A 57,671-nucleotide genomic window follows, 5' to 3' on the forward strand; every position below is an offset into this window, starting at 1 on the left:
GCGGTCGTTGCGGGTGAGCACCAGCTTCTGGCCGTACTCCCAGTTGTCGATGGCGTACGGCCCGGTGCCGATGGGCTCGCGCACCTTCTCGGTCGTGCTCGTCGTGCGCGGCACGATCTCCACAAACGAGATCCGCAGCGGCAGAATCGGATCCGGCTTCGCGGTGGTGACGACGAGTGTCCTGTCGTCGGGAGTCTCGAGCCCGAGCTTCTCGTCCCCGAACACGTAGCCGTCGACGTTGCACTGCAGGTCCGAGTTCACGGCGCGGTCGATGGCGAACTTGGCGTCTTCGGCGGTGAACGGCGCGCCGTTGGAGAACGTCACGCCGTCACGGAGGTCGAACGTCCACCGATTCGGGGAGTCCTGCCGCCACGCGGTGGACAGCAGCGGGGTCAGGTCGCCGGAGGAGGGATCGCGCTCGATGAGCGGTTCGGTGATGTTGGAGCGGACGACGATGCCGGTCGAGGTGAGCGAGCTCTCGCAGGGCTCCAGCGTCGGCGGTTCCTGGGAGATGACGATCCGAAGCGTGCCGGGGTCGTACCCGCCGCGGCCCGAGTTGGCGACCGTGCAGCCGCCTGCCACCAGCGACACGCACGCGGCGAGCGCCGCGATGCTCGCGGTCTTGGCGCGCTTTGCGGCCATGTGTTCCTCCAGATGTCGGATGTGACGTCCACGTATGTGGATGCAATCTGTGACGGTAGACACACGGTAGGAGTGGCCGGAGAAGACCGTCAACCCGGCTCAATCGGCGATTTCACGGCTTTTCCGGCCTTCCGCGCAGCCCCGATGGGTGCCGGAAAATCATGTCTGAGCTGGCACTTCAGCGCTGCATCGCGCAGTTTGATACCGGTCCCGGCGCGCCGAAACTCCAGTGATACGGCTTCTGCACTAATTGATGCTATTTCCGTGTTGGACAGGTATCCGCAGGTCTTCCTACCGTGTAGTGGTGCACGCGCATCCCGTAACCCCGTCCGAGTCCACGGTTCTGCAGGTCGGCCCCCTGAAGCCGTCGCTGGCCGAGACGCTGCGCACGGAGTACGGCGCGGCCGTGCTGCCCGAGGATGCGACCGATCGCGCCCGGTTCCTCACCGACGGCGCCGCCCGCGTCACCGCGGTAGTCACCTCGGGCCGCACCGGCGTCGACGCCGACCTGATGGCGGCTTTGCCGAACCTGGGCGCGGTGATCAACTTCGGCGTCGGTTACGACACCACGGACGTCGATGCCGCGAGCGCACACGGTATCGGCGTGAGCAACACCCCGGACGTGCTCACCGACTGCGTGGCCGACACCGCGGTCGGCCTGATGATCGACGTGATGCGCCGGTTCTCCGCCGCCGACCGCTTCGTGCGGGCGGGTCGCTGGCCGGCCGAGGGCAATTTCCCGCTGACCCGGCAGATGAGCAACTCCAGCGTCGGCGTCATCGGCCTAGGTCGGATCGGCGGGGCAATCGCCAAGCGGCTCAACGCCTTCGGGTGCACCATCAGCTACCACAACCGACGTGAAGTCGCCGACTCGCCCTACCGCTACGTCGGCTCGCCGGTCGACCTGGCGCGTGACGTGGACGTGCTGGTGGTCGCCGCGGCAGGCGGCAGTGGGACCCGTCAACTGGTCGACGCGGACGTCATCGAGGCGCTCGGCCCGCGCGGCTACCTGATCAACATCGCGCGCGGCAGCGTCGTCGACGAGCCCGCACTCGTCGACGCGCTGGTGCACGGCCGGCTGGCCGGCGCCGGGCTCGACGTGTTCGCAGACGAACCCTACGTACCCGCAGCGCTTTTCGAGCTCGATAACGTCGTGCTGCTGCCGCACGTGGGCAGCGGCACCGTCGAAACCCGAGCCGAGATGGAGGCGCTCACACTGCGCAACCTCGACGAGTTCCTCGCCACGGGTCGACTCGTCACGCCGGTCGTAGAACCGGGCGTCCGGGTCTGACGGCTCGCGAGTTCTAGCCGTCGACGAACTCGTCCACCAGATCGTCGGTGGTCCATTCGCGCTGCGGCAGCACGTCGCGAAGCAGTCGCAGCAGCGCGGGGTTCGTGCTGTCGCTGCGCCAGGCGGCGTCGAGTTCGACCGGACGCTCCCGGAATGCGGCGATCGAACGGAACGTCACCCCCTCCGGATGCAACGTCGTGGCCGACGCGGGCACCAGCGCGATGCCGATCCCGGAGCGCACCAGCACCAGCATGGTGTGCACCTGCGTCACGAACTGAACGTAGTGGGGCGTCGCGCCGGCGATCGTGAACGTGCTGATGAGCAGTTCGTTGAAGTAGCGCGCCTCCACCGGCGAGTACATGATGACGTCCTGACCGTCGAGGTCGTTGAGCGTCAGCTGCCGCTCGATCCCGGCGAGCGGGTGCGCGGCGGGAAGCGCGGCGACCAACTGCTCGTGCAGCAGCGGCCGCGACACGATGCCCGGTCGCTTCAGCGGCGGCCGCGCCATCCCGAGGTCGATGTCACCGCTCGCCAGACCCTCCAGCTGTGCCGCCGAAACCATCTCCCGCAGTTCGAGTTTGACATCCGGTAGTTGCTCGCGGGTGCGCTCCAGCAGCCGCGGCAACACCGCGTGTGCCGACGCGGCGGTGAAGCCGACCACGACCGTGCCGAGGTCACCCGCGGGCACCCGCTTGACCGTCAACGCCGCACCTTCGGCGAGTTGCAGGATGCGCCGGGCGTCCGGAAGGAACGCCACGCCGGCCGGCGTCAGCGTGACCGACCGGGTGGTGCGATCGATCAGCTGCACACCGAGTTCCGACTCGAGCTGTTGAATCTGCCTGCTCAGCGGCGGCTGCGTCATGTGCAGGCGTTCGGCGGCACGGCCGAAGTGCAGCTCCTCCGCCACCGCGATGAAGCAGGACAGCCTGGCCAGAGAGAACACGGCGAACACTCCAATGCTGTTCCTGCATTACGGAGCGTCGTTGACTCCGTGCTGGGGTATGAGTCTAAGGGTGCACCACACTCGCGCGGGCGTCATCGGCAACTCCCGGACCCGCGCCCCGCAGGCCCGCGCGATGGCGTTCGCCAGCGCTGGAGCGACGGGGTTGTACGGCGATTCGCTCATCGACTTCGCGCCGAGCGGGCCGAGTTCGTCGTAGGTGTCGGCGAAGTACACCTCGGTCACGGGCAGGTCGGCCACCTGCGGGATGTGGTACTCGCGCAGCGCGCGCGTCGTCACCGCACCGCGGTCGTCGACCCTGATCTCCTCGAACAGCGCGGTGCCGATCGCCTGGCCCACACCGCCTTCCACCTGCCCGCGGCACTGCTCGGGATTCATCACCACGCCCGCGTCGGCGGCGTGCACCGACTTCAGGATGCGCACCTCGCCGGTGTCGGTGTCGACGGCGACTCGGAAGGCCTGCACGTTGAACGCCACCGATCGGGGGGTACCGTCGTGCCTGCCGATACCGCGCAATGCCGTTGGTAGGTCACCGAATTCGATGAGGGTGTCGCCGCAGCGGACGCCGTGTGGGGTCACCTCGCAGTCGGCACCGTCGACCGACGCGGCCGCCACCAGCTGCGCGCGCAGGTCACGACACGCCGCCTGCACCGCCAGTCCCGCCACCACGGTGCCTGCAGACCCGAAGGCCCCGGTGTCGTGTCCGGCCTCGTCGGTGTCGGACTGCCGCACGACGACCCGGTCCACCGTCGTCGCGAGCTCGGTCGCGACGAGTTGCGCGTGCACGGTCGTCGTGCCGTTGCCGAACTCCGCCGTACCGACCGACAGCGTGTACGTCCCCGCGGCATCGACGGTGATCGTGGCGTCGGCGAAGTGACCGCGCGGCGGGATCGTCGCGATCATCGCGACGGCCATGCCGTCGCCGACCCGCCACGCGTCCCCCTCCGGGGCGGGCGGGGCGTCGCCGGTCGTCATCGCCGCCTCGGCGAGGTCCAGGCACTGGTCGAGGCCGTAGCTGCCGAAGGCCAGGTCGTCCTCGAGCACGTGGGAGTCGACGAACGGGTCGCCGGGCACGATCACGTTGCGCCTGCGGAACTCGTAGGGATCGATGCCGAGCCGGTCCGCGAGCTGATCCATCGCGGACTCCACCGCGAAGATGATCTGCCCCAGCCCGTACCCGCGGAACGCGCCCGACGGCAGGTTGTTCGTGTAGACGGCCGCGGCGTCGACGCGCTTGTTGGCGCAGCGGTACACCGCCACCGACTCGCCGCACCCGTGGAACATCACACCCGGACTGTGGTTTCCGTACGCTCCGGCGTCCATCAGCACGTCGACCGCCAGTGCCGTCAGCACCCCGTCGGCACCGGCGGCGACGGTGACGTCGACGCGGAACGGATGTCGGCAGGGCGCCATTGTGAACTCGTCGCTGCGGGTGAACTCGTAGCTCACCGGTCGGCCGAGCCGCAGCACCGCGCACGTGACGAGGTCCTCGGTGAGCATCTCCTGCTTGCCACCGAATCCCCCGCCGACCCGCTTGGTGAACACCCTGACCTCGTCGCGCTCGAGCCCGAACACGTGACACAGCTCGTCGCGGACCAGGAACGGAACCTGGGAGCTGGTTCGAATCACCAAGCGACCCTGCTCATCCCGCCAACCCATGCAGCCGTGGGTCTCGAGGTGCGCATGCTGAACGCGTTGGGTGTTCCAGCGCCCCCGAATCACCGCGGCCGCCTCCGCCACCCCTTTCGCGACGTCACCGACCCCACCGTGCAGTTCGGCAACGACGTTGCGGGCGGCGTCCGCGATGCGCTGCTTCGCACCCTTGTCGGCGTGCAGCAGCGGCGCTTCCGGTGCCCATGCGAGTTCCGGGTCGAACACCGCGGGCAACTCGTCGTACTGGACCGCGATCGCCCGGCAGGCGTGTTCGGCGATTCCGACGCTGTCGGCGACCACCGCCGCGACCCGCTGACCGACGAACCGGACCGTCGCATCCAGCATCCTGGTGTCGTCGGGGTCGTCCTCACGGTGTTCGTGACGCGCCGTCGAGAACAGCACGTCGGGGCTGTCGACGTGGGTCAGCACCAGGTGCACGCCGGGCAGCGCCTCCGCGGCGGACGTGTCGATCGACACGATCCTGGCGTGCGGCAGCGGACTCGCCAGCACCGCCATGTGCAGCAGGCCCGGCGGCGCCGTGTCCATCGTGTACTGCTCGGTGCCGGTGACGATGCGGGTACCGGCCAGGGCGCCGACGGACCGGCCGGCCTGCGACGCGTCGGACTTCTCGGTGTTCACCCGGCCGTTCAGCGCGTCGACGATCGACCGGTAACCGGTGCAGCGGCACAGGTTGCCCTTCAGGTGCTGCGGCAGATCGGCGAGCTCGTCGCCGTCGAACGTGGACGCGGTCGTCACCATGCCCGCCGTGCAGAAACCGCACTGGAAGCCACCGGCTTCGACGAAGCGGCGCTGCATCGGGTGCAGGTCGTCGGGCGAGCCCAGGCCCGCCACGGTGGTGACCGAACGCCCTTCGGCACGGAACGCCGGAAACACGCAGGAGTGCACCGCGGCCCCGTCGACGAGCACCGAGCAGGCCCCGCAATCGCCTGCGTCACAACCCTTCTTGACCTCGAAGTGGCCGTGTTCGCGCAGCATCGTGCGCAGACACTGTCCCGGCCGCGGCTCGCATTCCCAGTCCGCGCCGTTGACCGTCACGTGCATGACAGCTCCGCACACACCTGCCTGGCGAGGACCAGCGTCACCCCGCGGCGCCAATCCGGATCGCCGTGGGCGTCCTCGGTCCACGCGTCGTCCGGGATCGTCGCGTGCGCCGCGGCGATCGCGTCGGCGTCGGGCACGCCCGGGAACTCGAAGACGTACGGCCGCACGGTCGCGGCGGTCACCGACAGCACGCACCGGCCGCCGTCGGCCTCGGCGTCCCGGCGGGCGATGAGCACCGCCGCGGACCGGCCCAGCGGCGACGGTGCGATCTTGCGGAACGCGGTACGCGCGCGTAACGCGCTGGCGGACAGGTGAACCGAGCGCACCACGTCACCCGTGGATAGCACGGTCTGCGCCGATCCGGTGACGAACTGTGCTATCGGAATCCGGTCGACGTCGCCGTCGGCTCGCCATATGGTCACCGCACCGTCGAGCGCGCTCGCCAGCGAGATCATCGACCCCGCGGGGAACGCGAGACAGATGTTCCCGCCGATCGTCGCGGTGCTCCAGATCTTTTGCGATGCGAGCAACGCTGTGCAGCACTGCCGCAGCAGCGGGGCCGCGGCCCAATCGGGGTGGCTGTCGAGCAGCGTCTCCGACAGCCGGGCCACCTCGGCGATCGAGCACGTCGCGGCGAACTCGATTCCGTTGTCCCCCAGCGTCACCGGGGTCCACCCGAGCGCGGTGACGTCCACCAGTCGGCGGATGTCCGATTGCGGCTCCGAGAACAGCCACGTGCCGCCGGCGAGGATCGCATCGCCGTCGCCGAGCGGCCAGAGTTCGGCCCGACTGGTGGGCGCGCTGACCTCCTCCACGGTGTTGAGATCCATCGTTCGACCCTAGACGCCGCCGCGCGAGCGCGCAGGTTCTGCCGGAGTGCGGAGCACTGCCGAAGCTGTGAGAATCGGTCGATGAAGGCGTATCGCGGGCACCTGATCCACATCACGGGTGCGCCGTCGCTGGCCGAGGCGCCCGATCATCTGGTCAGCATCCCGGACGGCGCGATCATCGTCGACGACGCCGGACTGATCACCTACAGCGGCGAATTCCTCACCCTGCCCACCGGAGCCGAGGTCGTCGACGTGCGGCCCGGTTTCCTGCTGCCGGGGTTCATCGACACCCACATCCACTTCCCACAGACCTACTGCACGAACGCCTTCGGCGGTGGTCAGCTGCTGAACTGGTTGGAGCGCTGCATCTTCCCCGCCGAGGCCGCGCTCGCCGAACCCGACTTCGCGCGGGCGGCGGCCCGCGATTTCTGCGCCAAGCGGATCAGCGTCGGAACGACGACGGCACTCGTCTTCGGCTCGGCCTTCCCCGACGCGCAGGACGCGCTGTTCGAGGAGTCGATGCGCACCGGGCTTCGGACGATCTCCGGGCGCGGTATTCAGACCGTGGGGCCGGAGTCCGCCGGCGCGCTGCTGACCGACGAGCAGACGGCCATCGAGCTCACCACGGCCGAGATCACCCGGTGGCACGCCGCCGACACCGGTGATCCGAGAACCGCGCTGCTGCACGCCGCGGTGGTGCCGCGATTCGCGCTGTCGGTGACCCCGGACACCCTGATGGCACTCGGTGAACTGTACGACGGGTTGCGTGGAGCAGGGGTGTACTTCCACACCCACCTATCCGAGAACACCGCCGAGATCGCCGCCGTCCGTTCGATGTACGGCGTGGACGACTACCTCGACGCCTACGACGGCCGGTTCGGTCCGGGGTCGAGTCCGGCGGGCAAGACGCTGCTCGGCTCCCACAGCGTGTTGGCGCACGCGGTGCACTGCACCGACGCCGAACTCGCGCGGATGGCCGAGACGGGGACGTCGATCGCGCACTGCCCCACGTCGCAGTTGTTCCTCGGCTCCGGCACGATGCCGTGGCGCCGCACGACATCCAGTGGCGTGAACGTCGCCCTCGGCACCGACGTGTCGGCAGGCGACGAATGGCTGCTGCCGAGGGTGCTCAACGACTGCTTCAAGGTGCACATGTCCGAAGCCGCTCACGCCGCCACGAGCCTGGTCGGCGCCGAACTGCTCTACACGGCCACGCTCGCGGGGGCGCGTGCGCTGGCGCTGGCCGATCGCATCGGCAACCTCGACGTGGGCAGGGAAGCCGATTTCGTCGTCGTCGATCCCGAGCGGCAGCGGCTGCTTCCGGAGATGTTGGCCCGCATCGACGCCGAGGACACCGAGAGTCTGCTCTTCACGCTGCTGACCGGCATGCGCGACGAGTCGGTCGCGGACGTCTACGTCCGTGGCCGCCGCGTGAGTGCGTAGCTCACGCCAGCCAGCCCTGATACGAATCCCACGCCGCACCCGCGGGCGGGCTGTCGTCGCGCAGCACGGTGGCCTGGATGAAGCCGTACGGACGGTCGTCGGCGTTGAAGACCTCGTTCGGATTCTCCAGCCCGAAGGGCGTCAGGTCGTAGACGAAGTGGTGCTTGTTGGGTGCGGCCAGCCGCACCTCGGTGATCTCCGGGAACGTCTCGAGGACGGCCCTACCCATGTGGTACAGCGTCTGCTGCAGGGCCAGTGACTGGACGACCGCGAACTGCTTCACCAGTTGGGTCTTGACTCCCGCGTATACGGCTTCCCAATCGACATCGGTTGTGGTGAACCGCCATTGCGCCGTGAGCGAGGTGGCCATCACCCGGTCGTGCGTCGGCTCGAGGATCGTGTACGGGTCCTCGAGGAAGTCGGCGAACTCCGAACCGGTCGACTTGAGGATCACCAGTTCCTTCAGGCCGCCGACGACGTACTCGCCGACGTCGTCGACCGTGATCGCCGCCGTTCGCACCTCCTGGCCCTTGCGGATGAAGGTGTGGTCGTGTCCGGCGCCGTCGACAACCGCACGCTCCCAGGCGTATTCGTCGATCTCCACTCGCGCGCCCACCACCGGGCCCACGTCACCGACGAAGTGTCTGGCGAGTGCCAACCCGTAGTCCTCGATGGAGAGCAGACCCTTCTCCTTGGCGTAGGCGTACGCCGTCTGCTTCTGTGTGTCGGTGGGCAGCACATCGGACTGGTCACCCTCCAGATGGGCCGCCGTGAAATCACCACGCAGGCAGGTGGACACGTTGATGTCGTGGATCTCGTGCCGGGGCGTGTCACGGTAGATCCGGACGACCCGGTTCTCCGCCTTGCCGTACTGGTTTCCCCCCAGGATGATCTCGGACACCGTCAACTCCCTCGATAGGTGGAATACGCGTAGGGCGATAGCAACAGCGGCACATGGTATTTAGTCGCGCCGTCGACCACCTCGAAGGTGATGGTGACCTCCGGATAGAACGTCGGGACGTCGGCGAAGTACGCCGCCGTGTCGAAGGTCAACCGGTAGACCCCTGGCGCCAGACCGTCGGCCAGCGACGCCACGCGACCGTCGTCATCGGTGGTCCCGAACGCCAGTACGTCGCCGTTGGCGTCGGTGAGAACAGCGCCTACTCCGACGGCGGGCTTCCCGCTGACGGCGTCTAGGACGTGGGTGCTCAGGTGTGTCATGAACCCGATCCTGATGCCGAGCGGCCACTTGCTGCACGCGAAACGGCGGAAAGCGTGCGATAACCGGCCACTCGGGGTTGTCGACTCATGCCTCGGGCTCGCTCAGCAGCCGTTCCAAACGCAGCCGATTGATCTTCCCGAGTTCGCTGCGCATCACCCTGCGCTCCGTCTCGGGATCGTTGTGCAGCCGGTCCTCCAGGATGGCGAGCAGTTCCTCGGCCGACCGGCCGCTGGCGCAGACCAGGTAGACGTAGCCGAACTTCGCGTCGTACTCGAGGTTGCGCGCCGCCAGCGCCGCCTTCACGTCGTCCCCCGCCGACGTCACCTTGGCCTGCTCGCGGGCCGACGACGCGTTGTCCGCCTTGGCTCCGATGCGCGGGTGACCGTCGAGGGCGGCGTCGATCTCGCCGTCCGGGAGTTCGGCGAGCGCGCGATCGGCGCGGTCCAGCAGTGCGTCGACCGACGCGAACGGCGCACCGGCGAGCACCCGTCGGGCCCAGATGGTCGAGCTGCACACCCCGAACAGGAGGTGCATCTGCTGGCGCTCCGACAGGTCGTTGAAACCGTCCAATCCCAAGGCTGCAGCCGGCATCTACTGCAATTCGTTGAGCCGCGAGAACCTCGCCGCAGCAATGGGATTGGCATCGGCGACCAGATCGGTGAAGCGGTAGTTCGCGATCTTGGCGACCTCGATCAGGGCGAACGCCTTCTCGGCGGCCGACGAGTTGTCCATCCGGGACCAGCCGTTCTTCAGCACGCGGTCGAAGTGCTCGGTCTCACGGGCGCAGATGATCAGCGGGAAACCGAAGTGCTCGCGGTAGGCCGCGGCGAGTTGGACGACGTCGTTGTGGTCGTCCTCGTCGAGGTTGGACAGCGCGACGTGATCGACGGCCAGCGCGTGCCCCGTCTCATCCTCGGCGCCGAGGTCGTGAAAGGCGTTGAGCAACTCCTCCTGCTGCTCGGTCGAGCCCGTCAGCACGGCGTCCTGGAACGCCTCGCGCATCGCCATCGTGTCGGCGTACGGCCGCTGCTCGAAGGCCCGCTCGACGGCCCACGGCACGTCCTGCACGACGTGTCCGAACACCTCGGTGAAGCGCTCCTTGGTCATCGCGTTGACCTCGTCGAGGGTGATCGATCCGCCGCCGGCGACGCGGGCACCCAGACCGCCGGTGTGGAAGAACACGATGTTGAGCAGGATCGCGCTGACGGCGCCGATGCTGATGCCACTGCCGAAGATCAGGTCGAGTCCCGTCGGCATGGCCTTCGCGATGTCCGGGTAGGACGTCACCCACAGCGCCAGAGCCAGACTGGTGGTGACGATGATCAGATTGCGGTGGTCGGTGAAGTCCACCTTGCCGAGCGTCTGAATGCCGACGACGGCGACCGTCGCGAACAGCGTCAGCGCCGCACCGCCGAGCACGGGGTTGGGGATCGAGGCGACGATCGCCGCGACCTTCGGCAGGAAGCCCAGCAGGATCATGATCACGCCGGCGGCGGCCACGACCCACCGACTCTTCACGCCGGTGAGACGCACCAGGCCGACGTTCTCCGAGAACGCGGTGTACGGAAACGAGTTGAAGATGCCACCGATCGTGGTCGCCACGCCGTCGGCGCGCAGCACGTTGCCGATATCGGACGGTTTGACCCGCTTACCCACGATCTCACCGGTGGCGATCGTGGAACCCGTCGACTCCACGGCCGTGATCAGCAGCACGATGATCATCGTCAGACAGGCCACGAAGTCGAATTTGGGCATGCCGAACAGGAAGGGCTGCGTGAACCCGAACGCCGACGCCTCGCCGACCCTGTCGAAGTTCATGTCGCCCAACACGTATGCGACAGCGCACCCGATCACCAGGCCGAGCAGCACGGCGATGGTGGCCAGGAACCCGCGGAAGAGGCGCTGGATCGCGACGATGATCACGATGGTCCCCAGGGCGTACAGGAACCAGCGGATGTTCGTCGGATCCTTCTCGTGGGTGGCCGGATTCGTCACCGCGTCCATGGCGCCGACGGGAACCAGACACAGGCCGATGATCGTGATCAGCGTGCCGGTGACGACCGGCGGGAAGTACTTGAGCAGCTTGATGAAGATCGGGGCGATCAGGAACGTGAACACGCCGGCGACGATCACCGCGCCGTAGACGTAGAGCATGCTGGCCGAGCCGCCGCCGTTGGCCAGGCCGATCGCGATGATCGGTGAGACCCCAGCGAACGTCACGCCCTGCAGCAGCGGCAGGCGCACGCCGATCTTCCACACGCCGACGGCCTGAAGAATCGAGGCGATGCCGCAGGTGAACAGGTCCGCCGTGATCAGCTTGACCAGCTCCGCATCGGACAACCCCACCGCACCCGCGATGATGATCGGCACCAGCACCGCGCCGGCGTAGAACGCCACGACGTGCTGGAAGCCGTAGGTGGCCAACTTGGGGATCGGCAGCACCTCGTCGACGGGGTGAACCCGCTTCTTCGGGGTGGTCTGCGCCGGTACGGACATCGTTCAACGATCGTTCAGATCCAACGCGTTCGCATGTCGAGCGGCGAAGGATTTACGCGAGTGTCACCAGCGGGGGCTGATCGCCTCGAAGTCGGGATCGATGCTCGCCATGTACCCGGTGTCGTCGCGGTCGCGCAGGCCGCACCGGACGTACTGCTCGTGCAGGGCGTCCAGGGCGTCGTCGTCGATCTCGATCCCGAGGCCGGGCGTCGTCGGCACGGCGACGGAGCCGTCGCGGATCGCGAGCACACCCGGCTTGACGACATCCTCGGTCTTCCACGGCCAGTGGGTGTCGCAGGCGTAGGTGAGATTCGGCGTCGCGCCCGCGAGGTGCACCATGGCCGCCAGGCTGATGCCGAGGTGCGAATTCGAGTGCATGGACAGACCGAGTCCGAACGTGTCGCAGATGCCTGCGAGCAACCGCGAGCGCTGCAGCCCGCCCCAGTAGTGGTGGTCCGAAAGCACCACGCGCACGGCGTCGTTCGCCACCGCGGGGGCCAGCTGGTCGAACGCGACCACGCACATGTTGGTGGCCAACGGCATCGGCGCCTGCGCGGCGACCTCGGCCATCCCCTCTATCCCCGGCGTCGGGTCCTCGAGGTACTGCAGGATGCCCGCCAGCCCGGCGGCGACCTTGACCGACGTCTGCGGTGTCCAGGCGGCGTTGGGGTCCAGGCGAAGCGGGTGCTCGGGGAACGCCTCGTGCAGCGCCTCGATCGCCTTCATCTCCTCGTCGGGAGGGAACACACCGCCTTTGAGTTTGATTGCGGTGAAACCGTATTCGTCGATCATGCGCTCGGCCTGCGCGACCAGGCCGGCCGGATCCAGGGCGGCGCCCCAGGAGTCGGGTTCGCGACCGGGATGCGCGGCCCACTTGTAGAACAGGTAGGCGCTGAACGGGACGGCGTCACGGACCTTGCCGCCCAGCAGGTCCGAGACCGGCCGGCCGACAACGTGGCCCTGTACGTCGAGGCAGGCCACCTCGAACGGCGAGAACACCTGATCGACGGCGCTGGCGGTGGTGATCATGCCCGCGGTGCCGACGGCCGCGTCGTCACCCTTCAGCCTGTCCGCGATGGCGACGCGAATCGCGTTGAGCGCGAACACGTCCAGCCCGGTGATGGCAGCCGCGGCCGCGGTCAGTCGCGCCAGGTGGCGGGTGTCGGCATAGGTTTCGCCGAGGCCCACCAGACCCGCGTCGGTGTCGAGCTGGATGATCGCCCGCAGCGCGAACGGCTGGTGCACACCGACCGTGTTGAGCAGCGGCGGATCGGCGAACGCGACGGGTGTGATGCGTGCGCCGGTGATCCGGATCGGAGCTCTCATCGCACGGCGGCGAGTTCGTCGGCGATCACCGCACGACCCGCGGCGATGATCCGCTCGAGTTCGGCCAGCGCCTCGGGCGTCGGCATGATCAGCGGTGCGCGAACGGGTCCGGCCTCGACGCCCTCCATGGTCACGCCCGCCTTGACGAGCGACACGGCGTAGCCGGGCACGGTGTCGCGCAGGCGCACCAGCGGGTGGAAGAACTCGCGGAGCAGCGCGGCCGTCAGCGCCTCGTCGTCCCGTTCGATGGCGCCGTAGAAGGCGAGCGCGAGTTCGGGGGCGAACGCGAACGTCGCCGACGAGTACAGCGTGACGCCGATGGCGCGGTAGGCCTGCTGCGACACCTCGGCGGTGGGCAGTCCGTTGAAGAACTGGAAGGGCTTGCCGGACGGCTCGAGCGCGTCGGTGACGGCACGCACGATGCGAGCCACCCGGTCGACGTCGCCGGTTCCGTCCTTGAACCCGACGACCGTCGGCAGCTGCGCCACCTCGACGGCGGAAGCCTCCGTGTACCGGGCGTTTCCGCGGTTGTAGACGATCAGCGGCAGGTCGGTGGCCGCCGCGACCTCGCGGGTGTAGGCGATCAGCCCCTCCTGCGGCATCGTCACGAGATACGGCGGCAGCAGCAGCAGACCGTCGGCGGCGTTGCGCTCAGCCGCCCTGGCGAACGCCTTGGCCTGGGCAACGGAGCCACCCGCCCCGGCGTATACGGGGACACGGCCCGCCGTCACCTCGACCGCCACGCGCACGACCTCTTCGAACTCACCGACCTCGAGAGCGTGGAATTCGCCTGTGCCACAGGCGATGAACACGCCGCCGGGACCCGCGTCGACGCCCTTGGCGACGTGCTCGGCCAGCTTGGCCAGGTCGACCTCGCCCGCCTCGGTGAACGGGGTGACGGGGAAGAACAGAACGCCGTCGAAGGCACTGAACGCCATGTCGGTGAATCTCCTTGCTCGGTGGGTGGAATCAGTTACGGGTGAGTTGACCGTCGACGCGGCGCCACAGCCCGTCGGGGTTGCCATCGGCGACGGCGCTGGGCAGCAATGCATTCGGCACGTCCTGGTAGGCCACCGGCCGCAGGAAGCGCTCGATGGCGCGCGCCCCGACCGAGGTGGTGCGCGAGTCCGAGGTGGCCGGGTACGGTCCGCCGTGGACCATCGCGTACCCGACCTCGACACCGGTCGGCCAGCCGTTGAACAGGATGCGGCCGGCTTTGGTCTCGAGCACCGGGAGCAGCGCAGCAGCAGCGGGGTGGTCGATCTCGTCGGCCTGCAGCGTCGCAGTCAGCTGACCCTCGAGAGCTGCTGCCACGGAAGCCATGTCGGCGTAGTCCGCGCAACGGATCACCAGGCTGGAGGATCCGAACACCTCGGCCTGCTGTACGCCGGAGGCGCGGAAGCTCGCGGCGTCGGTGCTGAAGAGCGCGGCCCGGCAGGACGCTTCGGGGCCGTCGGCACTGCCGCGCACCACCAGGTCGGCCTCGGCGGCGAGCGCGTCGACACCCTTCGCGTAGCTCTGCGCGATACCCCGCGTCAGCATCGGCGTCGCGGGGGCGTCTACCAGCGCGTCGCGCGCAGCGGCGAGGAACTCGTCGAGGCCGGGTCCGTCGACGGCGATGACCAGGCCGGGGTTGGTGCAGAACTGCCCCGACCCCATGGTCAGCGACGCCACGAACGCGCGGCCCAGGTCGGCGGCCCGAGTGGACAGCGCTCCGTCGAACAGGAAGACCGGGTTGATGGAGCTCATCTCGGCGTACACCGGGATGGGCTCGGGCCGGGCGGCAGCCGCGGCGACGAGTGCCGTTCCGCCGGAACGTGATCCGGTGAAGCCGACCGCCTTGATGTGCGGATCGGTGACGAGCGCGGTGCCGAGTCCGGGGCCGCTGCCGAACAACAGCGAGAACGTGCCCGCAGGCAGGCCGCAGGCGGAGACGGCCGCGGCGATCGCGCGGGCCACCAGTTCGGAGGTGCCGGGATGGGCGTCGTGCCCCTTCACGACGACGGGGCAGCCCGCGGCGAGCGCGGACGCGGTGTCACCGCCGGCGACGGAGAACGCCAGTGGGAAGTTGCTCGCACCGAAGACGGCGACCGGGCCCAGCGGGATTTCGCGCTGGCGGATGTCCGCCCGCGGCGCTGGGGTGCGGTCGGGCTGGGCGGGATCGATGCGGGCGCCGTTCCAGCTGCCCTCGCGCAGGACCGCCGCGAACAGGCGAAGCTGACCCGTGGTGCGGCCGACCTCTCCCGCGATGCGGGCCTGCGGCAGCCCCGATTCGGCGACCGCCCTGGGGACCAGCGTCTCCCTCACGGCTTCGATGTTGTCGGCGACGGTCTCGAGGAACACGGCGCGCTGCTCGGCGGTGGTCGCGCGGTAGGCGCCGAACGCCTCCGCAGCGGCCGCGCACGCCGCGTCGACGTGGGAGTCGTCGCCGTACCGGTACGCGGGTTCGAGGTCGACGCCGGCTGCGGGGTCGTAGCCGCGGATCTCGTCGCCGGTGCCCGACACGGGCTGGCCCGCGATGATCATCTGGCCGGTCAGGGTGTCCGTCTGCGTAATCGTCGTTGCTACCACCCGTCCCACGCTAGGACCGGAATCAATACATGTCCAAGACCATTTTGGCGTCGACTAATGCAGCTTCTGTATCAGTTTCTCCCGCGAGCAGACGCAAAATCCCCTGAATGGCGCGGATTCAGGGGATTTTGCGTCTGCTCAGCGGAGAGGGATTGGGACGCACCTAGGCGCTGAGCCTGCGCAGCGCGAGCCGGCGCAGCACCTCGGAACCCAGCGCGTCGGATTCCTGGCTCGGCCACACCGGGATGAGCGTCACCCCGTCCGCGACGTCGGCGCGCTCGATATCGGCGACCAATCCGGTGAGCCCGTCGACGGTGCCGGCGTATCGCACCGTGTCGTCGTCGGCGGCGAGGGCGTCGGCGACGGTGCGGAAGTCGGGAGCGACGGCGACTTCGAGGTCGAGGATCACCTCGACGTCGGGATGGTCGGCGCGGATGCTCGCGCGCTGACGCCGCGCGCGCTGCAGGTCGGATGCGGCCACCCGCACCACCGGCTGGACACCCGACGTCATCTCGTCCCAGGACCCGGAGTCGGGATTCACCACGAACAGTCGCACTAGCGCAAGCTAGCGCCGCGCCGGGGCGGCGGCCACGGTTGCGATCAACGCGAATCCATCGGAATGAGCCGTGCGGCGATGGTGTTCCCCTGTCTCCGGGTCAGTAGTTTGTAGGCGTGACAGAGGGCGAGACGAACGAGATCGACGCACCCGTTTCGGAGCTGCCCTCGCAATACGTGCTGTCCGGTCGTGCGCCGGAACCTCGCACCCTGATCGACATCCTCTACGCCGCCGCCGAGAAGCACCCGGACTCGCCCGCCATCGACGACGGCGACGTGCAGCTCACCTACGCCGAACTGGTCGCCGATATCGAGGAGAGCGTCGAGTGGCTGGCGACGCGCGGCATCGGGCGCGGCGATCGAATCGGCATCCGCATGCCGTCGGGCAGCTACGCCCTCTACGTGGCGATCCTGTCGGCGTTGGCCGCGGGCGCCGCCTACGTTCCCGTCGATGCCGACGACCCCGACGAGCGGGCCGAGTTGGTGTTCGGCGAGGCCCAGGTGGTCGCCGTCATCACCGAGGCGGGCCTGGTCCGCGGGCCCGGCTCGTCGCGCGGCTGGCGGGCCGACCGCCCGAGCCTCCGCGACGACGCGTGGATCATCTTCACGTCCGGGTCGACGGGCACCCCCAAGGGCGTCGCGGTGACGCATCGGAACGCCGCCGCCTTCGTCGACGCCGAGGCGCAGATCTTCCTGCAGTCGAACCCGCTGGGTCCCAACGACCGCGTGCTGGCCGGGCTCTCGGTCGCCTTCGACGCGTCGTGCGAGGAGATGTGGCTGGCGTGGCGCCACGGTGCCTGCCTGGTCCCGGCGCCGCGATCCCTGGTGCGCAGCGGAATGGACCTCGGACCGTGGCTGGTCTCCCGCGACATCACCGTGGTCTCGACGGTGCCGACGCTCGCCGCGCTCTGGCCAGCCGAGGCGCTGGAGGCCGTGCGACTGCTGATCTTCGGCGGCGAGGCGTGCCCGCCGGAACTCGTCGAGCGTCTGGCCGTCGACGGTCGCGAGGTGTGGAACACCTACGGGCCAACGGAGGCGACCGTCGTGGCGTGTCTGGCGCAGCTCGACGGCACGGGCCCGGTCAGCATCGGCCTGCCGCTGCCCGGCTGGGATCTCGCCGTCGTCGACAAGGACGCCCGCCCGGTGGCGTTCGGAGAGATCGGTGAGTTGGTGATCGGCGGCGTCGGGCTGGCGCGTTACCTCGATCCCGAGAAGGACGCCGAGAAGTACGCACCGATGCCGACGCTGGGCTGGGCGCGCGCCTATCGCAGCGGTGACCTGGTGCGGCTCGAACCCGACGGCCTCTACTTCCAGGGGCGCGCCGACGATCAGGTGAAGGTCGGCGGCAGGCGCATCGAGCTGGGTGAGGTCGATTCGGCGCTGGTCCACCTGCCGGGCGTCAGCGGCGGCGCGGCCGCGGTGCGCAAGACCGCCAGCGGCACCCCGCTCCTGGTCGGCTACATCGCGAGCGCGGATCCCGGATTCGACCTCGCCGCAGCTCGGGCCGCACTCGCCGAATCGCTGCCCGCCGCACTGGTTCCCCGCCTGGTGCTCGTCGACGAACTGCCCACCCGCACCTCGGGCAAGGTCGATCGCAACGCGCTGCCGTGGCCGGTCGAGGGCGTCACGGGCGCTGACGACCCCGATCTCGGCGGCACCACCGGATGGCTGGCCGGCCTGTGGCGCGACGTGCTGGCCGCGCCGATCGACGGGCCCGAGGCCGACTTCCACGCGCTCGGTGGCGGCTCGCTGTCCGCGGCACAGCTGGTGGCCGCGATGCGAGCGAAGTACCCGCAGGTGACGGTCGCCGACCTGTACGACCATCCGCGGCTCGGGTCCCTCGCCGGCTATCTCGACGAGCTCGCCCCGCCGCCACAGGTGGAAACCCGTTCCGTGCGCAAGGTTTCCCGGCTCACCCAGCTGGCCCAGCTCGCGGCGTCGCTACCGCTGGCGACGCTGACCGGCATGCAGTGGGTGGTGTGGCTCGGAGTGCTTAACAACCTCGCCGCCGACCTCGCACTGGTGCCGTGGGCGGTACCGGTCAGCTGGTGGTGGCTCCTCGCGGGGTTCCTGATCTTCGTCACCCCGCTGGGCCGCATGGCCATCGCCGTCATCGGCGCGCGCATCCTGATCGGCAGCCTGGAACCGGGGACCTACCCGCGCGGGGGGTCGGTGCATCTGCGGGTCTGGCTCGCCGAGCGCCTCGGCGAAGCCAGCGGAGCCGAGAACCAGGCGGGCGCACCGTGGTTGGTGTACTACGCCCGCGCACTCGGCAACAAGGTCGGCAAGGGCGTCGACCTGCACTCGAGCCCGCCGGTCACCGGGATGCTGACCCTCGGCCACCGCTGCTCCATTGAGCCCGAGGTCGATCTCACCGGTCACTGGATCGACGGTGACCTCTTCCACGTCGGACCCATCACCGTCGGCAACGACGCCACCATCGGCGCGCGAACCACGTTGCTGCCCAACGCCGTCGTCGGCAAGAACGCCGACGTCGCGCCGGGCTCCGGGGTGGTGGGCAAGGTGAAAGCCGGGCAGTACTGGAAGGGCTCTCCCGCGGTGAAGTCGGGCAAGGCCCGGCACCCCTGGCCCGACGAGCGGCCGAGCCGGCGGCCGTTCTGGGTCGCGATGTACGGCATCACCTCGGTCCTGCTGGGCGGCGTACCGCTGGCCGCCCTGGGCGCCGGCCTCGCGACGCTCGCGCTTGCAGTGCGCGACACCCCTTCTCTGACAGCCGCCCTCGTCCCGCTCGTCGCGTGGTCGCCGGTGGCGACACTCGTCGCCGTCTTCGTCTACGCCGCCTTGACCGTCGTCGGGGTACGGCTGCTGTCGCTCGGCCTGCGCGAGGGCTACCACCCCGTCCGAAGCCGGGTGGGTTGGCAACTGTGGGCCACCGAGCGGTTGATGGACGCCGCCCGCAACTACCTGTTCCCCATCTACGCAAGCCTTCTCACGCCCTGGTGGCTGCGACTGCTCGGCGCGACGATCGGCAAGGGCACCGAGATCTCGACCGCGCTGCTGACGCCCAAGTTCACCGTCGTCGAGGACGGCGCCTTCCTGGCCGATGACACCATGGTCGCGAGCTACGAGCTCGGCGGCGGCTGGATTCACGTGGCCAAGGCCACGATCGGCAAGCGCGCGTTCCTCGGCAACTCCGGCATCACGCAGCCCGGCCGCCGCGTACCCGACGACGGCCTGGTCGCGGTGCTCAGCGCCACCCCGCACAAGGCGAAGGCCGGGTCGTCGTGGCTGGGCAGCCCGCCCATCCGGTTGCGCCGGCAGCCGACCGCCGCCGACGTGCTGCGGACGTTCCACCCGTCGTTCGCGCTGAAGGTCAAACGCGCCACCGTCGAGACGTTCCGCATCATCCCGCTGTTCGTGACGTTCGCGATCGGTGTCGCCGTACTCGCCGGATTACATTGGGTGGCAACAGACTTCGGCTGGTGGTGGGCGGCACTCGCGGGCGGGCTGATCCTGCTCACCGCGGGCGCCGTCGCGGGTGCCATCGCCGTCGCCGCCAAGTGGCTTGTGATAGGACGCATCGAGGCGGTGGAGCATCCGCTCTGGTCGTCGTTCGTCTGGCGCAACGAGGTCGCCGACACCTTCGTCGAAACCGTTGCGGCGCCGTGGTTCGCCCGCGCCGCCAGCGGCACCTTCGTGATGAACCTGTGGCTGCGCTCCCTCGGCGCCTCGATCGGACGCGGCGTGTGGTGCGAAACCTATTGGCTTCCGGAGGCGGATCTCGTCACCCTCGGTCGTGGAGCGACGGTGAACCGCGGCTGCGTGGTGCAGACTCACCTGTTCCACGACCGGATCATGCGCATGGACACCGTCGTGCTCGAGGACGGTGCCACGCTCGGACCGCACTGCGTGGCGCTACCCGCGGCCCGAATCGGGGCCGGCGCCACCGTCGGACCGGCGTCGCTGGTGATGCGCGGTGACGAGGTCCCCGCGTCGACGCGCTGGCAGGGCAATCCCATAGCACCGTGGAACACGTTCAAAAAGAAGCGGAATCCCTCACCGAAAACAGCCAAGAACAAACGAACTAGAGATGCTGGAGCCGTACAGGCGTGACCCGTACCCCAAAGAAGACCTCGCGCGCAAACAACCCGCCCGTCATCGACCCCTACATCCCGGCCAACGGCAACTTCGGCTACCGGGTGTCTCGGTACGAACTCGAGCTCGAGTACAAGGTCAGCGCCAACCGCCTGTCCGGCGGGGCCACCATCACGGCCGCCACGCTCGCCTCGCTCAAGACATTCACCCTCGACCTGGCCGATTCGCTGACGGTGTCCAAGGTTTCGGTGAACGGACATCGGCCGCAGTTCCGCCACGCCGGAGGCAAGCTGCACGTGACGCTGTCGTCGGCGCTGCCCGCGGGGGCCGCGATGTCGGTGCAGGTGCGCTATGCGGGCAATCCCCGCCCGATCCGATCCCTCTGGGGCGAAGTCGGATTCGAGGAACTGTCCAACGGAGCACTCGTCGCGGGCCAGCCCAACGGCGCGGCGTCGTGGTTCCCGTGTGACGACCATCCGAGTTCGAAGGCCAGCTACCGCATCCAGATCGCCACCGACAACCCGTACCACGCGGTGGCCAACGGCAAGCTGGTCTCCAAGCGCACCAGGGCGGCGCTGACCACGTGGACGTACGAACTGGCCGAGCCCACGTCGACGTACCTCGTCACGCTGCAGATCGGCGAGTACCAGTCGCATCGGCTCGCGAAGTCCCCGGTGCCGATGCACGCCGCGCTGCCGCACCGGCTCAAACGACACTTCGATCACGACTTCGGCAGGCAGCCCGACATGATGAAGCTCTTCATCGAGTTGTTCGGGCCGTATCCGATGGCAACCGGCTACACCGTCGTCGTGACCGATGACGAGCTCGAGATTCCGCTTGAGGCGCAGGGCATTTCGATCTTCGGCGCCAACCACTGCGACGGCCACCGCACATCCGAGCGCCTCATCGCCCACGAGTTGGCGCATCAGTGGTTCGGCAACTCGGTGACCGCGCGGCGGTGGCGCGACATCTGGCTGCACGAGGGCTTCGCCTGTTACGCCGAGTGGCTGTGGTCGGAGCGGTCCGGCGGCAAGACCGCCGACGAGTGGGCCAAGCACTACCACCACAAGCTCACCTCGTCGCCGCAGAATCTGCTGCTGTCGAACCCCGGCCCGCGCGACATGTTCGACGACCGCGTGTACAAGCGCGGCGCGTGTGCGCTGCACGCCCTGCGCGGCACGATCGGTGACGACAACTTCTTCACGCTGTTGCGGGACTGGACGACCCGACACCGGCACGCCACCGCCGTCACCGACGACTTCACCGGTCTGGCAGCCAACTACTCCGACGTGTCGCTGCGCCCGCTGTGGCAGGCGTGGCTCTACGCCACGGCGGTCCCACCCCTGTGACGGACGGGGCGGTACCGGCCCAGGGCCCGGTCACACGCAGCAGCGTGCTCCGGGTCGGCGCCGCGACCGTCGTCAGCGCGCTGTGCGGCTACGCCGTGCTGTACCTGGCCGCCCGCGATCTCGAGCCCGCGGGTTTCTCGGTGTTCGCGGTGTTCTGGGGCGCCTTCGGGCTCTTCGCGGGTGCCGCCAACGGGCTGCTGCAGGAGTCGACGCGCGAGGTGCGCGACGCCCAGCGGGTCGAGACCGGGCACGGCCCGCACACCAACCCGATGCGGCTGGCCGCGGGTGTCGCCGTCGTCGCCGCTCTGGCCATCGCAGGCACGTCGCCGCTGTGGGCCGGGCACGTGTTCGCCGATCTGCGCCTACTGAGCGTCGCGCTGCTCAGCGCGGGCCTGGCCGGCTTCTGCCTGCACGCGACGCTGCTGGGCGTGCTCGCCGGAGTGGACCGCTGGACCGGCTACGGCACGCTCATCGTCGGGGACGCCGCGATGCGGGTGATCGTCGCGACGGCCACGTTCATGGTCGGCTGGGGACTCGGCGGTTACCTGTGGGCGACCGTCGCCGGTTCATTCGCCTGGCTGGCACTGCTGCTGGCGTCGGCGCCGACGCGCGCGGCCGCGCGGCTGCTGACGCCGGGCACGGCCGCGACGTTCCTGCGCGGCGCGGGCCACTCGATCGCCGCGGCGGGCGCCAGCGCGGTGCTGATCATGGGTTTCCCGGTGCTGCTGAAGGCCACGTCGGCCGAACTCGGCGCGACCGGCGGCGTGGTGATCCTCGCCGTCACGCTGACCCGCGCGCCGCTGCTGGTGCCGCTGACGGCCATGCAGGGCAACCTGATCGCGCATTTCGTCGATGCGAGGGAACACCCTGGGGCAGGAGCGAAGCGACTCGGGGGATTCATCGCGTTGCGCTCCCTGGTCGGTCCAACCCTGCTCACGGTGGCGTTCGGCGGCGTGGCCGTGCTGATCGCCGGGCTGGCCGGACCGTGGCTGCTGCGCACCGCCTTCGGGCCCGACTACGTGGCGGGCGGCGCGCTGCTGGCGTGGCTGACGACGGCCGCGATCGTCATCGCCCTGCTGACGCTGACGGGCGCAGCCACCGTCGCGGCCGCACAGCAGCGGGCCTACGCGGCGGGCTGGATCGGCGCGACGCTCGCGTCGGCCCTGCTGCTGTTGCTGCCGCTGGATCTGGAGACGCGCACCGTCGTCGCGCTGACGTGCGGACCGCTGGTCGGGATCGTCGTGCACCTGACGGCGCTGAGCCGGGTTCCCCCAAGAATCACCGTGTAGTTTGTTCGCATCGACACCCCGGCCACGGGTTACGACGACGTCTGGATCATCGTTCCCGCCTTCAACGAAGCGAGCGTCATCGGCGAAGTGATCGCCGACGTGCGCAGCGTTTTCGACCACGTGGTGTGTGTCGACGACGGCAGCGGTGACGGCACCGGGGATCGCGCATACGCCGCGGGCGCACACGTCGTGCGGCATCCGGTGAACCTCGGCCAGGGCGCCGCCATCCAGACCGGCGTCGAATACGCCCGCAGCAGGCCGGGTTCCGCGGTGTTCGCGACGTTCGACGCCGACGGCCAGCATCGCGTCAAGGACGTCGTGCGGATGATCGACCGGCTCACCGCCGACGATCTCGACATCGTCGTGGGCACGCGCTTCGGTGGCGGTCGGCCGCCCGCGGCGATGCCGTGGCTGCGACGGTTGCTGTTCCCGCTGATCGCCAAGCTCAGCCCCGCCAGCCGCAAGCTCGGGCTCACCGACGCGCACAACGGGCTGCGCGTGTTCAACAGGACCGTCGCCGACGGGCTCAACCTCACGATGAGCGGCATGAGCCACGCCAGCGAGTTCATCTCGCTGATCGTCGAGAACGGCTGGAAGGCCGGCGAGGAACCGGTCGAGATCCTTTACACCGAGTACTCGATGTCCAAGGGACAGCCGCTGGTCAACGGCGTCAACATCGTCTTCGACGGCATGCTGCGCGGGAGGATGCGAAAGTGAACTGGATTCAGGTTCTGCTGATCGCGTCGGTCATCGTGCTGCTGGTGTACCTGCTGCGCTCGCGGCGCAGCGCGCAGGCCAGGGCCTGGGTGAAGCTCGGCTACGTGTTGTTCGTCGTCGCGGCGGTGTACGCCATCGTGCGGCCCGACGACACCACGATCGTGGCGAACTGGCTCGGCGTGGCGAGGGGGGCCGACCTCATCGGCTACGCGCTGATCGTCGCGTTCCTGTTCACCACCATCAGCACCTACCTGCGGTTCAAGGACCTCGAGCTGCGGTACGCGCAGTTGGCGCGCTCGATCGCCCTCGACGGCGCGCGGGCCCCGGACGAGCGCTAGATCTCGCCGCGGAAGAAGTCCACCGTACGGTCGACGCCCTCGGCCAGCGCCACCTTCGGCGTCCAACCGAGCACGTCCTGCGCCCGGCCGATCGCGAGCTGCGACCGCTTGAGGTCGCCGAGGCGCGGCGGGTGGAACTCCGGCTCGTCGGGCTTACCCGCGGACGCGGCGATGGCCGAATGCATCTGCGCCGTCGAGGTTTCCACGCCGGTGCCGACGTTGAAGCGCAGGCCTCCACCGACCTCGCCGCCCGCCCGTACGAACGCGTCCACCACGTCGTCGACGAACACGTAGTCGCGGGTGTCGGTGCCGTCGCCGAAGATCTTCGTCGGCCGGTCCGCCAGCAGCGCGCGGGCGAAGATCGCGACGACACCGGCCTCGCCGTGCGGATCCTGCCGAGGCCCGTAGACGTTGGCGGGCGCGATGTGCGAGCAGTCCAGGCCGTAGAGGTTACGGAACATGTTGAGGTACACCTCGCCGCAGACCTTGCTGGCCGCATAGGGCGACGAGGGGTCGACGGGCATCTCCTCGGTGGTCGGGTAGCCCGGCGGGTTCTTGCCGTAGATCGAGCCACCGGACGAGGTGTGCACGATCTTGCGGACGCCTGCCTGCCGCGCCGCCTCGGCCAGCCGCACGGTACCGACGACGTTGACCGCCGAATCGCGCTGCGGGTCGTCGACGGACAGCTTCACCGAGATCTGCGCAGCGAGGTGGAACACCACCTCGGGCCGGGTGTCGGCCAGCAAGCTCACCAGGTCGGCTTCCACGATGTCGGCCTTCGCGAACTCGAAGGCGTCGTGGCGTTCGGCGTTCACGATGTTCTCACTGCGCCCGGAGCTCAGATCGTCGACGCCGACCACGTGGTGACCGTCCGCGAGGAGGCGGTCCACCAGCGTCGATCCGATGAAACCCGCAGCACCTGTGACCAGAGTTCGCACCGGGCCACCTTACCGATCGCACCTGACGCCTCCGTGGGTCCGTACAGTCGCGGGCGATGTCCAGGGTCGCCCGCACCGCCGTGGTGCTCATCGCACTGCAACTGGTGCTGAGGGCGGTGCTCGCATTCGGCGGCTACTTCTACTGGGACGACCTCATCCTGATCGGCCGGGCCGGCACCCAGACCCTGCTGTCGCCGACCTACCTCTTCGACGACCACGACGGCCACGTCATGCCGGGAGCGTTCCTGGTCGCGGGCGGCATCACCCGACTGGCGCCGCTGAACTGGTTCTGGCCGGCGCTCAGCCTGGTCCTGCTGCAACTGCTCGCCTCGCTGGCCCTGTTGCGGGCGCTGCACACGATCCTCGGCTGGCGGCCGGTGCTGCTGATCCCGCTGACGTTCGCGCTGTTCACCCCGCTGGGCGTGCCGGCGTTCGCGTGGTGGGCCGCGGGCCTGAACGCGCTACCGATGATCGCGGCCATGGCGTGGGTGAGCGCCGACGCGATACTCCTGGTCCGGACGGGTGACCGGCGCTACGCCGTCACGGGGACGGCGGTGTTCCTGATCGGTCTGCTGTTCTTCGAGAAGGCCGCGGTGATCCCGTTCGTCGCCGTCGTGGTGACCGTGCTGCTGGCCTACGTTCGCGGCGAGCAGGTGCGGACGGTGTGGCAGCGCGGTCGACCGCTCTGGGTGGCGACCGCCGCCGTGACGGTCGCCTGGATCGGCGTCTACCTGCTGGTGGTCGATCAGCAGCGGTGGAGCTTCGACCTCGGGATGACGTGGGAGCTGTTGTCGCGCTCCGTCACCCACGGCATCGTGCCGGGTCTGGTCGGAGGGCCGTGGGAGTGGCAGCGCTGGGCGCCGGCCTCGCCGTGGGCCACTCCGTCGGCGGTCGTGATGGTGCTCGGCTGGGTCGTGCTCGGCGCGGTCGTCGCGGTGTCGTTCATCCGCAAGCAGCGCATCGGGCCGGTGTGGGCGGCGGCCGCGGGGTACGCGGTCGCATGTCAGGTGCCGATTTACCTGATGCGGTCGTCGCAGTTCACCGCGCTCGAACTCGCGCAGACGCTGCGCTACCTGCCCGATCTCGTCGTCGTGCTGACGCTGCTGATGGCCGTCGGCTTGTGCGCTCCCAATCGCGCGGACAGCGGCCGGCTGGATGCGTCGCGCGCCCGCACCGTCGCGGTCGTCACCGCGGTCGCGCTGTTCGCGGCCAGCAGCGGGTACTCGACGGTGACGTTCCTGCGCAGCTGGCGAGACAACCCCACCCGGAACTACCTGGAGACCGCGGAAGCGGCTCTGGCGCAAGCGAACTCGGTGTCACAGGCGCCGATGCTGGATCAGGAGGTCGACCCGCTGATCCTGCAGCGGATTCAGTGGCCGGAGAACCTCGCAAGTCACGTGTTCGCGTTGCTGCGCGACCGGCCCGAGTTCGACGCGGCGACGACCGATCTCCGCATGTTCGATTCGACGGGCAGGATCCTGCCCGCGAAGGTGACGTGGGTGCGCTCGATCGTGCCGGGGCCGGACGCGACGTGCGGGTACCTGGTGCAGCCCTTGGACGGGCAAGCCCCGGTGCGCGTGCCACTCGACGGCCCGATGCTGCCCTCGGAGTGGACCGCGGAGATCAACTACCTCGCCAACAGCGACGGATCGCTGACGATGTCGATGACCGAGGGCGCCGAGACGAAGGTGCCGGTGCGGCCCGGCCTGAATCGGGTGTTCGTCCGACTGTCCGGCGCCGGTGACGCGCTTCTGGTGCGCGCCAACACTTCTGCGCTGTCGGTGTGCCTCGCGGCCGGGCCGGTCGGATACCTCGCACCGGCGTAGGTGGGCGGCTGTGCCAAACTAGTAAGTATGACTAACTTACGCGCCGATGGACTCAAGGTCTTCCGTGAGCTGGTGCCGGGCGTGATTCCCGACGACGACGCCGAGGTGGACTTCAGCGACGGCTTCGCACCGGACCTGATGGACATCGGCATCGAGAGCATCTTCGGCAGGCTGTGGACCCGCGACGGCCTCAGCCGCCGCGACCGCAGCCTGGTGACGCTCGGCATCCTCATCGCGCTGCGAGCCGACGACGAGCTCAAGTACCACTTCCGGATCGGCCGCACCAACGGCCTCACCGACGACGAACTGGCCGAGGTGATCTACCACGCCAGCGGCTACGCGGGCTTCCCCGCGGCCAACTCGGCTGCCAGGGCGGCCGAGCAGGCGTTCGCCGGGGAGTGACATGGAGCCGCCTAGGAGAATCGAACTCCTGACCTATTCATTACGAGTGAATCGCTCTACCGACTGAGCTAAGGCGGCGGTGCCTTTCAACAAGGCGCAGCAGAGTCTACGACAGCGCACCGCGCGCGCCCAAACCAGTTAGTTCTGTTGCAGCGCCCCGCCGATGGTCGCGACCATCGCGTCGACCGCGAACTTCGGCTTGACGTTCACCGCGAGCGCCTCGCGGCACTCGAGCACCGCCTCGATGCACCGGAGCAGATCGTCGGGCGCCGCCAGCGTGGCCAGGGTCGCGATCTTCTCGGCCATGTCCGGGTGGTTGGCCTGCAGACCGGGGGCTCCCGACGACACCAGCAGCGCGTCGCGGAAGTACGTCGCCAGATCCATCAGCGCCCGGTCCAGCGCGTCGCGCGACGCCCGCGTCCTACGTGACTTCTGGCGTTTCTCAAGGTCTTTCAGGGCACCCGCCGACCCGCGCAGCACGCCCGCGGTGCCCTTGCCGCTGCCGCCCGCACCCAGCGCGGTGCGCAGTTCCTCGGTTTCGGCCTCGTTGCGGTCCTCGGTCAGCGCGTTCGCCTCGTCCTCGGCGGTCTTGACCAGCTCCTCCGCAGCGCCGTACGCCCGTGCGGGGCGCGTGGCCTCGTACGCCAGGCTCAGCGCCTGCTTGCGACGTTGCCGGGCCTCGCCGTCGGTGGCCAGCCTGCGCGCCCTGCCGACGTGTCCGCCGCTGACGGACGCCGCCCAGAGAGCATCGGACTCGGGCAGTCCGTCGGTGTCCATCAGCACCTGCGCGATGGCGTTGAGGTGCGGAGTGACCAACGCCACGTGGCGACACCGCGAGCGCAGGGTGATCGAGATGTCCTCCGGGTCCACCGACGGCGCGCACAGCAGGAACACCGTCGACGGCGGCGGCTCCTCGACCACCTTGAGCAGCGCGTTGGCCGCGCCCTCGGTCAGTCGGTCGGCGTCCTCGACCACCACGACCTGCCAGCGGCCGGTACCGGGGCGCCGGGACGCGATCTGCACGATGTAGCGCATCTCGCTCACGCCGATGGACAGCCCCTCGGGGATGATCCTGCGCACATCACCGTGGGTGCCGGCCATCGTCGTCAGGCACGCCCGGCACTCCCCGCAGCCCGGCACGCCGTCCGACGTGCACTGCAGCGCGGCCGCGAAGCACAGCGCCGCCACCGACCGACCCGACCCCGGCGGCCCCGTGATCAGCCACGCGTGGGTCATCGAGCCCGTCGTCATCGTGTTGTGCGCGGCGTCGCCACGCGCGGCCGTCGCCGCGGCCACCAGCTCCGCTTCGACGGCCTCCTGACCCACCAACCGCGAGAAGACACCGCTCATCGGCGCCAAGCCTAGTGTCATGGTCAGACGGGAGAACGGACACAACCTGCCCACGGCGGCCGCAAATGGTCGCCATCGCCCGATACGGTGATGACGTGACCACGGCCGGGCTACCGATTGGACGAATCACCGCATTCGTCAAGTGGGTCGCGCGCACCCCCTGGCCGGTGTTCACCCTGGGCATGCTTCAGGCCGACATCATCGGCGCCCTCCTGGTGCTGGGCTTTCTCCGGTTCGGCCTGCCCCCCGAGGACCGCGTGCAACTGCAGGACCTGCCCGCGTTCAACCTGGCGATCTTCCTCGGCTATCTGTTCATCTCCTTCACCGTCGCGGCCTGGTTGACCCTGCGCATGCTCATCCCGGTGATCCGCTGGCAGCGCCGCGACACCCTGCTGGGTACCTCCGACCCCGGTGTCACCGAACTGGCGCGTGTACGGGCGCTGCGGATGCCCTACTACCGCTCGGTGATCAACGTCTCGAACTGGTGCCTGGGCTCGATCGTGTTCATCGTGGCCAGTTGGCCCGTCGCGAGCCGCTCGGCGCCCGTCGTCGCGGTCGCCACCGCGCTGGGCGCCACCGCCACGGCGATCATCGGCTACCTGCAGTCCGAGCGGGTGCTGCGGCCCGTCGCCGTCGCGGCTCTGCGCGGCGGCGTTCCGGAGAGCTTCCGCGCCCCGGGCGTCATCCAGCGTCAGGTGCTCACCTGGGTGCTGTCCACGGGCGTGCCGATCCTCGCGATCGTGCTCGCTCTGGTTGCTAGCAAATTCGAGATCCTCACCGCACCGGCCGAACGGCTCAACACGCCGATCCTGCTGCTGGCCATCGCAGCGCTGGTGATCGGCCTCGCCGGCACGGTCCTGGTGGCCATGTCGATCGCCGACCCGCTGCGTCAACTGCGATGGGCGCTGGGCGAAGTGCAGCGCGGCAACTACAACGCTCACATGCAGATCTACGACGCCAGCGAGCTCGGGTTGCTGCAGGCCGGCTTCAACGACATGGTCCGCGATCTGGCCGAGCGGCAACGGCTGCGTGACCTGTTCGGCCGCTACGTCGGCGAGGACGTGGCGCGTCGCGCCCTTGAGCGAGGCACCGAGCTCGGCGGCCAGGAACGCGACGTCGCCGTGCTCTTCGTCGACCTCGTCGGCTCGACCCAGCTCGCGGCCACCCGGCCCGCCGCCGAAGTCGTCGGCCTGCTCAACGAGTTCTTCCGCGTCGTCGTCGACACCGTCAACCGGCACGGCGGCTTCGTCAACAAGTTCCAGGGCGACGCGGCACTGGCGATCTTCGGCGCACCCATCGAGCACCCCGACGCCTGCGGTGCCGCCCTCGCCGCGTCCCGCGAGTTGCACGACGAGCTCATGGGGGTGCTGGGACAGAACGACTTCGGCATCGGCGTCTCCGCGGGCCGGGCCATCGCCGGTCACATCGGCGCGCAGGCCCGCTTCGAGTACACCGTGATCGGCGACCCGGTGAACGAGGCCGCCCGCCTCACCGAGTTGGCCAAGCTCGAGCAGGGCCACGTGCTCGCATCGGCGATCGCGGTCAGCGGCGCCGTCGACGCCGAAGCGCTCGCGTGGGACGTCGGCGAGATCGTCGAACTGCGCGGCCGCATCGCCCCGACGCAGTTGGCCCGGCCGCTGCATCTGGCCACCCAGGAACAGATCGCCAGCGAGAGCGAGGCGAAGGCCTGAGTCCCCGATGAGTTCCTCGGCGCCGGCCGGTCCACCCACCATGGGACTCATCCACATCGAAATGTTCGCCACCCTCGACCTCGTCGCGCAGGCGCCCGGCGGCCCCGAGGAGGATCCGGTCGGCTTCGACTTCGGCGGCTGGCAGGCACCGCTCATCGACGAGGTGTCCGGGCAGCAGGTCGACGCCGCTTACGCGGGCACCGACGCGCTGCTGCTGGGCCGCCGCACCTACGACATCTTCGCCGCCCACTGGCCGCACCAGGACGACGACTTCGCCGCGCTGTTCAACCGCATCCCCAAGTACGTCGCGTCACGCGGCACTCCCGACCTGTCGTGGGAGGGATCCACGCAACTCGACCCGGATCTGGTGACCGCGGTGCGCGAGATCCGCGAGAAGCACCAGCACGTCACCGTCGTCGGCAGCCTCAACCTCGTCCAAACCCTGTTACGCGAGAAGCTGTTCGACCGTCTCGACCTCTGGGTGCACCCGATCGTGCTGGGCTCGGGCAAGAAGGTGTTCGACGGCGGCGCAGTACCCACGAACATCGCACTGCTCGAGCCGCCGGTCGCGAGTCCGAACGGAATCGTGTTCCTGCGCTACGGAATCGCCGAAGGCACGCCCGAAACGGGTGACATGACCGATCTCGACGGCTAAGCCTTCTTGGCGGCCTTCTTCGCGGGCGCCTTCTTGGCGGGCGTCTTCTTGGCGGCGGTCTTCTTCGCGGCCTTCTTGGCCGGTGCCTTCTTCTTCACGGGTCCGCGAGCTCGCCTGTCCGCCAACAACTCCGAGGCGCGCGCATCGGTGATCGACAGGACGTCGTCCCCCTTGCGCAGGCTCGCGTTCGTCTCGCCGTCGGTGACGTACGGGCCGAAACGGCCGTCCTTGATGACCATCGGCTTCTCGGACACCGGGTCGTTGCCGAGTTCGCGCAGCGGCGGTGTCGCCGCTCCCTGGCGACCGCGCCGCTTGGGCTCCGCGTAGATCTTCAGCGCCTCGTCGAGCGTCACGGTGAACATCTGCTCTTCGGTTGCCAGCGAGCGGGAATCGGTGCCGCGCTTGAGATATGGGCCGTAGCGGCCGTTCTGCGCGGTGATCTCCTCGCCTGTCGCCGGGTCGACCCCGACGACGCGCGGCAGCGAGAGCAGTCGCAGCGCGTCCTCGAGCGTCACCGTCTCGAGATCCATCGTGCGCAGCAGCGAACCGGTGCGGGGCTTGGGTCCGGTCGGCGTCTTCTTCTTCTTCGCCGTCGTCCCGTCTTCGGGGTCCTCCGGCGGGGCCGGCAGCACCTCGGTGACGTACGGACCGTATCGGCCGTCCTTGGCGACGATCTCGTGCCCGGACTCCGGGTCGACTCCGAGCGAGCGACCCTCCTGCGGTGTGGCGAAGGCCTTTTCGGCTAACTCGAGCGTCAGCTCGTCAGGCGTGAGCTCGTCCTTCAGGTTGGCGCGCTGCGGCTTGAGTTCACCGGGGTTCTCGTCGTCGGCGATCATGCGCTCGAGGTACGGCCCGTTGCGACCGACGCGCACGTTGATGGCGCGCCCCTGATCGTCGTCGAACAGCTTGATCGAGTTGACGACCCGCGCGTCGATCTCCTCGAGGTTGCCGCCGACGAGCTTCTTCAGGCCGCCCGCTCGCGCGATCGACCCGTCGACGCCGTGCTCGCCGCCGAAGTAGAAGTTGTTGAGCCAGTTGGTCCGTCGCTCGTTACCGGAGGCGATCTCGTCGAGCTCGTCCTCCATGGCGGCGGTGAAGTCGTAGTCGACCAGACGCCCGAAGTGCTGCTCCAGCAAGCCGATCACCGCGAAGGCGACCCAGGACGGCACCAGCGCGCTGCCCTTCTTGTGCACGTAGCCGCGGTCCTGAATCGTCTTGATGATGGACGAGTACGTCGAGGGCCGCCCGATGCCCAGCTCCTCGAGCGCCTTGATCAGCGACGCCTCGGTGTAGCGGGCGGGCGGACTGGTGGTGTGGCCGTCGGCCGTCAGGTCACCCGCGTCGACGCGCTGGCCCTGAGTGAGGTTGGGCAGCCGGCTCTCGGCGTCGTCGGCCTCACCGCCGGCCTGCTCGTCGAGGCTCTCAACGTAGGCCTTGAGGAACCCGGCGAACGTGATCGTGCGGCCGCTCGCGCTGAAGACGACCTGCTCACCGGTGCGCGCCGCACCCGAAATGCGAAGGGACAGCGTAGTTCCGCGCGCATCGGCCATCTGCGAGGCCACCGTGCGCTGCCAGATCAGTTCGTAGAGCCGGAACTCGTCATTGTCGAGCGACGAGTGCAGCTGACCGGGAGTCTGGAAGACGTCACCCGCCGGCCGGATCGCCTCGTGCGCCTCCTGGGCGTTCTTCACCTTGCGGGTGTACTGGCGCGCCGTGGGATGCACGTACTCCTCGCCGTACAGCTGCTTGGCCTGATTGCGCGCGGCGTTGATCGCGGACTCCGACAGCGTCGTCGAGTCGGTTCGCATGTAGGTGATGTAGCCGTTCTCGTACAGCCGCTGCGCGATGCTCATGCAGCGCTCCGAGGAGAAGCGGAGCTTGCGGCCCGCCTCCTGCTGCAGCGTCGACGTCATGAACGGCGGGTACGGACGGCGGGTGTAGGGCTTCTGCTCGACCGACGACACCTCGAGCTGCGCCCCGCGCAGGCCGCCGACCAGTCCGGTCGCGGCGGCCTCGTCGAGCACGAGGACCTCGTCGGGCTTCTTGACCGCGCCCAGCGAGTCGAAGTCACGCCCGCTGGCCACGCGGCGGCCGTCGACGCTGTTGAGCTTCGCCGTGAACTTCGGCGGCGACGCCGCGGCGTCGGACACGCTCGCGTCGAGCTCGGCGGTGACGTCCCAGTAGCCGGCGCTGCGGAACGCCATGCGCTCCCGCTCGCGCGACACGATGATGCGGGTGGCCACGGACTGCACGCGGCCCGCCGACAGCTTCGGCGCCACCTTCTTCCACAGCACCGGGCTGACCTCGTAGCCGTACAGGCGGTCGAGGATGCGTCGGGTCTCCTGAGCGTCGACCAGATCGATGTCGAGGTCGCGCGGGCTCTCCGCCGCCGCCCTGATGGCCGGCTCGGTGATCTCGTGGAAGACCATCCGCTTGACCGGGATGCGGGGCTTCAGGGTCTCCAGCAGGTGCCAGGCGATGGCCTCACCCTCGCGGTCGCCGTCCGTCGCGAGGTAGAGCTCGTCGACACCCTTGAGCAGATCCTTCAGCTCGGTGACGGTGGCCTTCTTATCGGGGCTGACGATGTAGAGCGGTTCGAAGTCCTCATCGACGTTGACCCCGAGCCGGGCCCACGGCTCCGACTTGTACTTGGCGGGCACGTCGGCGGCGTTGCGGGGTAGGTCGCGGATGTGGCCGCGCGAGCTCTCCACCACGTAGTTGCTACCGAGGTAGCCCGCGATTTTGCGCGCCTTGGTGGGCGACTCGACTATGACGAGCCGCCGGACGCGACCGTTGTCGCTGCCGTCCTGGTCAGCCACCTTGTGTCTACGCTCCAATTCCGTGCCGCCCATCGGACCCCCCGATGAACGGCAATTCGGCCATGAGCACCCATGGCAAGGGACAATTTCGCACTCCGCGGCAGCGTACGCAAACCGGTCCCCCGCGCAACAGGCCCCTGCTAGACGTCAAATCCTCGGCCACGCCAAGAACGCCTCGGTATGCCCCGGAGGTTCCCCCACGTTCTCTACCAGGCGCGATAGCCTGCGACGGCCGCTGATCCGCAGCGCCGGATGCGCTCCTCTGGTGCCGATCAGGGTCGGCGCGATTCCCACCCGCATCATCGCCGACGCGAGTGGGGAGTGCGTGTCGGGGGCGTGCGGATCGAGCCCGAGCAGGTAACGGTCGGCCTCAGGGGTGCCCGAGGCCAACGTCCACGCCCGTAATTCGCGCGGTCCAGGCAACCACTGCGGGGGCACCGTCTTGATGGCGCCTCGTGTCCACTGGGCGGCGATGGTGGTCAGCCTGGGGTCCACTGCGGTCCGCACCAGCGGCGTGTTCTCCTCGGTGCGGGTGAGTTCCGGCAGCAGTCCGGCGTCCGCGATCATCTCGGCGAGAGCCTCGGCTCGCCACAGCGCGTCGACCACCACGGACAGCCTGGCGGCCTGGTCGGCGCCGGAACCGACCAGCACCACCTGCCCCGACGCAGCCAGAATCCCGGTCAAGTCGGACACCGCGGGCGGCACCGACTCAGCCGAGAAGAAGGACAGCTGGCTCACGAAACCGACCCTAGGCCAGCAGCGGGCTCGAACAGCGTCGGCGTGCCGACCGCCATGGAACTCCGAGTAGTCAGACGGCGCGGACGTTCACGGCCTGCGGGCCCTTTGCGCCCTGCTCGACCTCGAACTCCACCTTCTGGTTCTCCTCCAGCGTCTTGAACCCGCTGGTCTGGATCTGCTTGTAGTGCACGAAGACGTCACCACCGCCGCCATCCTGCTCGATGAAGCCGTAGCCCTTCTCCGCGTTGAACCACTTGACGGTGCCCTGTGCCATCTTCGTTTCCTTACTACCTGCAGCGTGTGCGGCCCAGTCAAGCACGTCGCAGGTCGCAGCGGCGGCGATGCAACCGGGTCGTGGTTAACAATTCATCGAAACCGGTCTCAGGAGGTGTTTCGGTGTCGAGTCAGGGGCCGGACTTCGGCCGCGAACTGCTCGCGGTCGCCGTCGACGGCGCTGACGACGACGAGGCGCCGCTGCGCCACGTCGCCGACCTCGCTCCGCGGCGGGCTCGTTCGCAGTCGTGGCCGCAGTGGGCCGATGCCGACGTGGTCCGCGCCTTCGCCGAGCGCGGCGTCACCGAACCGTGGTCGCATCAGGTCGCCGCGGCGGACCTCGCGCACTCCGGCCGGCACGTGGTGTTGAGCACCGGCACCGCGTCGGGTAAGTCGCTGGCCTACCAGTTGCCGATCCTGACGGCGATGGCCGCCAATCCGCGTTCGCGGGCGCTGTACCTGTCGCCGACGAAGGCGCTCGGCCACGACCAGTTGCGCGCGGCCCGGTCCCTGACCGAGGCGGTCCCTCGGCTCGCCGACGTGGCGCCCAGCCCGTACGACGGCGACAGCAGCACCGAGGCACGCCGGTTCACCAGGGAGCGGTCGCGGTGGATCTTCTCGAACCCCGACATGATCCACCTGTCGATGCTGCGCAACCACGCCCGGTGGGCGGTGTTCCTGCGCAATCTCGACTACATCGTCGTCGACGAATGCCATTACTACCGTGGCATTTTCGGGTCCAACGTGGCACTGGTGCTGCGCAGGCTGCTGAGGCTGTGCGCGCGCTACGCGTCGAGTGAGTCGTCCGGCCCCACCGTCGTCTTCGCCAGTGCCACCGCGTCGTCACCCGCCGCGACGGCATCCGAACTGCTCGGAGAGACCGTCGTCGAGGTCACCGAGGACGGGTCCCCGCAGGGCGGCCGAACGGTGGCGCTGTGGGAACCGGCGCTGCGCACCGACCTGCTCGGCGAGAACGGCGCCCCGGTCCGACGGTCCGCGGGCGCCGAGGCAGCGCGGGTGATGGCCGATCTCGTGGCGGAGGGGGCGCGAACGCTGACGTTCGTGAGGTCCCGGCGCGGCGCGGAGCTGACGGCGCTGGGGGCTCGCGCGCGGCTCGAGGACACCGCACCCGACCTGGTCGAGCTGGTCGCGTCCTACCGCGCCGGGTACCTGGCCGAGGACCGGCGCGACCTGGAGGCGGCGCTGGCCGACGGGCGGCTGCGTGGACTGTCCACCACCAACGCGCTGGAACTCGGCGTCGACATCGCGGGCCTCGACGCGGTCGTGCTGGCGGGCTTCCCCGGCACGGTGGCGTCGTTCTGGCAGCAGGCGGGCCGGGCCGGTCGGCGCGGGCAGAGTGCCCTGATCGTCATGATCGCGCGCGACGACCCGCTCGACACCTATCTGGTGAACCATCCCGCGGCGTTGCTGGGCAAGCCGCTGGAGCGCGTCGTGATCGATCCGACGAACCCGCACGTGCTCGGACCCCAACTGCTCTGCGCGGCCGCCGAACTGCCGCTGACCGACGCCGAGGTGCGCGGCTGGAACGCCGAGGCGGTGGCCGAGTCGCTCGTCGACGACGGGCTGCTGCGCCGCAGGCCGTCCGGCTACTTCCCGACGCCGGGCGTCGACCCGCACCACACCGTCGACATCCGGGGTTCGATCGGCGGGCAGGTCGCGATCATCGAGGCCGAGACGGGTCGCATGGTCGGCAACGCCGGGGCCGGGCAGGCGCCGGCCTCGGTGCATCCCGGTGCGGTCTACCTGCATCGCGGGGAGACCTACGTCGTGGACTCGCTGGACTTCGAGGCGGGCATCGCGTTCGTGCACCTCGAGGATCCCGGTTACGGGACGGCCGCCCGCGAGATCACCGACATCACGACGACGGGCACCGGGGAGCGCCGCACCACCGGCAGCGTCACCACGGGGGTGGTGCCGGTGTCGGTGAGCCACACGGTGATCGGGTACCTGCGCCGGCGTCTGAACGGCGAGGTGATCGACTTCGTCGAGCTCGACATGCCCACCCAGACACTGCAAACCGTGGCGGTGATGTGCACCATCACACCGGAAGCGCTGTACGCCAATGGAATCGAGCCGTTGCGTGTGCCCGGCGCACTGCACGCGGCCGAGCACGCCGCGATCGGGCTGCTCCCGCTCGTCGCGAGCTGCGACCGCGGGGACATCGGCGGGGTGTCAACGGCCGTCGGCCCCGACGGATTGCCGACGATCTTCGTCTACGACGGCCATCCCGGCGGAGCGGGCTTCGCCGACCGGGGCTTTCGCCAGTTCGCCGTGTGGTGGGGCGCGACGGCCGATGCCATCGAAGCGTGCGAGTGTCAGCACGGCTGCCCGTCGTGTGTGCAATCCCCGAAATGCGGCAACGGCAACGACCCGCTGGACAAGGCCGGTGCGGTGGCGGTGTTGCGGCTCGTTCTCAGCGAACTCGCGAGGTACGGGTGAGGCTGTTGGTTTGCTGGGAGGCCATGGCCGGCCGGGTAGGATGCCCCGCATGACCCACGACTGGCTGCTCGTGGAGACGCTCGGCACAGAGCCCGCAGTGGTCGCGCACGGCCACTCCACCAAGAACCTCGTTCCCATCAGCGCGTTCCTGCGGCGCAACCCGAATCTGATGGCGATCCAGACGGCCATCGGAGAGACGGTTCGCGGTGGGCAACCGCTGAGCAGCATCACCCCGAAGCACGACCGGGTGATCCGCACCGAGGTGGTGCGGATGACCGACAACCGCATTCACGGCGTGCACGTCTGGGTCGGCCCACCCGACCTGGATCCGCCCGAGCGTCCGATTCCCGGACCGCTGAAGTGGGACCTGACGAACGGCATCGCGACCGACACCCCGGAGTCGCTCCGCAACAGCGGCGGCGACCCGTCGGCCCAGGGCACCGTCGGCCGGGCGTTCGCCGAGGACCTTCCGACGCGCAGCATCAATCCCATTGAGGAACAGGTGTTGTCGGAGGCGATCAAACCGGCGCCGGGACGTTCGTTCTGCAGCAGTTGGGACGTCGTCGACTACCGCGGCGAGTCGATCGCCGTGGGCTTCGTGGTCCGGGTGCTCGAGGAGGTCGACGAGAGCGTCGGCCGCGAGCTGCTGATCTGCCGGGGCATGAACTGGCCGAGCGAACACGACGAATTCACCATGAACGCAGCGGATCTCGGCCAGCCCGCGCTCGGCGAGCCGACGCCGGGGGTGTACCGGGCGGTGGTCGACCTCAGTACCTGGCGGCTGCTGAAGTGGCTCGACGAGCCCTGCCCGTTCTACGACTGGCATCCCCAGGAGGGGGGCGAGTCGTTCACCCATCCCGGTGACGGTCCCGCGATCGAACGGATGGCGCGCGACTTCGAGAACGGCGTGCCGGCGTCGCAGGTGCTGCGACTGCGCGCCGTCGGCGGCGGCTGGACGCCTGTCAACGTCACCGCGCAGGTCGTGGAACTCGAACGCGGCGCCCACGCCGGCCTGCTGTCGATGCGGCTGCCGACCGACGAGGAGTTGGCGGCGGTGCCCGAGGAGGTCGCGGCGAAGCTCAGTCTCAGCGGGAAGCTGCGGGCGCGAAAGGCGAAGAGCAGGGCCTAGCCGGATGCCGGCCCCGCCCGTGCGACCGCGCGTGCGACGCCGATCCCGAAGCGCCCCAGCTGGACTCGCTCCTCGACGCGGACGACGACGTCGAGCTGCTCAATGCGACACTCCGTCACCCGGACGCGCATCGCGCCCGCCACCGACGACGCCCACCCGCACGCCGCCCGCTGCCCCGTCGCCACCCTCCCCGCCGCCGCCAGCGCCGCCAGGTCCGCGGCGCCCTGCGCCCGATGTCGGGCCGCCACCGCGACCCCGACCCCGACGACGCCCAGCGTGATCGCCAACAGCGCCGCGATCACCGCCACCGCGATGACGGTTGCCGACCCGCGTTCATCCCGGAGGCTCGCGCGCCGACACCGCCTCGGCCGTGATCGGAACGCCGAGCCACAGCGGCGACCGCGCGCTGACCGTGGCCACGATGAAGTCCCCGTCGTCGCGGACCTCGACGACGGCGCCTCCCGGACCGACCCGCTGCGCCACGGCCACCGCGGCGGCCCGGTCGCCCCGCGCCGCCAACCGCGCGGCCTCGCGCGCCGCGTCGATACAGCGCACCTGCACCGCCATAGCCGACAGGCCCGCGAGGCACGCGACGAGCACCACCGCCAGCGAAGCGATCGCGAACGCCGCCTCGACGGTGGCGCCACCCGTGTCTGCACGTATGCCCCGAGTCAGCGGTTGCTGGTCAACGCCTTCGCGATGATGTTCGTCAGGGCGCCCACGATCGAGTCGCCCGTGACGACGGTGTAGAGGATCGCACCGAACGCCGCGGCGGCGATGGTCCCGATCGCGTACTCGACCGTGCTCATGCCGGACTCGTCGACCCACAGCAGGGCCAGCCGCGTCCGCAGGTTCCGAATCACCTTGCTCGTCATCCGATCTCCCCTCCATCTCCTCGGTCGCGGCACTTCCGCGATTCCCGGTCACACCACACCCGTGTTCACCACGTCGCCCGCCAGCCCCATCACCACCGGCAAGACCCCGAGGCACATGAACGCCGGGAGGTAGCACAGCCCCAGCGGCCCGGCGATCAACACCGACGCGCGTTCGCCGGTGGCTCGCGCCGCGTCGGCCGCGTCCTGCCTCGACTGATCGGCCAGCTCCGCGACACCCGTCGCCAGCGCGGCGCCCGACGCGGCCGATCGACGCGCCAGTCGGGTCAACGCGTCCACGTGGCGGTCCCGCGTCTCGGTGTCCGCCCATGCCGCACCGGCATCGGCGCCCAGCGCGAGGAGTTCGGCGGCACGGCTCAGGACGTTCGACAGCGGACGTGGTGCCGTCGGGCCCGTCGCGGCGGCAGCGGTACCCACGGCCATCCCCGACGACAGACAGGCGGCGAACACGTCGAGTGCCGCCGCCACGGCCAGCGGGTCCGGCGGCGCGGCATCGTCGTCGGCCGGCCGTTCTCGCCCGAGAACTCCCGCTCGCTCGAGAGCCCGCCACCGGTCGTCGGTGAGCATCAGCGCGAGCGCGAGAAGAACAGCAGCCCAGCTCATCTCGACGTCCCCGCGGTGATGCGATCCGACCAGAGCAGCCCGGCGCACGACAGCGTCGCACCCACCGCGAGCAGCCAGCCACCGAGCCCGTCCGACAGCAGGAACCGCACCGGGTCGGCGCCGACCAGCTGGCCCAGTCCGATCCCGAGGACGGGCAGCACGGCGAGCACACCGGCCGTCGCCCGCGCTCCGGCCATGCCCGCGGCGACGCGCGACTCGAACCGCGCACGTTCGACGAGATCGCGGTGTGCCGTGCGCATCAGCAGCGCGATTGCGAGCCCGTGGCGATGCGCCATCGCCCAGCACACGGCCAACCGATTCCAGTACATCGGCACGGTGGATGCGGCTGCCGCCGAACGCAGTCCGGCACTGACGTCCACACCCAGCCGCGCGCGGGCGGCGACGGCGCGCAGCGCGACGGCGACTTCTGCGGGCACCTCGGACGCCGCGGTCTCGAACGCCACCACGGGATGCGCGCCCGCGCGGAGTTCACCGGCCAGCACGTCGAGAGCCGCCTGCAACGCCGCCGCCTCCGCGGTTCGACGGTGGCGCGTTCGCGCCCGGTGCGCCCGCAGCGCCACGGTGCCGCCGACCACCGCCGCAGCCGCCACCACTCCCGCGGGGACCACGACGGCCGCACCCAGCGCGGCCAGCAGCGGGCCCGCCACCCGCCAGCGCCGGCTGTGCACGCGCCGCCGCCGCGCCGGAATCACCACCCGACGACGCACGGGCGCCACCAGCACCGCACACGCCAACGCCACCAGGGCCACCGTCATGCCGGCACCCGCTCGCCGATCAGCCGGCGCAACTCGGTCATCGCCGCGCCGGAGCCGCGGTCGACGTGCCACGCCGTCGTCGCGGCGACCACCCCGGATTCCCCACGGTGCAGCACCGCGACCTCGGTGAGCCTGCGCGCCCCCGACACGTCGCGACCGACGTGCAGCACCACTCGCACCGCCGCCGCCAACTGACTGTGCAGCGCCGCCCGGTCCAGGCCGCCGAGCGCGGCGAGCGCCTCGAGCCGGGCGGGCACTTCGGCCGGGCTGTTGGCGTGCACGGTGCCGGCGCCGCCGTCGTGGCCGGTGTTGAACGCGGCCAGTAGGTCGACGACCTCTCCCCCGCGCACCTCGCCCACGACGATGCGATCGGGGCGCATCCGCAGCGACTGGCGCACGAGGTCGCGCACCGTCACCTCGCCGACGCCCTCGACGTTCGCACTCCTGGCCACCAGCTTTACCAGGTGTGGGTGCCGCGGTGCGAGCTCGGCCGCATCTTCGATCGACACGATGCGCTCTTGTGCTGCAACGATTCCCAGCAGCGCCGATAGCAGTGTCGTCTTACCGGCTCCGGTTCCGCCGCACACCAGGAAGGCCAGGCGGGCCGTGATGATCCCGCGGACCGTCGCCTCGATCTCCGGCGCGACGGCCCCGCACGCCAGCAGCGCGGCGAAGTCCTGGCTGGCGGGTCGGAGCACACGCAGCGACAGGTACGCGCCCGCTCCGGCGATCGGCGGCAGCACGGCGTGGAATCGGACCGCGAAACCACCGCCGAAACCCGCAAGTTGTCCGTCCACCCACGGTTGCGCCTCGTCCAGGCGCCTGCCCGCCGACAGCGCCAGCCGTTGCGCGAGCCTGCGCACCTCGGCCTCGTCGGCGAATTCGATTGCCGTACGGCGTAATCCGGAACCATCGTCGACCCACACCGCGTCGGGGGCGGTGACGAGGACGTCGGTGGTACCCGCGGCGCGCAGCAGTGGCTCGAGGATGCCCGCACCGGACAGTTCCGTCTGCAGTGCCCGTAGGTTGTCGAGGACGTCGGTGTCGCCGAGCACGCCGCCGGACTCGGCCCGGATCGCATCGGCCACAACGCCTGCGCGCAACGGCATCTGCTCGGCGGCGAGCCGCTCTCGGACTCGTTCGAGCAGCGAGCCGCTCACGCCGCACCCGCCTCGGCCGGCACGCGGTTCAGCACCGCAAGCACCCTGCGCGCCGCTCCCGCCAGCGGTGACCGGCGTCGGAGTCGCAATCCCGAGTGTTCGAGCGTGGCCGCCAATCCCGGCTGCGGTCGCATCGAGGCGAGCAGCGGAAGTCCCACGGTGCGCGCCACGTCGGAGGCCGCCAGTCCACCCGGCGCCGGGCCGCGCACGACCAGTCCGATGTTCGCGTTGGCCTCTGCGACCCAGCCCGCGACACGCGCCGCCGACGCGCACGACCGGACGTCCGCGGGCGTCAACACGACGACGAGGTCCGCCGCCGAAAGCACCGTCTCGACAACGGGATCCGGTCGCCGCGGCAGGTCGCACACGACAGTCACGCCCCCCCGGCATCCGGCGCTGACCACCGCGTCCACGGCGGCGGCGTCGACAGCGCCGCCGCGGCGACCGACCGACAACACCGCCGCGCCGTACCGGCTGGGAAGTGCGGCGTGCAGCGCCTCCCACGCCACCCGCCCGCCCTGCAACGCGAGGTCGGGCCAGCGCAGACCCTGTTCACCCTCGGTACCCATGACGAGGTCGATGCCGCCGCCCCACGCATCCGCATCCACCAGCAGCGCACCCCCGGCGCACTGCGCCAGGGCGGTCGCGAACACCGTGGCACCCGCGCCGCCGCAGCCGCCGATGACCGCGATGACGGCGCCGCGACTCGCGCCGTCGCCTCGCGATTCCGCCGCATCCGACAGCAGCGCCACCACCGCGCCGTCCTCATCGGGTAGCAGCAGAATGCGTTGCACGCCAAGGGCGATCAGGGTCGGCCAGTCGTCGGCGTCGGGTGCGGTCCTGGTGACGACGAACAGCCGTGCGCGTCGAGCCAGGCCGAGCGCCGCGCACCGACGGGCACCGTCGACGTCGACGACCACCGCGGACGCCGCGGTCCACACCTTCGCGGAGGAGGGTTCGGCGACGTGCACGATCCGGACGCCCGCCGCGGCCGCCATGCGGTCGACATCGGCCCGGGTGGACTCGTCGACCACCACCGCCAGAACGCCGCTGCTGTTGCTCACGCCCCCACTCTGAAGCCGCCCGCCGACGCTGCGCCACGCCTCGTCGCGCGAATGTGGATGAACTCCGGACTGTGGATAACGCGCGTCCGCGAGGAAGGCGCAGAATCCGTTCCATCGCAGCGGGGTTGACCGGCCTCTCGACACCGCATCAGCAGTGGAGACGCAACTTGTCCAGAAAAGGGACGACCCCCGCCAGGGGGGGAGGAGGCGGAGGTCGTCGTGTATCAGCCCCGGGGGGTCGGGCTGATGCACACCCGGCATAAGCCGAGTGATGTCGACTATACACGCGAGTGTGGGAGGCGGCGCAAGCCCCGTTGCGAAGGAAACTATGCGGTGACCAGGAATGTTGCAGGGTGCGTCACGTGTCTGCACCTGCCACTTTTGGCGCGGCGGGCCTCTCACGACGGCTGACCCCCCGCCTATGCTGATGCCTGTGACGGCACCCGACTCGGCGCCGGACGGCGACTCGGTGTCCGGGAACCCGCCGGTACCGGAGCTTCCCATCCGCACCGCCGCGTTCTTCGACCTCGACAAAACGGTCATCGCGAAATCCAGCACATTGGCGTTCAGCAAACCGTTCTTCGATCAGGGGCTGATCAATCGCCAGGACGTCCTGAAGTCCGCCTACGCGCAGTTCCTCTTCCTGATGTCGGGCGCCGACCACGATCAGATGGACCGGATGCGCAGCTACATCACGAACATGTGCACCGGGTGGAACGCCGAGCAGGTCAAGTCGATCGTCAACGAGACGCTGCACGACATCGTCGATCCCCTGGTCTTCGCGGAGGCCGCGAGCCTGATCGCCGACCACAAGCTGTGCGGCCGTGACGTCGTCGTGGTTTCCGCGTCCGGCGAGGAGATCGTGGCTCCCATCGCGCGCGGCCTCGGCGCCACCCACGCGATGGCGACCCGCATGGTGGTCGAGGACGGCAAGTACACCGGCGACGTCGCCTTCTACTGCTACGGCGAAGGCAAGGTCGAGGCGATCCGCGAGCTCGCCGCGCGCGAGGGCTATGCGCTCGAGTACTGCTACGCGTACTCCGATTCGATCACGGATCTGCCCATGCTCGAATCCGTCGGGCATCCAACGGTGGTGAACCCCGATCGCGCTCTCCGCAAAGAGGCACTCGGGCGGGGCTGGCCGGTGCTGGAGTTCTCCCGCCCGGTGCCGATCCGCACCAGGATCCCCGCTCCGTCCGGCGCCGCGGTGGCGACGACGGTCGCGGTGGGCGTCAGCGCGCTGGCGGCCGGCGCACTGACGTACTCACTACTCCGGCGCTTCGCCTTCTAAGCGCTACTGAGGAGTAGCTGAGGACTGGCTCGATAACGATCGGAAGTCGGTGCCCATTGGTACTTGATGTGACCGCCGTCACGGAGTACAAAGGAATCACGGACGCCAGGCAAGGCCTAGTTCGAATCGGAAGAGAAGGTTCGCGCTCCCGAGTCAGGCGACCCAGCACGGTACCCGGCACCCACGCGGAGCACAAGCCGCGTTATGGCAAAAGTGTTGCGGGCCTGCGTAATTGCGAAGAGCGGACACTGCGTTAACCCTTTGGGTGGGGTTACAGGTGGAGCGCATCGTAAGGACGCCGAGGTCATCCCACGCAACCCACAGAGCACGCTTGGTAACCGCGGATACCGTGCTAGCGGGCGGCGAGCCGATTTATTCGGAGCGCCGCCCGCTTCACTTTGCTGGCGACCTGCCTCAGTCGCGCGCCGCTTCCGCAATCGCCAGCGCCTCGCGGGCACCCTCCTCGAGCGCTCGACAGCTGGTGACCAGCCACGCGGTCAACCCGTCGGGTGTGCCGGACGCGAAGCCCCTCGCGGCGGCGCGGTAGTCGCCGGACAACCGCATCCAGTGCACTTCGGGAACGCCGAGGCCGTGCGGATCCATGCCACTGGCGATCGTGATGAGCCGCGACACCGCGCGCGCGACCACACCGTCCGCCACGCCGAACGGTTCCAGCGTCAGCAGCTCGCCGTGCGCGACGGCCGCCAGCACCGGCGCAGGCACCGATGTTCCGCCTGTGACGAGAGCCGCGAGCATCTCAAGTCTGCGACCGACATCACCTTCCACACGCGGGCGGCCGAGCGCGTCTGGGTCGGCGAGATCGGCGGCGGCGAGAGCGTGCAGTCGAGCGATCGCCTGCAGCGGAGCGCGCTTCCAGACACCGACTAACGCGGTGCCGCCACCCTCGAGCGACTCCGACACCCGCAGCGCACCCGCGAGGACGGGGTCGGCCTCCCCCTCGGCGGACAGCGAGAGCGCGCCCCCGTCGAGCACGGACGAGGCGCGCGCGGCACGCACCGACGCCTCAGCCGCCGACGCCGGCCAGCCCCGCAGATTGACGCGATGGCGGTGCGCTCGGGCGATTGCGGCGCGGGCGGCCTCACTGGCGTCGGCCACACCGGGAAGCGCCGCCAGCGGGGCGAGCGGATCAGCGGTGGTCACGGCCGCTCACGGTATCCCAACGTCGATGCAACCCCACGGTGACTAGGCTCACAGGCATGTCCGATACGTCTGCCGTGACACAGTCCACGTTCCCGCCGTCGGCCGATTTCGCCGCCTCTGCTAACGCCACCGCCGACCTCTACGACGAAGCCGAGCGCGACCGACTCGCGTTCTGGGACAAGCAAGCCAAGCGGTTGTCGTGGGACGCGCCGTTCACCGAGGTGCTCGACTGGGCGGAAGCACCGTTCGCGAAGTGGTTCGTCGGCGGCACGCTCAACGTCGCCTACAACTGCGTCGATCGGCACGTCGAGGCGGGCAACGGCGACCGGGTCGCGATCCACTGGGAGGGCGAACCCGTCGGCGATCAACGGACCATCACCTACGCCGAGTTGAAGGACGAGGTCTGCAAGGCCGCCAATGCGCTGACCGACCTGGGCCTCGTCGCGGGCGATCGGGTCGCGATCTACATGCCGATGGTGCCCGAGGCGATCGTCGCGATGCTGGCGTGCGCTCGACTGGGCGTCATGCACTCGGTGGTCTTCGCCGGCTTCTCCGCCACCGCGCTCAAGGCGCGCATCAACGACGCCGAGGCCAAGCTCGTCATCACCGTCGACGGCCAGTACCGCCGGGGCAAGCCCGCGTCGCTGAAGGACGCGGTCGACGAGGCCGTCGACGGCGAGGACTCCATCGAGCACGTTCTGGTGGTGCGCCGCACCGGAATCGACATCCCCTGGACCGAGGGCCGCGATCTGTGGTGGGACGAGACCGTCGCCGGCGCCTCGACCGAACACTCCCCGGAGGCGTTCGACGCCGAGCACCCGCTGTTCCTGCTGTACACCTCGGGCACCACCGGCAAGCCCAAGGGCATCATGCACACCACCGGCGGCTACCTCACTCAGTCGAGCTACACCCATTTCAACGTCTTCGACGTCAAGCCCGAGACCGATGTGTACTGGTGCACCGCCGACATCGGCTGGGTCACCGGCCACACCTACATCGTCTACGGACCGCTCTCCAACGGCGTGACGCAGGTCGTGTACGAGGGCACCCCCGCCTCGCCGGACGAGCACCGGCACTTCCAGATCATCGAGAAGTACGGTGTCACAATCTATTACACCGCACCGACGCTGGTTCGCTCGTTCATGAAGTGGGGTCGCCAGATTCCCGCCGACCACGACCTGTCCACCCTGCGGCTGCTCGGCTCGGTCGGCGAGCCGATCAACCCCGAGGCGTGGCGCTGGTACCGCACCGTGTTCGGCGCCGACAGGACGCCGATCGTCGACACCTGGTGGCAGACCGAAACCGGCTCCATCATGATCTCCCCGCTACCGGGCGTCACCGAGACCAAGCCGGGGTCGGCCATGACGCCGCTGCCGGGAATCTCGGCCAAGATCGTCGACGACGACGGCAATCAACTCGAACCGGGCACCGAACACGGTGAGCAGCCCAGCGGCTACCTGGTGCTCGACAAACCGTGGCCGTCGATGCTGCGCGGGATCTGGGGCGACCCGGAGCGTTTCAAGGAGACCTACTGGACGCGGTTCGCCGAACAGGGGTGGTACTTCGCGGGTGACGGCGCCCGCTACGGCAAGGACGGCGAGATCTGGGTGCTCGGCCGCATCGACGACGTCATGAACATCTCGGGACACCGCATCTCCACCGCCGAGGTCGAATCCGCTCTCGTCGGCCACTACGGAGTCGCCGAGGCCGCCGTCGTCGGCGCCACCGACGACCACACCGGTCAGGCCATCTGCGCGTTCGTCATCCTCAAGTCGTCCGCCAAGGGCGGGGACGAGAACATCGTCGACGAACTGCGCGCCGAAGTGGCCAAGGAGATCTCCCCGATCGCCAAGCCACGCGAAATCCACGTCGTCCCAGAGCTTCCCAAGACCCGCAGCGGCAAGATCATGCGCCGCCTGTTGCGCGACGTCGCCGAGGGTCGCGAACTGGGCGACACCTCCACGCTGGTCGACCCCAGCGTGTTCGAGGCGATCCGCGCCAGCAAGTAGTCCGTTACCCTTCGCGCCGAACGTTGGTTACCGTCACGCTTTTCGGCGAGAAGCGTGACGGTAACCAACGTTCGGCGCGAAAAGCGCGAAAAATAGGGGGGTGGGGTCAGGCGACCGGAACGAAGCCCGAACCCGGCCGGTTCTTCGCGACGATGTCGGCGAGGACCGCGTTGAACGACATCGTGACCGCCGGGGTGTGCAGCGGCACGTACTGCGTCACGCACGTGGGCAATTCCTCGCTGAAGGCACCGTGAATCATGCCGACGAGGCGGTTGTCGACGGTGACGGGTGCCCCGGAGTCGCCGGGCTGGCCGCACACCTGGTTGACGATGGTGCCCGGCTCCTTGCCCGGCCCCCAGGTCACACCGCACGACGAACCCGTGGTGCGGCCCAACTTGCAGGCGATGTCGCCGAACTTCGGGTCGGGTGCCAACCCCGCGATGAGGAACCCGTCAACCGTGTCGACGGGTTGCACCTTCGCGGGGTCGAACTCGATGACGGCGTAATCCAACGCGTCGTTTCCCGCCACCATGGTGCCGACCGGACCGGCATCCGGAGCCGCCTCGGACGCCACGACGGCACCCGGTCCGCCGCAGTGCGCCGAGGTGAATCCGATCAGGCTGCCGCGATTGTCGGTGCCGATGGTGGTCAGCGTGCAGAACGCCTCGCCGTTGACGACGATGCCGGAGCCGCCGCCGAGCGGCACGAGCGGCTCGGCGTGCGCCACCGGGGAGTTGAGGGCCGGGGCCAGGGCGGCGAATACCGCCGCCACGGCGATTGGCCAGCGGTTGAACACCGAAACCTCCGCTTCTCGACCCCGACGGCACGTCAAACGCGCTCAGTCTAACGTCGGCCGGGATCGTAGTGCCCGTCGCGACATGGCAACATGACACCCAACTGATCCGACGCTGGGAGGACATCAGTCGTGAGCAATGGCGACCGCAAGAACGGCGTGCCGGCAACTGTGACGTCGATTCCGCTGGTTGACCCGCATGCGCCGAAACCGGATCCGTCGGTGGGCGACCTGGTCAAGGACGCGACCGCGCAGATGTCGACGCTGGTTCGCGCCGAGGTCGAACTGGCCAAGGCCGAGGTCACGCGCGACGTGAAGAAGGGGCTCACCGGCAGCGTCTTCTTCATCCTCGCGCTGGTGGTGCTGTTCTACTCGACGTTCTTCCTCTTCTTCTTCCTGGCCGAGCTGATCCACTTCTTCGGGCTCTACCTGTGGGCGGCGTACCTGATCGTCTTCGGGTTGATGGTGCTGACGACGGGTCTCTTCGCGTTCCTGGGCTATCTGAAGGTGCGCCGCATCCGCGGCCCGCAGAAGACCATCGCCTCGGTCAAGGAAGCACGCGAGGCGCTGGTCCCCGGTGGGGACAAGCCCGCCGCGATCAAGCCGTCGGAGCCGACCACAGACCCGTCGGGCTGGTAAGTGCCCCGGAGCCGCAGCGGCGGCGCCATGACGCCGAAGCCCGATCCCTCGGTCACGCGCATCGAGGGTCCGTGGCGCCATCTCGAGGTGCACGCCAACGGGATTCGCTTCCACGTCGTCGAGGCGGAACCGGGGGACGACGGCTCGCTCGCGCCGACCGAGCGGCCGCTGGTCATCATGCTGCACGGATTCGGCTCGTTCTGGTGGTCGTGGCGCCACCAGCTGCGGTCGCTCACCGGCGCGCGGGTGGTGGCCGTCGACCTGCGGGGCTACGGCGGCAGCGACAAGCCACCCCGCGGTTACGACGGCTGGACGCTGGCCGGTGACACCGCCGGCCTGGTGCGAGCGCTCGGACACCAGAACGCCACGCTGATCGGGCACGCGGACGGCGGCCTGGTCTGCTGGGCCACGTCGGTGCTGCATCCGCGGGCGGTCCGTGCCATCGGGCTGGTCAGCTCACCGCATCCGGCCGCCCTGCGCGCGTCGGTGCTGACGCGGCGCGATCAGAGCCGCGCCCTGCTGCCCTGGATTCTGCGCTATCAACTGCCGTGGTGGCCGGAGCACGTGCTGACCCGCGACGACGCCACCGAAATCGAGCACCTGGTGCGCAGCCGAGCGAGCGGCAAATGGCTTGCCTCCGAGGACTTCTCGGAGACCATCCAGCACATGCGACGGGCGATTCGCATCCCGTTCGCCGCGCACTCGGCGCTGGAGTACCAGCGGTGGGCCGCACGCAGCCAGGTACGCACCGAGGGGCGCCGGTTCATGCGGTCGATGAAGCGGCCACTCGCCGTACCCGTGCTGCACATGCGCGGGGACGCCGATCCGTACGTGCTGACCGACCCCGTCGACCGGACGCAGCGGATCTTCGCCCCGCACGGCAGGTACATCTCGATCGCCGGTGCCGGGCACTTCGCCCACGAGGAGGCGCCCGACGTGGTCAACGGACACGTGATGCGATTCCTGGCGCAGGTCTACGCCGGCTAGGAGATGCACTTCCCGGTCGGCACCGTGGCGGTGTCGCCGACCTTGGCCATCTGATCGGCCACTTCCTTCGCGGTGAGTACGAAACCGGTGTCCACGTCGTCGACCGCGGCACCGAAGACGACGCCGAGCACCCGGCCGTCGCGATCGATGAGCGGACCGCCCGAATTGCCTTGCCGAACAGTGCCTCTCACGGTGTACACCTCGCGGGTGACGGTCGTGGTGTGGTAGATGTCCGGCCCGTTGAGGTTGATGGTCTCGCGGATGCGCGCGGGCGTGGCAGTGAAGTCCCCGCCGCCCGGATACCCCATGACGACGGCGTCCGTGCCGGTCGCGGCCTCGCGGCTGTCGAAGCCGAGCGACGGCGCGGGCAGGCCGGGAACGTCGAGGATCGAGATGTCGGCCTCGGGATCGAACGACACCACGGTCGCGTCGTAGCTCTGCCCCTCCGACTCCACGGTGACGCTCTCCGAACCCGCCACCACGTGTGCGTTCGACATCACCCGGTTGGGCGCCACGACGAAACCGCTGCCCTCGAGCACCTTCTGGCAGCTCGGCGCGACACCGCGGATCTTCAGTACGCTCGGGTGCGTCCGCTCGACGACGGGGTCGGTCGCGAGCGCGGCGTCCGGTACGTCGACGTTGACGATCGGCGTGCGACCGAACGGCTGCAGCACGTCCGGCAGCCCCGATGTGCTGACCAGATCGTCGAGGCTGGCCCGCAACTTCCGCGTGACCGGCTCGGGGGCCACCTTGTCGACGGTCGTGAGGATCCGCGAACCGCGAACGGCCGCTGCGAGATTCGGTTGGTCCGAGGACGTCAGCGGGATCGCGAGCACCCACGCCGCCAGCAGGATGGTCACGACCTGCAGGGCCACCCCGACCAGGGAGTCGACGGTGCGCAACCCCGAGTTGCGAATGGCGGCGCGCGCCGCCCGGCCCAGCACCACGCCGGCGATCTCACCGACCACGACGAGACCGAGGATCAGGAACAGCGCCACGAACAGCTTGGTGCGCGGCCCATCGACGTGGCTGACGACGTGCGGTGCCAGCAGTACGCCGGCGACCGCGCCGAGGACCACACCGAACAGCGACAGCAGCGAGCCGAGCGCGCCGGAGCGAAAGCCGGAGATGGCAGCGACGAATGCGACGGCCAGAATCGCAATGTCAAGCCACTGGGAAGAAGTCATTGTTGGCTTTCACCGTAGCTGCTGACCTGCCTGACGAGCGCCATTGCCTCGTCCAGTTCACGCACGTTGCTCGTATTCCAGGGTTTGGCCCAGCCCGCGACATCGAGGAGCGCGGAGATCACCTGGCCGGTGAATCCCCACACCAGCATCTGGTTGAGCAGGAACGCGGGGCCGGCGAAGCGCGAACTGTTCTGCCGGCGGTGCACCATCAGCCGGTTCTCCGGGTTGACGAACGCCCGCACCGGCACCCGCGCGACGATGGCCGTCTCGCCGGGGTCGACGACGCCGACGGGCCCTGGTTCCGGCGAGTACGCCAGCACGGGCAGGACGTGGAAGCCCGACGGCGGGATGAACATCGGTTCGAGCGTCGCGAGCAGCGTCAGCCGATCCGCGTCGAGGCCGGTCTCCTCGTTGGCCTCGCGCAGCGCCGCCGCGACCGGTCCGTCGTCCTCGGGATCGATGGCACCACCGGGGAAGGCGGCTTGACCTGCGTGGTTGCGCAGATCCGCGGAACGAACCGTGACCAGGAGGTCGGCGTCGTCGGGCAGCTCACCGGACGACGACTCCGCCGGACCCGAGAACAAGACCAGCACCGCGGCGTCGCGCTTCCTGCCGGTGACCGTGGCCGCCGCGTTGGCGGCGGTGAAGGCCGCGAGCACATCGGCGGGAACTCGTCTGCGGTAGGCGCCGGGCACGTCACCGACGTTGTCGACGAGCCTCTTCAGCCAGCTGGGCGCGGCGTCGGGACGGAGCTGACGGCCAGTGTGGTCGACGCTCAACCCAGCTCCCATCTCCGCGGTGTTTCAGGTTAGCCCCGCGTTCACCGCCGCGGCTATCTCGTCGGCGGTGGCGAACGGCCGGGGCAGAACCTCGGCCACGCTACCGTCCGCGCGTAACAGCACCGTGGCAGGCATGACGTTCGGAACGCGCAACGCCGCGGCGACGAGCCTGCGGCCGTCCTGCAACGTCGGCAGGTGCACGCCCAGCTCCGCCAGCCGGAGCAGGCCCGCCGTCTCGTTCTCGTCCTGATGGACCGTGAGCACCTGCACGTCGTCACCCACCCGGCGCTGGTACTCCGCCATCGCGGGCAGTTCGTCGGCGCACGGTCCGCACCAGTAGGCCCACAGGTTCAGCACCGTGGGCCGCCCCGCGACGGCCCTGGCGACGTCGACCCGGCGGCCGTCGGCGGCGCACTCGACCGTGACACCGCGCAGCGGCGCCGGGCCGCTGGAGGACGGGCCGACGCCGGGAGCGGGACACGGTTCGAGGGCGGCTTCGGCGCGTGGACCGGCGAGCGCCTCCGGGGTGTCGGCGTCGCGGTGTTCGCGGGCCACGGCGGGCCCGCCCGCGACGGCGGCGTCGGGGGCCGATCCGGTGTCCAACTGGCGCCAGAGCGCCACCACGATCGCGGCGACGAGGATGAGGACGGCAATGGTCCATCGCGTCGACCTGCTCATGGCCGGCTCAGAGCCCGGCCAGCGCCAACAGGTGCTCGGTCTCCGGCCCCTTGACCAGCGGCGCCGCCACCAGCGGGTCGGTGGGTCCCGCACCGAACGACGGGCAGTCCTTGGCCAGCACGCACACCCCGCACGCCGGTTTCTTCGCGTGACACACCCGCCTGCCGTGGAAGATCACGCGGTGGCTCAGCAGAGTCCACTCCTTGCGCTCGATCAACTCCCCGACGGCGAACTCCACCTTCACCGGGTCCTCCTCGGCGGTCCACTTCCAGCGCCGGACCAGCCTCCCGAAGTGGGTGTCGACCGTGATGCCGGGGATGTCGAACGCGTTGCCGAGCACGACGTTGGCGGTCTTGCGGCCGATGCCCGGCAGCGTCACCAGTTCCTCGAGGGTGTCGGGAACCCGCCCGTCGAAGCGTTCGACGAGCGCCTGACCGAGACCGAGCAAAGACGTCGCCTTGTTGCGATAGAAGCCGGTCGGCTGGATCAGGGTCTCGAGTTCGGTGCGGTCGGCGGTGGCGTAGTCGACCGCCGTGCGGTACTTGGCGAACAACGCGGGGGTGGTCAGGTTCACCCGCTTGTCGGTGCACTGCGCGGACAGGATCGTCGCGACGGTGAGTTCGAGCGGATTGGTGAAGTCCAGTTCGCAGTACACATGCGGAAACGCGTGCGCGAGAGTGCGATTCATCCTGCGAGCCCGGCGCACCAGGCCGGTGCGGGTCTCGGCGTCGAACCGGGCCGCCCGCTTGCGTGAGGACGTGCCGGATGTCGTCGACGGCACGGGGGAAACTGCCACCGATTCAGCGTACTGACGAGGCCGACAACCCCACGTGCGGACCGGTGACAAACCGTGATCCCACTGAGACCTTGGCCGTGTTTACTTCGCCTTGTGTCTTGGTTGCTCGTCGCGTTCATTCCGGGGTTGCTCATGCTGGCAACCTTCGGACTGGACCGACTCGAAGCGAGCCTCCACGTCGATGCGGCGCCGTCCGACGACGTCGACGAGTTAATGGAACAGGCCAAGGTGGAACCGGTGCGGCGCCCGCAGGCGGTGCCCGATACCGGACCGCTCCGGGCGTTGCGACACCGGGAGATGAGCGGCGATCACTACGCCTTCGCCCAATCCGAGGCCTATTTGCCGACGCTCGACTACGCCCGCCACGCGCCGAATCCGCAGTTTCAGCCGACCCGACAGGCCGATCGTGTGTAGCGTTGGCTCGTTGCGCTGGGAGGCCGTGTCTCGACTTCGTCGACGTGGCTTGCCTCTAGACTGATTTCGCGATCAATCTGAGGTTGACCTGCGCACGTCTTAATCACTTGAGAGCTTAAGAGGGGCAACGTGGACGAGATCCTGGCCAGGGCCGGAATCTTCCAGGGCGTCGAGCCGACAGCGGTCTCCGCACTGACCAAACAACTTCAGCCCGTCGACTTTCCGCGCGGGCACACGGTGTTCGCGGAGGGCGAGCCCGGTGACCGGCTCTACATCATCATCAACGGCAAGGTGAAGATCGGCCGCCGGTCGCCGGACGGTCGCGAGAATCTGCTCACCATCATGGGTCCGTCGGACATGTTCGGCGAGCTGTCGATCTTCGATCCCGGACCGCGGACGTCGAGCGCCACCACCATCACCGAGGTGCGCGCCGTGTCCATGGATCGCGACGCCCTGCGGGCGTGGATCGCCGACCGCCCCGAGATCGCCGAGCAACTGCTGCGCGTGCTGGCCCGCCGCCTGCGCCGCACGAACAACAACCTCGCCGACCTGATCTTCACCGACGTCCCCGGCCGCGTCGCCAAGCAGCTGCTGCAGCTCGCGCAGCGCTTCGGCACTCAGGAGGGCGGCGCGCTGCGCGTGACGCACGACCTGACGCAGGAGGAGATCGCCCAGTTGGTCGGCGCGTCCCGCGAGACCGTGAACAAGGCGCTCGCCGATTTCGCCCACCGCGGGTGGATTCGCCTCGAGGGCAAGAGCGTTCTCATCAGCGACTCCGAGCGGTTGGCCCGCCGAGCGCGGTGAACCTGCCGACGTTTCGACGTCGGTTCCGTGTGGTCAAACGGTAGGCAATCCCCCTATATCGATTGCCGCCGAGCGGTTTTAGCGTCCCTGTAGCGAAGAAAACCGGGTGTGTCTCGAACGGCGACACCCGGCGCTGAAGGGGGCGCACGAACCGCTGGGGCTGGTCGCCGCCTTCCCGAACGCACGGGAACGAGGAAGCCATGTCACGTCACCACCGCCGCCGCAACCGCCTCGCGGGTCCGACCATGATGACCGCAGCGGTCGCAGCGGGAGTCCTGGTCGCAGGCAGTCCGCATCACGACCTCGACACGCCCGCACTCGCGGTTGCCGCTCCGCCGTCGGGCCAGGCGGTGCCGGGCAGGTCACCGGAACCGAACGAGTCGCACGTCGCGGCGTTACGGGTGCTCGGTCTGACGACCCCCATCGCAGCGCAGGCCGCGGTGCCCACGGCGAGCGCGGATCCCGTGGTCGGCGACCCGATCGCGCTCACCACCAACCAGTTGCGCTCCCTGTTAACCCAGTGGAATCCGGTCTCGGCGCCGCTCCACCGCCTCGTCGTCAACGACATCCGGCACCGGCACGCCTCCGATCCCGACACCGCGGCGGCGTCGACCCTCGCAGCGTCCCGGCTGGTCACGCCGACGCTGACACCCGCGTTGGCTCCGGTGCCCGGCACCAGCTATCCGGTCTCGGACTTCATCAGCAGCGTCATCCGGATCTTCATCAGCAATGGTGTCGACGCCGCAGCCGACTGCACCGGCGACGCCTGCAACGGCGGCAACGCCGGACTGCTGTTCGGCAGCGGCGGTGCGGGAGCCAATGGCGGCAGCGGCGGAAACGCCGGACTCTGGGGTGACGGCGGCCGCGGCGGCGACGGCACCGCGATCGGCCAGACCGGTGGCAACGGCGGCTACGCCGGGTTGTTCTTCGGCAACGGCGGCGCGGGCGGAAACGGTGGCATCACCGCCAACGGCGGTGACGGCGGTCACGCGGGCACGCTCTCGCTGCTCGGCAACGGCGGCGACGGCGGTCGCGGCGGCGACGGCATCCGCGGCACCGACGGAACAGTCGGCGAGAACGGCGTCCGGGGCGAGGACGGAACCGACGGCGCGGACGGTGTGGACGGAACCAACGGCCGTGCCGGAGACAACGGCACCAACGGTCCCGACGGTGAGGTGGGCTCGAGGGGCAACGACGGTCGCAACGGTGTGAACCCCGGCCCCAACGGCGATAAGGCCATGTCCGGTCCGCCCGGATTCCCCAGTGTGCCCGGCACTCCGATCCCCGCTCACTACGACGGTTTCGCCGGTAACGACGGCGATCCCGGCGAAGAGGGCGGCGACGGCGGCGACGGTTTCCCCGACCTCGACCTCGCCGGCAGCGGCGGCAGCGGCGGGAGCGGTGGCGACGGCGGAGCGGGTGCTCGGGGCGGCCGCGGCGGCGACGGCGGACGCGCGGTGGGTGCCGTCGCGAACGGCGGCAACGGCGGGCCCGGCGGTGACGGCGGGACCGGAGCGGCCGGCGGCAACGGCGGCAACGCCGGTCGGGCGGACGGCCTCGCCGACGCCACCGGTGGCACCGGCGGGCGGGGCGGCAACGGTGGTGCGGGCACACCGGGTGGACCCGGCGACCCCGGCGGCCCCGGCGGTCGGGGTGTCGACGGAACCAACGGTCAAGACGGCGGCCGAGGCGGCGCGGGTACCGACGGGAAGCGCGGCACCGACGGGCAGGCGGGCACCGCGGGAGTGGCGGGCACCCCGGGTACACCCGGCATTCCGGCAGGCGCCGGCGGCAAGGGAGGTTCCGCCGGCTGGCTCAGCCTGGGTGTCGGCGGAACCGGCGGCAGTGGCGGCGTGGGCGGCGACGGCGGCACCGGGGGAACGGGCGGCAACGGCGCCGACGGCGGAAACGCCGGCGACGGCGGCAACGCGGGAAGTGGCGGCGACGGCGGCAAGGGCGGCAACGCGGGCAACGGCGGCACCGGCGGTCAGGGTGGCACCGGCGGCAACGGCGGCAACGGCGACCGAGGCGGCGACGGCGGCAACGGGGGCACCGGCGGCGGTGCCTATCGAACCGCGCCCGGCGATGCGACGGGCGGCGGCGGTGGTGCCGGCGGCAAGGGCGGCCAGGGCGGCGCAGGAGGCGCAGGCGGTCCCGGTGGCGAGGGCGGGCCCGGTGGAGCCGCGGGGTCCGCCGGTCAGGGCGGCGCGGCGGGCGCGGCGGGCAACGTCGGTGCTGGTGGCACCGGCGGATCCGGCGGCGCTGGCGGAGACGGCGGTGCCGGTGGATCCGGCGGTGAGGGCGGAGCGTCCGGCGCGAGCGGTAACAGCGGATTGTTCGGTAGGCCCGCGGCCACCGGGTCGGCGGGTGCGAACGGCCGGACGGGCGCGACCGGAGCAACGGGTTCCGACGGCACCGCGGGTGCCAACGGCGTCAACGGTCAGGCGGGCACCGCGGGCAGCCGGGGCGCCGACGGCGCCGCGGGAACGGCGGGCAACACCGGAGCCACCGGCAACGCGGGCAGCACCGGACAGAAGGGGGCCGACGGAGCGAACGGTGCCAACGGCGCGAACGGCAGGGGCGAGTAGTGATTTCGGCGTGATCCCGTTCGCTCAGCGACGGTCTTCACGCCGAAATCGCTATGCGCGAAGGTAGTTCAGCTGGGCTTGCACGCTCCACTCGGCGTGCGGCCACAGCTTCTCGTCGACATCGGTGTAGACGTGCTCGACGATCTGGCGTGCCGTCGCGTCGTCGCCGAGCGTCCGCAGCGCCTCCCGCACCTGGTCGAGCCGCTGCTCGCGGTGTGCCAGGTACATCGCGGTGACGCCTTCGAGGTCGGGCAGATCGGGGCCGTGACCGGGCAGGACGGTCCGGCCGCCGAGACCGTGCAGCCGACGCAGCGAGTCCAGGTACTCGGCGAGGCTGCCGTCCTCGTTGTCGATGACGGTGGTGCCGCGGCCCAGCACGGTGTCGGCGGTCAGCACCGCATCGTCGAGCAGGAACGACAGTGAGTCGGCGGTGTGGCCGGGCGTGGCCATCACCGTGACCCGCACGCCGGCGGCCTCGATCACCTCGCCGTCGGTGAGCGGTCCGCCGAGTCCGCGCAGGAAACCGCTGCCGACGGCGCGGACCGTGGCGCCGGTCGCGGCGACGAGCTTGTCGATCGCGTCCGTGTGGTCGCCGTGTTTGTGGCTGATCAGCACCAGCGGAATCCGGCCGAGGGCCGCGATGCGCTCGATGTGCGCGTCGTCGTCCGGGCCGGGATCGACGATGACGTACTCGCGGCTGCCCGCACCCTGCAGCACCCAGGTGTTGGTGCCCTCCAGGGTCAGGTCGCCGGGGTTGTCGCACAGCAGCACCGACGCCGTGTCGGTGACGCGGCGCAGGTGCCCGTAGGCCGGGTGGTCGAGATCGCTCACGCGGCCTACGACACCTCGACGATGATTTCCACTTCCACCGGCGCGTCGCGCGGCAGTTCGGACACCCCGACGGCGGATCGCGCGTGCGCACCCGCCTCGCCGAAGATCTCACCGAACAGTTCCGAGGCCCCGTTGA

General features: G+C 69.7%; 51 protein-coding genes, 1 tRNA gene and 1 pseudogene (2 of these 53 cut by a window edge). 20 read left to right on the forward strand and 33 right to left on the reverse strand.

The features are described 5' to 3' along the window. Positions 1-642, reverse strand: the beginning of a protein-coding gene (locus NM203_RS25955) for an ABC transporter substrate-binding protein (RefSeq protein WP_255063479.1). Its footprint begins 936 nt before the window's first position; only the first 642 of its 1,578 coding nucleotides appear in the window; its start codon is at positions 640-642; its stop codon lies off the left edge, out of view. 304 nt (positions 643-946) lie between these two features. On the opposite strand from NM203_RS25955, the gene NM203_RS25960 reads away from it, so the two are divergent. Further along, entirely contained in the window at positions 947-1,933 is a 987-nt protein-coding gene (locus NM203_RS25960) for a 2-hydroxyacid dehydrogenase (protein WP_255063480.1), read from the forward strand. A 13-nt stretch (positions 1,934-1,946) separates the two neighbouring features. On the opposite strand, the gene NM203_RS25965 is transcribed toward NM203_RS25960, so the two are convergent. From NM203_RS25965 to NM203_RS25975, 3 genes are read right to left on the reverse strand one after another with little or no spacing between them, the layout of a single operon-like run. Continuing rightward, a complete protein-coding gene (locus NM203_RS25965) occupies positions 1,947-2,876 on the reverse strand; it encodes a LysR substrate-binding domain-containing protein (RefSeq protein ID WP_255063481.1) in 930 nt (309 codons plus the stop codon). A gap of 27 nt (positions 2,877-2,903) precedes the next feature. Beyond that, complete coding sequence (locus NM203_RS25970) at positions 2,904-5,609, reverse strand: molybdopterin-dependent oxidoreductase (RefSeq protein ID WP_255063482.1); 2,706 nt, start codon at positions 5,607-5,609, stop codon at positions 2,904-2,906. After that, entirely contained in the window at positions 5,600-6,439 is an 840-nt protein-coding gene (locus NM203_RS25975) for an FAD binding domain-containing protein (protein ID WP_255063483.1), read from the reverse strand. The genes NM203_RS25970 and NM203_RS25975 overlap by 10 nt, the downstream gene beginning before the upstream one ends. 81 nt (positions 6,440-6,520) lie before the next feature. On the opposite strand from NM203_RS25975, the gene NM203_RS25980 reads away from it, so the two are divergent. Further along, entirely contained in the window at positions 6,521-7,882 is a 1,362-nt protein-coding gene (locus tag NM203_RS25980; protein ID WP_255063484.1) for a guanine deaminase, read from the forward strand. 1 nt (position 7,883) lies between these two features. Here NM203_RS25980 and pucL read toward each other — a convergent pair whose 3' ends face one another. The 8 genes from pucL to NM203_RS26020 form a co-directional block, all read right to left on the reverse strand. Continuing rightward, positions 7,884-8,783, reverse strand: coding sequence for a factor-independent urate hydroxylase (gene pucL, locus NM203_RS25985; RefSeq protein ID WP_255063485.1), 900 nt, complete (start codon positions 8,781-8,783; stop codon positions 7,884-7,886). 2 nt (positions 8,784-8,785) lie between these two features. Beyond that, a complete protein-coding gene (gene uraH / locus NM203_RS25990) occupies positions 8,786-9,103 on the reverse strand; it encodes a hydroxyisourate hydrolase (RefSeq protein ID WP_255063486.1) in 318 nt (105 codons plus the stop codon). Positions 9,104-9,188: 85 nt separating this feature from the next. Continuing rightward, positions 9,189-9,695: a 2-oxo-4-hydroxy-4-carboxy-5-ureidoimidazoline decarboxylase gene (gene uraD, locus NM203_RS25995; protein ID WP_255063487.1), complete on the reverse strand. Its 507-nt coding sequence runs from the start codon at positions 9,693-9,695 to the stop codon at positions 9,189-9,191. Then, positions 9,696-11,600, reverse strand: a complete 1,905-nt coding sequence (locus NM203_RS26000; RefSeq protein ID WP_255063488.1) for a PbuX/PucJ/PucK family nucleobase permease — start codon at positions 11,598-11,600, stop codon at positions 9,696-9,698. 63 nt (positions 11,601-11,663) lie between these two features. Continuing rightward, positions 11,664-12,926 (reverse strand): glucarate dehydratase family protein, encoded by a 1,263-nt coding sequence (locus tag NM203_RS26005; protein ID WP_255063489.1) that lies wholly within the window; start codon positions 12,924-12,926, stop codon positions 11,664-11,666. Next, complete coding sequence (locus NM203_RS26010) at positions 12,923-13,864, reverse strand: 5-dehydro-4-deoxyglucarate dehydratase (protein WP_255063490.1); 942 nt, start codon at positions 13,862-13,864, stop codon at positions 12,923-12,925. The genes NM203_RS26005 and NM203_RS26010 overlap by 4 nt, the downstream gene beginning before the upstream one ends. Positions 13,865-13,895: 31 nt before the next feature. Beyond that, on the reverse strand, positions 13,896-15,452 hold the full coding sequence (locus NM203_RS26015; RefSeq protein ID WP_255063600.1) for an aldehyde dehydrogenase (NADP(+)): 1,557 nt from the start codon (positions 15,450-15,452) through the stop codon (positions 13,896-13,898). A gap of 208 nt (positions 15,453-15,660) precedes the next feature. Beyond that, positions 15,661-16,053, reverse strand: coding sequence for a hypothetical protein (locus tag NM203_RS26020; protein ID WP_255063491.1), 393 nt, complete (start codon positions 16,051-16,053; stop codon positions 15,661-15,663). Positions 16,054-16,169: 116 nt separating this feature from the next. Between NM203_RS26020 and NM203_RS26025 the strand changes: the two genes are divergently transcribed. From NM203_RS26025 to NM203_RS26045, 5 genes are read left to right on the forward strand one after another with little or no spacing between them, the layout of a single operon-like run. After that, complete coding sequence (locus NM203_RS26025) at positions 16,170-20,126, forward strand: Pls/PosA family non-ribosomal peptide synthetase (protein ID WP_255063492.1); 3,957 nt, start codon at positions 16,170-16,172, stop codon at positions 20,124-20,126. Further along, the gene (locus tag NM203_RS26030) at positions 20,123-21,457 is read left to right on the forward strand and encodes a M1 family metallopeptidase (protein WP_255063493.1); all 1,335 of its coding nucleotides are present in this window, start codon (positions 20,123-20,125) and stop codon (positions 21,455-21,457) included. The genes NM203_RS26025 and NM203_RS26030 overlap by 4 nt, the downstream gene beginning before the upstream one ends. Beyond that, entirely contained in the window at positions 21,454-22,746 is a 1,293-nt protein-coding gene (locus NM203_RS26035) for a hypothetical protein (RefSeq protein ID WP_255063494.1), read from the forward strand. The genes NM203_RS26030 and NM203_RS26035 overlap by 4 nt, the downstream gene beginning before the upstream one ends. A gap of 9 nt (positions 22,747-22,755) precedes the next feature. Continuing rightward, positions 22,756-23,463 carry a polyprenyl-phospho-N-acetylgalactosaminyl synthase PpgS gene (locus NM203_RS26040; RefSeq protein ID WP_255063601.1) on the forward strand — a complete coding sequence of 236 codons (708 nt, stop codon included), beginning with the start codon at positions 22,756-22,758 and terminating at the stop codon, positions 23,461-23,463. Next, entirely contained in the window at positions 23,460-23,801 is a 342-nt protein-coding gene (locus tag NM203_RS26045; protein ID WP_255063495.1) for a DUF2304 domain-containing protein, read from the forward strand. Before NM203_RS26040 ends, NM203_RS26045 begins: the two co-directional genes overlap by 4 nt. On the opposite strand, the gene NM203_RS26050 is transcribed toward NM203_RS26045, so the two are convergent. Continuing rightward, positions 23,798-24,739 (reverse strand): NAD-dependent epimerase/dehydratase family protein, encoded by a 942-nt coding sequence (locus NM203_RS26050; RefSeq protein ID WP_255063496.1) that lies wholly within the window; start codon positions 24,737-24,739, stop codon positions 23,798-23,800. The two genes, NM203_RS26045 and NM203_RS26050, sit on opposite strands and share 4 nt — an antisense overlap. Before the next feature lie 56 nt (positions 24,740-24,795). Here NM203_RS26050 and NM203_RS26055 point away from each other — a divergent pair, with 56 nt between their 5' ends. Both NM203_RS26055 and NM203_RS26060 read left to right on the forward strand, forming a co-directional pair. Further along, the gene (locus NM203_RS26055) at positions 24,796-26,565 is read left to right on the forward strand and encodes a hypothetical protein (RefSeq protein WP_255063497.1); all 1,770 of its coding nucleotides are present in this window, start codon (positions 24,796-24,798) and stop codon (positions 26,563-26,565) included. 27 nt (positions 26,566-26,592) lie between these two features. Further along, the gene (locus tag NM203_RS26060) at positions 26,593-26,967 is read left to right on the forward strand and encodes a carboxymuconolactone decarboxylase family protein (protein WP_255063498.1); all 375 of its coding nucleotides are present in this window, start codon (positions 26,593-26,595) and stop codon (positions 26,965-26,967) included. 2 nt (positions 26,968-26,969) lie between these two features. Here the strand turns inward: NM203_RS26060 and NM203_RS26065 are convergent. Both NM203_RS26065 and NM203_RS26070 read right to left on the reverse strand, forming a co-directional pair. Beyond that, positions 26,970-27,045, reverse strand: a tRNA-Thr gene (locus NM203_RS26065). Positions 27,046-27,105: 60 nt separating this feature from the next. Further along, positions 27,106-28,317: a DNA polymerase III subunit delta' gene (locus NM203_RS26070; RefSeq protein WP_255063499.1), complete on the reverse strand. Its 1,212-nt coding sequence runs from the start codon at positions 28,315-28,317 to the stop codon at positions 27,106-27,108. A gap of 95 nt (positions 28,318-28,412) precedes the next feature. Here NM203_RS26070 and NM203_RS26075 point away from each other — a divergent pair, with 95 nt between their 5' ends. Both NM203_RS26075 and NM203_RS26080 read left to right on the forward strand, forming a co-directional pair. Next, on the forward strand, positions 28,413-30,008 hold the full coding sequence (locus NM203_RS26075) for an adenylate/guanylate cyclase domain-containing protein (RefSeq protein WP_255063500.1): 1,596 nt from the start codon (positions 28,413-28,415) through the stop codon (positions 30,006-30,008). A gap of 40 nt (positions 30,009-30,048) precedes the next feature. After that, positions 30,049-30,663, forward strand: a complete 615-nt coding sequence (locus tag NM203_RS26080) for a dihydrofolate reductase family protein (RefSeq protein WP_255063602.1) — start codon at positions 30,049-30,051, stop codon at positions 30,661-30,663. Here NM203_RS26080 and topA read toward each other — a convergent pair. From topA to NM203_RS26095, 3 genes are all read right to left on the reverse strand, one after another. Further along, positions 30,660-33,482: a type I DNA topoisomerase gene (gene topA / locus NM203_RS26085; protein WP_255063501.1), complete on the reverse strand. Its 2,823-nt coding sequence runs from the start codon at positions 33,480-33,482 to the stop codon at positions 30,660-30,662. The genes NM203_RS26080 and topA overlap by 4 nt on opposite strands. 147 nt (positions 33,483-33,629) lie before the next feature. Then, positions 33,630-34,220 carry a hypothetical protein gene (locus tag NM203_RS26090; RefSeq protein WP_255063502.1) on the reverse strand — a complete coding sequence of 197 codons (591 nt, stop codon included), beginning with the start codon at positions 34,218-34,220 and terminating at the stop codon, positions 33,630-33,632. A 70-nt stretch (positions 34,221-34,290) separates the two neighbouring features. Continuing rightward, positions 34,291-34,494, reverse strand: coding sequence for a cold-shock protein (locus tag NM203_RS26095; protein ID WP_255063503.1), 204 nt, complete (start codon positions 34,492-34,494; stop codon positions 34,291-34,293). Between the two features lie 122 nt (positions 34,495-34,616). On the opposite strand from NM203_RS26095, the gene NM203_RS26100 reads away from it, so the two are divergent. Beyond that, on the forward strand, positions 34,617-36,953 hold the full coding sequence (locus NM203_RS26100) for a DNA 3'-5' helicase SftH (RefSeq protein WP_255063504.1): 2,337 nt from the start codon (positions 34,617-34,619) through the stop codon (positions 36,951-36,953). A gap of 49 nt (positions 36,954-37,002) precedes the next feature. Beyond that, entirely contained in the window at positions 37,003-38,082 is a 1,080-nt protein-coding gene (locus NM203_RS26105; protein WP_255063505.1) for a PAS domain-containing protein, read from the forward strand. Here NM203_RS26105 and NM203_RS26110 read toward each other — a convergent pair. The 7 genes and pseudogenes from NM203_RS26110 to ssd all read right to left on the reverse strand — a co-directional run. Continuing rightward, positions 38,079-38,405, reverse strand: a pseudogene (locus NM203_RS26110) (Rv3654c family TadE-like protein); the annotation flags it as partial. The gene NM203_RS26105 and the pseudogene NM203_RS26110 sit on opposite strands and share 4 nt — an antisense overlap. A gap of 10 nt (positions 38,406-38,415) precedes the next feature. Further along, on the reverse strand, positions 38,416-38,682 hold the full coding sequence (locus NM203_RS26115; RefSeq protein WP_408633415.1) for a TadE family type IV pilus minor pilin: 267 nt from the start codon (positions 38,680-38,682) through the stop codon (positions 38,416-38,418). Positions 38,683-38,753: 71 nt separating this feature from the next. Then, complete coding sequence (locus NM203_RS26120; protein ID WP_255063506.1) at positions 38,754-38,957, reverse strand: DUF4244 domain-containing protein; 204 nt, start codon at positions 38,955-38,957, stop codon at positions 38,754-38,756. Between the two features lie 48 nt (positions 38,958-39,005). Continuing rightward, the gene (locus NM203_RS26125) at positions 39,006-39,578 is read right to left on the reverse strand and encodes a type II secretion system F family protein (protein WP_255063507.1); all 573 of its coding nucleotides are present in this window, start codon (positions 39,576-39,578) and stop codon (positions 39,006-39,008) included. After that, on the reverse strand, positions 39,575-40,354 hold the full coding sequence (locus NM203_RS26130) for a type II secretion system F family protein (protein ID WP_255063508.1): 780 nt from the start codon (positions 40,352-40,354) through the stop codon (positions 39,575-39,577). Before NM203_RS26130 ends, NM203_RS26125 begins: the two co-directional genes overlap by 4 nt. Then, positions 40,351-41,514, reverse strand: a complete 1,164-nt coding sequence (locus NM203_RS26135; RefSeq protein ID WP_255063509.1) for a TadA family conjugal transfer-associated ATPase — start codon at positions 41,512-41,514, stop codon at positions 40,351-40,353. The genes NM203_RS26130 and NM203_RS26135 overlap by 4 nt, the downstream gene beginning before the upstream one ends. Further along, positions 41,511-42,578 (reverse strand): septum site-determining protein Ssd, encoded by a 1,068-nt coding sequence (gene ssd / locus NM203_RS26140; protein WP_255063510.1) that lies wholly within the window; start codon positions 42,576-42,578, stop codon positions 41,511-41,513. The genes NM203_RS26135 and ssd overlap by 4 nt, the downstream gene beginning before the upstream one ends. Positions 42,579-42,999: 421 nt before the next feature. Between ssd and NM203_RS26145 the strand changes: the two genes are divergently transcribed. Continuing rightward, positions 43,000-43,869 (forward strand): HAD-IB family hydrolase, encoded by an 870-nt coding sequence (locus tag NM203_RS26145; protein WP_255063511.1) that lies wholly within the window; start codon positions 43,000-43,002, stop codon positions 43,867-43,869. A 414-nt stretch (positions 43,870-44,283) separates the two neighbouring features. Here NM203_RS26145 and NM203_RS26150 read toward each other — a convergent pair whose 3' ends face one another. Continuing rightward, complete coding sequence (locus NM203_RS26150; RefSeq protein ID WP_255063512.1) at positions 44,284-45,030, reverse strand: Fic family protein; 747 nt, start codon at positions 45,028-45,030, stop codon at positions 44,284-44,286. Between the two features lie 56 nt (positions 45,031-45,086). On the opposite strand from NM203_RS26150, the gene acs reads away from it, so the two are divergent. Continuing rightward, complete coding sequence (gene acs / locus NM203_RS26155; protein WP_255063513.1) at positions 45,087-47,039, forward strand: acetate--CoA ligase; 1,953 nt, start codon at positions 45,087-45,089, stop codon at positions 47,037-47,039. A 106-nt stretch (positions 47,040-47,145) separates the two neighbouring features. Here the strand turns inward: acs and NM203_RS26160 are convergent, their stop codons facing one another. After that, a complete protein-coding gene (locus tag NM203_RS26160) occupies positions 47,146-47,817 on the reverse strand; it encodes a chymotrypsin family serine protease (RefSeq protein WP_456299317.1) in 672 nt (223 codons plus the stop codon). Positions 47,818-47,964: 147 nt separating this feature from the next. On the opposite strand from NM203_RS26160, the gene NM203_RS26165 reads away from it, so the two are divergent. Further along, positions 47,965-48,471 carry a phage holin family protein gene (locus NM203_RS26165; protein ID WP_255063514.1) on the forward strand — a complete coding sequence of 169 codons (507 nt, stop codon included), beginning with the start codon at positions 47,965-47,967 and terminating at the stop codon, positions 48,469-48,471. 27 nt (positions 48,472-48,498) lie between these two features. Next, on the forward strand, positions 48,499-49,458 hold the full coding sequence (locus tag NM203_RS26170) for an alpha/beta fold hydrolase (RefSeq protein ID WP_255063515.1): 960 nt from the start codon (positions 48,499-48,501) through the stop codon (positions 49,456-49,458). Here NM203_RS26170 and marP read toward each other — a convergent pair. The 4 genes from marP to nth are packed head-to-tail and all read right to left on the reverse strand — an operon-like array spanning position 49,455 to position 52,883. Continuing rightward, on the reverse strand, positions 49,455-50,645 hold the full coding sequence (marP, locus tag NM203_RS26175; RefSeq protein ID WP_255063516.1) for an acid resistance serine protease MarP: 1,191 nt from the start codon (positions 50,643-50,645) through the stop codon (positions 49,455-49,457). The genes NM203_RS26170 and marP overlap by 4 nt on opposite strands. Beyond that, entirely contained in the window at positions 50,642-51,424 is a 783-nt protein-coding gene (locus tag NM203_RS26180; RefSeq protein ID WP_255063517.1) for an NUDIX hydrolase, read from the reverse strand. Before NM203_RS26180 ends, marP begins: the two co-directional genes overlap by 4 nt. 24 nt (positions 51,425-51,448) lie before the next feature. Next, positions 51,449-52,102: a TlpA family protein disulfide reductase gene (locus tag NM203_RS26185; protein WP_255063518.1), complete on the reverse strand. Its 654-nt coding sequence runs from the start codon at positions 52,100-52,102 to the stop codon at positions 51,449-51,451. A 7-nt stretch (positions 52,103-52,109) separates the two neighbouring features. Beyond that, on the reverse strand, positions 52,110-52,883 hold the full coding sequence (gene nth / locus NM203_RS26190) for an endonuclease III (RefSeq protein ID WP_255063605.1): 774 nt from the start codon (positions 52,881-52,883) through the stop codon (positions 52,110-52,112). Between the two features lie 108 nt (positions 52,884-52,991). Here nth and NM203_RS26195 point away from each other — a divergent pair, with 108 nt between their 5' ends. From NM203_RS26195 to NM203_RS33210, 3 genes are all read left to right on the forward strand, one after another. Continuing rightward, positions 52,992-53,312: a hypothetical protein gene (locus tag NM203_RS26195; protein WP_255063519.1), complete on the forward strand. Its 321-nt coding sequence runs from the start codon at positions 52,992-52,994 to the stop codon at positions 53,310-53,312. 129 nt (positions 53,313-53,441) lie between these two features. Then, a complete protein-coding gene (crp, locus tag NM203_RS26200) occupies positions 53,442-54,116 on the forward strand; it encodes a cAMP-activated global transcriptional regulator CRP (RefSeq protein WP_247056989.1) in 675 nt (224 codons plus the stop codon). 200 nt (positions 54,117-54,316) lie between these two features. Continuing rightward, the gene (locus tag NM203_RS33210; protein ID WP_303625208.1) at positions 54,317-56,704 is read left to right on the forward strand and encodes a PGRS repeat-containing protein; all 2,388 of its coding nucleotides are present in this window, start codon (positions 54,317-54,319) and stop codon (positions 56,702-56,704) included. A 51-nt stretch (positions 56,705-56,755) separates the two neighbouring features. Here the strand turns inward: NM203_RS33210 and NM203_RS26210 are convergent, their stop codons facing one another. Beyond that, positions 56,756-57,535, reverse strand: a complete 780-nt coding sequence (locus tag NM203_RS26210; protein WP_255063520.1) for an MBL fold metallo-hydrolase — start codon at positions 57,533-57,535, stop codon at positions 56,756-56,758. 5 nt (positions 57,536-57,540) lie between these two features. Beyond that, positions 57,541-57,671: the final stretch of a RidA family protein gene (locus tag NM203_RS26215; RefSeq protein WP_255063521.1), read on the reverse strand. The gene runs 361 nt beyond the window's last position; 131 of the gene's 492 nt are visible here — the last part of the coding sequence; its start codon lies off the right edge, out of view; it ends in the stop codon at positions 57,541-57,543.

It is taken from the genome of Mycolicibacterium arenosum (assembly GCF_024320865.1).
Classification (GTDB): domain Bacteria; phylum Actinomycetota; class Actinomycetes; order Mycobacteriales; family Mycobacteriaceae; genus Mycobacterium; species Mycobacterium arenosum.

Bases quoted from the DNA above. Each gene is read 5' to 3' on its own strand.
- NM203_RS26000 (WP_255063488.1), bottom strand. From the start codon at position 11,600: ATGTCCGTACCGGCGCAGACCACCCCGAAGAAGCGGGTTCACCCCGTC.
- marP (WP_255063516.1), bottom strand. From the start codon at position 50,645: ATGACTTCTTCCCAGTGGCTTGACATTGCGATTCTGGCCGTCGCATTC.
- NM203_RS26060 (WP_255063498.1), top strand. From the start codon at position 26,593: ATGACTAACTTACGCGCCGATGGACTCAAGGTCTTCCGTGAGCTGGTG.
- NM203_RS26010 (WP_255063490.1), bottom strand. From the start codon at position 13,864: ATGGCGTTCAGTGCCTTCGACGGCGTTCTGTTCTTCCCCGTCACCCCG.
- NM203_RS25975 (WP_255063483.1), bottom strand. From the start codon at position 6,439: ATGGATCTCAACACCGTGGAGGAGGTCAGCGCGCCCACCAGTCGGGCC.
- NM203_RS26185 (WP_255063518.1), bottom strand. From the start codon at position 52,102: ATGAGCAGGTCGACGCGATGGACCATTGCCGTCCTCATCCTCGTCGCC.
- NM203_RS26105 (WP_255063505.1), top strand. From the start codon at position 37,003: ATGACCCACGACTGGCTGCTCGTGGAGACGCTCGGCACAGAGCCCGCA.
- NM203_RS25970 (WP_255063482.1), bottom strand. From the start codon at position 5,609: ATGCACGTGACGGTCAACGGCGCGGACTGGGAATGCGAGCCGCGGCCG.
- NM203_RS25980 (WP_255063484.1), top strand. From the start codon at position 6,521: ATGAAGGCGTATCGCGGGCACCTGATCCACATCACGGGTGCGCCGTCG.
- NM203_RS26170 (WP_255063515.1), top strand. From the start codon at position 48,499: ATGACGCCGAAGCCCGATCCCTCGGTCACGCGCATCGAGGGTCCGTGG.
- NM203_RS26015 (WP_255063600.1), bottom strand. From the start codon at position 15,452: ATGATCATCGCGGGCCAGCCCGTGTCGGGCACCGGCGACGAGATCCGC.
- NM203_RS26080 (WP_255063602.1), top strand. From the start codon at position 30,049: ATGGGACTCATCCACATCGAAATGTTCGCCACCCTCGACCTCGTCGCG.
- NM203_RS26145 (WP_255063511.1), top strand. From the start codon at position 43,000: ATGCTGATGCCTGTGACGGCACCCGACTCGGCGCCGGACGGCGACTCG.
- NM203_RS26130 (WP_255063508.1), bottom strand. From the start codon at position 40,354: ATGACGGTGGCCCTGGTGGCGTTGGCGTGTGCGGTGCTGGTGGCGCCC.
- NM203_RS26095 (WP_255063503.1), bottom strand. From the start codon at position 34,494: ATGGCACAGGGCACCGTCAAGTGGTTCAACGCGGAGAAGGGCTACGGC.
- NM203_RS26120 (WP_255063506.1), bottom strand. From the start codon at position 38,957: ATGACGAGCAAGGTGATTCGGAACCTGCGGACGCGGCTGGCCCTGCTG.
- NM203_RS33210 (WP_303625208.1), top strand. From the start codon at position 54,317: ATGTCACGTCACCACCGCCGCCGCAACCGCCTCGCGGGTCCGACCATG.
- NM203_RS26125 (WP_255063507.1), bottom strand. From the start codon at position 39,578: ATGAGCTGGGCTGCTGTTCTTCTCGCGCTCGCGCTGATGCTCACCGAC.
- NM203_RS26005 (WP_255063489.1), bottom strand. From the start codon at position 12,926: ATGAGAGCTCCGATCCGGATCACCGGCGCACGCATCACACCCGTCGCG.
- NM203_RS26055 (WP_255063497.1), top strand. From the start codon at position 24,796: ATGTCCAGGGTCGCCCGCACCGCCGTGGTGCTCATCGCACTGCAACTG.
- acs (WP_255063513.1), top strand. From the start codon at position 45,087: ATGTCCGATACGTCTGCCGTGACACAGTCCACGTTCCCGCCGTCGGCC.
- uraH (WP_255063486.1), bottom strand. From the start codon at position 9,103: ATGACACACCTGAGCACCCACGTCCTAGACGCCGTCAGCGGGAAGCCC.
- uraD (WP_255063487.1), bottom strand. From the start codon at position 9,695: ATGCCGGCTGCAGCCTTGGGATTGGACGGTTTCAACGACCTGTCGGAG.
- NM203_RS26070 (WP_255063499.1), bottom strand. From the start codon at position 28,317: ATGAGCGGTGTCTTCTCGCGGTTGGTGGGTCAGGAGGCCGTCGAAGCG.